Here is a 54,605-nt window from a genome sequence, read left to right as displayed (position 1 = left end):
GCTTCCACACGGGAGTCCCGCCCGTTGTCGTTCGGGGAGTTCAGAGCAGCAGCAGGAACTGGGCGCTGGGAGCCGAATGGCCGCTTCGAGTTCCTGTTCTCCCCAATCCCCCAGCCCCAGCCCCGGGAAGCCACACGGCACCGCGTGGCCGAAAAACGCAGAGCTGCTGTTCGCGTCCGCCCCCGGCCGCGTTGACGACTACACGGGAGGACACCCAGAATGCTCAAGCAGACCACGATGGTCGTGCTCACGGCCGCGTTGTGCCTGCAGGCTGCGCCGGTGGGCGCGCAGGCGCCTGCCGGCGTGGCCGGGCTGTTGCCGAACCTGATCCTCGGCGGCATCAGGCTCGACGCCGGGACGCCGGTGCCGCACGACGCGCACTTCACGCCACTCAACGAGTTGTACGTCGGCACCGACCCGCGGTCGGGCCGCGGCTTCCAGGTCGACGCCGCCGAAGTGGTGCTCAACTTCAACCGCCTGCTGGCCACCCAGTTCGCGACGTTCCCGATCGGCAACTCGAGCGGCGCGTTCTCGTTCACGCTCGACGAAACCACCGGCCTGCCGGCGCGCGCCACGCGCAGCTTCGGGCCGTCGTTCGGCGAACGGTCCCTCACCGTCGGCAAGGGGCGCTTCTCGGCGGGCGCGACCTACCAGCACACGTCGTACGACCAGTTCGAGGGGCAGTCGCTCGACGACGGCTCCATCCAGTTCCTGCTGCCGCACAACGACTGCTGCCCGGCGCAGGTCGGGCTGCAGGCCACCGGCGACGGCAACCTGCTCAACCCCGGCTTCGAGTCCGACATCGTGACGGTGCGGACCTCGATCAAGGCGTCGACCGACATCGCCGCCTTCTTCGCCACCTATGGCGTGACCTCGCGCTGGGACGTCGGCATCGCGGTGCCGGTGATGCGCGTCGACCTCGAGGCGACGGCCGACGCCGAGATCGTGCGCCTCGGCACGGCATTCCAGCCGCTGGTGCACACCTTCCAGACCGGCAGCGACGTGTCGCGGCGCACCTTCACCGACGCCCGCAGCGCCAGCGGCCTCGGCGACATCATCCTGCGCAGCAAGTACAACCTGCGGCAGCGCGGCGCACAGGGCATCGCAGCCACCCTCGACCTGCGGTTGCCGACCGGCGACGCCAGCAACCTGCTCGGCACCGGCGCCGCGCAGGCGCGCCTCGGCGCCGTCGTCTCGACCGGCACTGACCGCTTCGCCCAGCACGTCAACGTCGGCTACACCTTCAGTGGCAGCACCGATGTGGCCAACTACATCGGTGACGACCCGGTGCTCGCCTCGTCGCTGCTGCCGGCCGCCACGCCTCCCGACGAGTTCCACTTCAACGGCGGGCTCGAATACGCCGCATCCGACCGCGTGACGCTGCTCGGCGAGTTCATGGGCCGCACCCTGCTCGACGTCGGGCGCCTCGACGTGGGAGAGCGATCCTTCACGTACACGCCGCAGGGACAACCGATCCTGTCGCCGGCCCTGCAGTCGCCCTCGTTCCGCGAGTTCCAGGCCCGGTCGGGCTCACTCACCCTCGGCCTCGTCGCCCTGGGCACGAAGATCAACGTGGGATCGCGGGGCCTCGTGTCGGCGCACCTCCTCCTGCCGGTGACCGATGGCGGACTGCGCAGCCGCATCACCACGACGATCGGGTTCGATTACACGTTCTGAGGGGGTGGGCTGGAGCGCCGCGCCAGGCCGGGAGGAAGACCGGCCTCGCCGGCGTCCCGGCCTCACCGGACGATGCGCGCGGCGGTGATGCGCCACGTGCCCGACGTCTTGTCGAGCACGAACGACCGGCGCCGCGCTTCGCTGGTCGGCTTGCCGCCGAAGCGTGTCTCGGCGGTGAACTGCTCGCCGCACTCCGCGCTGGCGCGCGGCCCCTGCACGTCGATGCGGCAGCCCGACAGCGTCACGTCGACGCGCGACAGGGCGGCGAACTGCTTCTCGAGCGTGCCGGCGGTGCCGGGTTGCACCTCGTCCACGCCGCGCGCGTCGCGGGCGGCGTAAGCACGCGCCCAGCGTGCCAGCACCGACTGCACCTGGTCCTCGTCGCTCGGCCCGGTGACGACCGGCGGCAGGGCCGCCGTTCCTGCCGCAGCGCCCCCGCTGTCGGCGCCGCGTAACGGCCCCGGGCCCTCCGTCGCGGGCGGCTGTCCCGGCTGGACAGGCGGCAGGGAGGAGAAGTCGGTCGGCGGCGTCACACTGCCGGAGCCTCCGCCCACCTGACGCCCGGAGTCCGGGGGCGTGTCGTCCTTGCGCCGGTCGGGACGGATTGGAGGCGGTTCGCCGCGCGCGTTCCTCTCGGGCGTCCGTTCTCCGGCACGCGGGGCAGGATCATCAATCGCACCCGGCTCCGGCCGTATCGCGACGACGGGAGGCGCGTCCCGACCCGGGCGGGGCGCTTCGGGAATCGGGTCGTTTGGCCGCGTCACCGTCCCGCCCCCGTCCGTGCCCCCCGCACCCGGCCGGTCAGGGGCGGGCGCCCCGCCCCGGCCCACCGTGACCCAGGCGGCCAACGCGCCCGCGGCCACCAGGCTGCCAATCGCCGCCACGCGAGGCCACGTGCGCCGCCTGCCAGTGTCCTGGCTGAGTGCCGTCTCTGTCTCGGTCTCGGCGAGGGCGGCGGTGGATCGCGGCGATCCCGGCGTGTCGGCGAGGACGGTCGGGTCGAGGGCCCGCGACCAGATGACCGGCTGTGGCGTGGCCCCCGTGCCTGGTGCCCCCTGGCCGGCCAGCCCGCCGGCCGCTGCCGGGTCGAGTCGCGACACGACGCCGAGCAGGTCGGTCCGCAGCGCTTCGAGGTGCGGATAGCGGTCCTCCGGTTGGCGCGCCATGGCGCGCTCGACGACGGCGTACAGGGCAGGATCGAGGTCGGGCTGCAGCGTGCGGAGCGGGTCGGGGCCGAGGTGGACGATGCGGTAGGTGAGGGTGGCGAGGTTGTCGCCGGGGAAGGCCTGCCGGTAGGCGAGCAGTTCGTAGAGCACGGCGCCGACGGCGAAGATGTCGCTGCGGTGGTCGAGCGGCTGCCCGGTGATCTGCTCGGGCGACATGTAGTTCAAGGTGCCGACGATGTTGCCGTGCTGGGTCAGCCCCATGGTGGCGAGCGAATCGGCGCCGCGGGCGATGCCGAAGTCGAGCAGCCGCACGGTGCCGGAGCCGTTGGCCACCATGAGGTTGGACGGCTTCACGTCGCGGTGCACGACGCCGGCGCGGTGCGCGAAGGCGAGCCCGGCGCAGAGGTCGGCGGCCATCATGAGGCGGCGTTGCAGGCTCCACGGCGCCCGCCGGCGCAGCCCCTCGGAGAGCGGCTCGCCGTCGATGTATTCCATGGCGATGAAGAGCTGCTGCTCGTGCTCGCCGACGGCGTAGATCTGGACGATGTTGGGGTGCTGTAGCCGCGCCACGATGCGGGCTTCCCGGCGGAAGCGTTCGCGATGGTCGTCGCTGTCGGCGCGGAGCACCTTCAGGGCCACCTGGCGTTGCAGGCCCGGGTCGAGCGCCAGGTACACGAGGCCCATGCCGCCCTGGCCGAGGACGCGCTGGATCTCGTAATGGCTGATGCGAACCGGATGCTGGGCCGTCATGGCAGAGGCGGGGCCTTCGCCCCATACAGGGCGTAACGATGCCACACCCCGGACCGCATGACCGGGCGACCCAACCCGAGCGGCGGTCGTCATAATAGGTCCGGGATCGTCACGGTCCCCTGATGGGAGAGTCACAGATGCAGTCGAGCCTCCGAGGGTGGCGCGGGGTCTGCGCCGCCGTGGCGGTGTCGGTCCTGGCAGCCGCCGGACCGACCCGAGCGCAGGACCTGGCGTCCTTCGAGAAGCGCCTCACGGTGCACACGCTGCCCAACGGCTACACGTTTCTGATCCTCGAGCGTCCAGGGGCGCCGGTGTTCTCGTTCGCCACGCGGGTCGACGTCGGCTCGGCGCAGGAAGTGCCGGGCATCACCGGCCTGGCGCACATGTTCGAGCACATGGCCTTCAAGGGCACGCCGCGCCTCGGCACGACCGACTTCGCGAAGGAAGAGGCGGCCTTGAAGGAACTCGAGGCCGCCTACCAGGCCTACGAGCGCGCCCGCGCCGCCCTCAAGCCGGACCAGGCCGAGATCGACCGCCTGCTGAAAGCCTTCAAGGAGAAGGAAGCGGCGGCGCAGGCCTTCGTCGTGCCCAACGCCTTCGACGACGCGGTGTCGCGCGAGGGCGGCGTGGGGCTCAACGCGAGCACCAGCGCCGAGGCGACGACGTACTACTACTCGCTGCCGACCAACAAGTTCGAGCTGTTCGCCTACCTCGAGTCCGAGCGGTTCCTCCACCCGGTGTTCCGCGAGTTCTACAAGGAGCGCGACGTGGTGATGGAGGAGCGGCGCCAGCGCACCGAGAGCCAGCCGATCGGCCGGCTGATCGAGCGCATGCTCGCGACGGCGTTCCTCGCCCATCCCTACAAGCAGCCGACGGTCGGGTACATGAGCGACCTGCAGCGCTTCACGATGACCGACGCCGAGCGGTTCTTCCGCACCTACTACGTGCCGGCCAACATGGTCACCGCCATCGTCGGCAACGTGAAGGCGGCCGAGATCATCCCGATCCTCGACCGCTACTTCGGACGCCTGCCGAAGGGCGAGAAGCCTGCGCCCCTGCGCACCATCGAGCCGCCGCAGACGGCGGAACTCACCGTGACGCTGCGCGAGAAGTCGCAGCCGTTCTACATCGAGGGCTACCACAAGCCGTCGGCGCTGCATCCCGACGACGCGGTGTACGACGCCATCGCCGAGATCCTCGGGCGCGGCCGCACCTCGCGGCTGTACGTCTCGCTGGTCGAGAAGCAGAAGGTCGCGGTACAGGCGCAGGTCGGCGGCGGGCTGCCCGGCGTCAAGTACCCGCACCTGTTCCTGGCGCTGGCCGTGCCGGCGCGCGGCGTGAGCAACGACAAGGTGGCCGAGGCGCTGCGGGCGGAGTTGACGCGCATGGCGACCGAGGACGTCACCGACGACGAGTTGGCGCGCTTCAAGACACGCGCCAAGGCCGACCTGATCCGCTCGCTCGACAGCAACAGCGGCCTGGCGTCGCAGCTGGTCACCTACCACACGCTCACGGGCGACTGGCGCGACATCTTCCGCTACATCGAGCGCGCCGAGGCCGTGACCAAGGCCGACATCCGCCGGGTGGCGACCGAGGTGTTCAAGGCGTCCAATCGCACCGTCGCACGTCTCGAGAACGAGGCCGCCACGGCCACGGGAGGCACGCGATGAACCGCACCCCTGTCTGCGCGGCGCTCGCCGCATGGGCCCTCGTCGCCGCGGCACCGTTGCCGGCCGGCGCGCAGGTGGCCACCACGATCGACCAGTTGAAGTACCCGGCGTTGCCCGCCTTCGCCCTGCCCAAGCCGACCCGCACGGTGCTGCCCAACGGCCTCGTGGTGCTGGTGATGGAGGACCACGAGCTGCCGCTGGTGAGCGTCTCGGCCCGCTTCCGCACCGGCTCGCTGCTCGAACCGGCCGACAAGGTCGGCGTGGCCAGCCTCACCGGCTCGCAGATGCGTGCCGGCGGCACGGTGGCGCTCGCCCCCGACGCGCTCGATCGCTACCTCGAGGACCGCGCGGCGTCCATCGAGACCGGCATCGGCGACGACGCGGGCACGGCGGGGATGAGCGCGTTGAAGCAGGACTGGGTCGAGGTGCTGCAGGTGTTCTCCGACGTGCTGCGCACGCCGCGCTTCGACCCGGCGCGTCTCGAGGTGGCCCGGCGTGGCATCGAGGCCTCGATCGCGCGGCAGAACGACGACCCGGGCAGCATCGCCAGCCGGGAGTTCCGCGAGCTGATGTACGGGGCCGACACGCCGTTCGCCCGGGAGGTGACGTACGCGTCGGTGCAGGCGATCACCCGCGACGACCTCGTGGCCTGGCACGGCAGGTACCTGCATCCCGAGCAGACGATCATCGCCGTGCACGGCGACGTCACGCAGGCCGATGCGCTCGCCGCGATCACGAAGGTGTTCGGCAGCTGGAATCGCGGGCCGAAGGCGACCATCACCTTCCCCGACCCGCGCCCGCAGTCGGCGCCCGGCGTGTACGAGGCCGTCAAGAGCGACGTGGCGCAGTCGTCGATCCGCATCGGCCACATGGGCACGCTCAAGAGCACGCACCCGGACTACTACCCGGTGCAGGTGCTCAACGAGGTGCTGAGCGGGAGCTTCACGTCGCGCCTCTTCTCGAAGGTGCGTACCGAGAAGGGGCTGGCCTACTCGGTGGGCGGCTCGGTCGGCAGCGGCTACACGCGCGTCGCGCCGTTCTCGATGGCCACGAGCACCAAGACGTCCACGACGGCCGAGACGATCGAGACGCTCGTCGCCGAGGCCAGGCGAATCATCAGCGAGCCGCCGACCGAGGCCGAGATCGCCCGCGCCAGGCAGTCGATCCTCAACTCCTTCATCTTCAACTCGGCGACCTCCGAGCAGGTGCTCGGCCAGCACGTGGTCTACGAGTACTACGGGCTGCCGACCGACTGGCTCGAGCGCTACCGCGCCGGCATCGAGAAGGTCACCGCGGCCGACACGGCGCGCGTGGCGAAGCAGTACATCAAGCCCGAGCAGTTCGCGATCCTCGTCGTCGGGCCGACCGAGGGGCGCGACAAGCCGCTGAGCACGTTCGGCGCCGTCAAGACCCTCGACATCTCGATTCCGGAGCCGCCGTCGTCGGCCGCCCCGGCGCCGACCGGCGCGGCAGCCGCTGGCGCGGAGGAGGCCGGCAAGGCGCTCGTGGGCAAGGCGGTCGAGGCGATGGGCGGCGCGGCCGCGATCGATGGCGTGAAGGCGTACCGCGAGGAGACCACGGTGACGGCCACGACGCCGCAGGGCGAGATCGAGCTGCAGTCGACGGTGCTCGTCGTGCCGCCCGATCGCGTCCGGCAGGAACTGGTCACGCCGATGGGCGCCATGACGATGAAGATCGCGGGCGCGAGCGGCAGCGTCGACGGCGGGCCGCAGGGGTCGATGCCGCTGCCCGAGGCGCAGCGCACGTCGATGCTGAAGCAGATCCAGCGCTCGCCGATCTTCCTGCTGCAGCGGCGCGGGCAGCCCGGCTTCAAGGCCGCCGTCGCCGGCGAGGGCAAGGTCGGCGACACCGCGGTGTCGCTCGTCCGCGTGGAGGTCGAGGGCGACGCCATGACGCTCGGGATCGACCCGAAGACCGGGCAGATCCGGAGCCTGCTCGCGCGCGGCACGGGGCCGACCGGCGCGCCGGCCGACGTCCTGACCGAGTATCACGACTACCGCGCCGACGGCGGCCTCACGGTGCCGCACGCCCGCACGTCGTCGGTGGGCGGTGCGGTGGCGCAGAAGGTGACGGTGAAGACGGTGCAGGTGAACCCTGCGGTGCCGGCCGATGCGTTCGGCGGCGGCAAGTAGGGCCGACGTGCCCGCGCTGCCACCCCCGCCCGGGGTCACCTACGTGCACGGCCTCGTGAAGCCGGCGGGCCTGCGCGTGCCCCGCGCCTGGTACGAACCGGTCGATGCCTTCGGCTGGCGCGGCGTCGCCGCGCTGTTCGGCGTGCTCCTGGCCGGCATCGCGTCGCTGCCGTGGCTGATCGACCGCTGGGGACCGGTGGCGATCGCGCCGGTCGTCCCGGTGATCGGCGCGTACGTCTACAAGCTCACGATCCTGATGCACGAGTGCTGTCACCGCACCCTGTTCAGGCGGAAGCGGCTCAACGACGCGGTGGGACTGGTGGCGAGCGGCTTCCTGATCACGAGCTACGACGCGTTCTGCCGGCTGCACTGGCAGCACCACCGCCACTGCGGCACCGACGAGGACGGGGAAGAGTCCGATTACCTCACGCTGCAGGATGCCTCCCCGGCCAGCCTGGTGGCACACCTGCTGAAGCCGCTGCTGGGCGTGCAGGCGGCGCGCATGGGCCTGGCTGCGCTGCGCGGCATCGTCGCGCGCCCGGCGGCAGCGGCCTCGTCGGCAGGCGGGGACGCGCCGGCGCGTCGACACGTGCCGATCGTGTCGCCGGCCGCGCAGCTGGGCGCGATCGTGGTGGTCCAGCTGCTGATTGCGCTGCTGGCCACGGCGGGCGGGCGGCGACCCTGGCTGGTGCTGGCCTACCCGGCGACGGCGGCGACCTTCGGCCTCTTCTTCAGCCGCATTCGCGCATTCTGCGAGCACGTGCACGTGTTCCGCCACGAGGGCGAGTGCTCGGTGCGGTCGCACCTGCCCAACCCGGTCGACCGGCTGTTCTTCTACACGTTGAACATGAACCTGCACGTCGAGCACCACTTGTTCCCGCAAGTGCCGGCCTGCCACCTCCCGCGCGTCCGCGAGCACCTGACCGAGACGGGTTACCTGCAGCCCGGCATGACGTCGCGGTCGATCCTCGGGACCATTCGCGGGGTGCTCGCCGATGCGCGCGCCCGGCAGCGGCGGGCGGCGGCCTGATGCTGATTCCGACGATCGAGGCCGCCTGCAGCACCTGCGGCAGTCGCGAGGCCGACGAGGTCGGCCGGTCGCGCGACCACGAGTTCGCCACCTGCGACAACGAGTTCGTGTTCGTGCAGTGCCGCGCGTGCGGGCTGACGTACCTGCGCAACCGGCCGGCGCCAGAGACGCTGGGGATCATCTACCCGCCGTCGTACTACCGGTATGCGGCCTTCCTCGGGCCGGTCACGACGCGGCTGCGCGGGCTGGTGCAGGGCAGCCGGGTGCGGATGCTGCGGCGGTGGCTGGCGCCGGGGGCGACGGTGATGGAGGTCGGCTGCGGCGAGGGGCAGTTGCTGCAGGCGATCAAGGCCGACGGCGACCCGAGCTGGCGGGTCGTCGGGGTGGACATCTCGGAGGAGGCGTGCGCGGCGCTCCGGCGCACGGGCCTCGAGATGGTCTGCGCGCAGTTCGAGGCACTCGCCTGGCCGGCAGGGTCGGTGGACCTCATCATCATGAACCAGGTGATCGAGCACCTGGCCGATCCCAGGGCCTGCGTGGCGCGGGCGGCGGCCCTGCTCGCTCCTGGTGGACGCCTGTTGATCGAGACCCCGTCGGTGGGGTCGTGGGACCGCGACTGGGTGGCCCGGGACCGATGGGGCGGGTGGCACTGCCCGAGGCACTGGTCGTTGTACACCCGCGAGTCGCTGGCGGGCCTGCTCGAACAACAGGGACTCGCGGTGGAGCGGGCCGAGTACCTGCTGAGCCCGTTCATCTGGGCCCACACACTGCAGAACGTGGTGCGTGACCGGCCGCGATGGCGCTGGGCGTCGGGGCTGCTCTCCGAGCGTTCGGTGCCGGCGCTGATCGTCTATGGGCTACTGGACACGGTGCAGCGCTGGGTCACGGGCCGGACGTCGAACATGCGGGTCATCGCGCGGAAATCCTGACGGTCTTCGTCATTCGCCCCTCGGCCTTGGATCGGGGGATGCTCCCGAGCAGCCGTAAGCCGTACATCGTCGGCAGTGGGCAGTCGGCAGTCGGCAGTCGGCCGTGATCTCTGAGGCCTGAGCCGCGAAGCCGTGCGCTCCGACGGCCGCAGGCCGACCGACCAGCGACGCCGGCGCAGTCTCTTGTGCTACACTGGCCGTTCGCCGTGCGTACCGAGACGCCCTTCGGGGCTCCGGCCGGCGGTAATGCCGAGGAACTGGCCCGGGGGTTGCACTCCCTCCCCGTGTCGTGATAGCCTCGCAAGGTTTTGTCGGGGTCAGGACACCCTATCTGACTCCGAGTCACGCGAAGTGAGGCCCGGATCCCGGGCGCCGAGCACGAACCGGCGGTGGGGATTGGCGGGCACATCCAAGCGGAACGCCCACGGGTGGTCCGCGAGCGACAACTTCGAATTCGTAGGGTACCCAGTCCCGGGTGCCAGGCCGGCAGTCCGCCGGCTTTCAGGCCCGGGACGCCGTGTCGCCGCTGTCGCGGTGGCACGGAGGCAAGTCCGAACGGGCACGCCTGACGAGGCGTGCCCGGAAGCGTGTCTGTCGTCTCGAGCGACGCGCGCGTGCAGGTGGAGTCACTGTGCCGACCATCAGTCAGCTTGTTCGCAAGGGCCGCGAGGCGGTCATCGACAAGACGAAGAGCCCTGCGCTGCAGGAGAGCCCGCAGAAGCGGGGCGTCTGTGTCCGCGTGTTCACCCAGACGCCCAAGAAGCCGAACTCGGCGCTCCGCAAGGTGGCGCGCGTGCGGCTGACGAACAAGATCGAGGTGACGACCTACATCCCGGGCGTCGGCCACAACCTGCAGGAGCACTCGCTGGTGCTCATTCGCGGTGGCCGCGTGAAGGACCTCCCGGGTGTCCGCTATCACGTCGTGCGGGGCACGCTGGACGCCACGGGCGTCGCGAACCGCCGGCAGGGCCGGTCCAAGTACGGCGCCAAGCGGCCCAAGTCGTAGCAGGAGCTGAAGTCAGATGCCACGCAGACGAGAGATTGCCAAGCGCGAGGTCACGCCCGACCCGCTCTACAACAGCACGCTGGTCACCAAGTTCATCGGCTCGGTGATGAGTGACGGCAAGCGGAGCACCGCGGAGCGGATTCTCTACAAGAGCTTCGAGATGATCCAGGAGAAGACCGGCGAGGAGCCCCTCAAGGTCTTCAAGAAGGCCATCGACAACACGAAGCCGAGCCTCGAGGTGAAGTCGCGGCGCGTCGGCGGCTCCAACTACCAGGTGCCGATCGAGGTGAACGTCAACCGTCGCCTCTCGCTGGCCATCCGCTGGCTCGTCGGGTATGCCCGCTCGCGTGGCGACGGCAAGACGATGGAAGAGAAGCTGGCCAACGAGTTGCTCGATGCCAGCAACATGCGCGGCGGGGCCGTGAAGAAGCGTGAGGACACGCATCGCATGGCCGAGGCGAACAAGGCGTTCGCCCACTACCGCTGGTAGCAGGTGGTGAAATTCTGAAATGTCAGAATTTCAAGATTTCAGAATTGCACTTCTAATTTTCGAGTATTCGAACAATGGCTCGCCAGGTACCTCTCAGTCGTACGCGCAACATCGGCATCATGGCCCACATCGATGCCGGCAAGACGACCACGACCGAGCGCATCCTCTTCTACACCGGCATCACCTACAAGATCGGCGAGGTGCACGAAGGCACCGCGACGATGGACTGGATGGAGCAGGAGCAGGAGCGGGGCATCACGATCACGTCGGCGGCCACGACCTGCTTCTGGCGTGAGCACCGCATCAACATCATCGACACGCCCGGCCACGTCGACTTCACGGCCGAGGTCGAGCGTTCGCTGCGCGTGCTCGACGGCGCCGTCGCGGTGTTCGACTCGGTGGCCGGCGTCGAGTCGCAGACCGAGACGGTGTGGCGGCAGGCCGACAAGTACCACGTGCCGCGCATCTGCTTCATCAACAAGATGGACCGCATCGGCGCCAACTTCGAGCGCACGGTGGAGCAGATCAAGTCGCGCCTGCAGGGCAACCCCTGCGTGCTCGCCTTCCCGATCGGGTCCGAGGACCGCTTCCGCGGCATCGTCGACGTGATCCGGATGAAGGCCGTCGTCTACAAGGACGAGACGATGGGCGCCGACTACGTGCTCGAGGACATCCCGGCCGACCTCCAGGAGCAGGCCGCGATGTACCGCGAGCAGCTGCTCGAGAAGGCCAGCGAGTCCGACGACACGCTGCTCGAGAAGTACCTGGGCGGCGAGGAGCTCACCGAGGCCGAGATTCGGGCGGCGCTGCGCAAGCGCGTCAACGAGTCGGTGCACCAGCGGTCCGAGGCGCCCTTCGTGCCGGTCCTGTGCGGCTCGGCCTTCAAGAACAAGGGCGTGCAGCCGCTGCTCGACGCCGTCGTGGACTTCCTGCCCTCGCCGGTCGACATCCCGTCGATCAAGGGCATCGCGGTCGACAACGCCGAGTCGGTGCTCGAGCGCCCGGCCGACGACAAGGCGCCGTTCTCGGCCCTGGCGTTCAAGATCATGACCGACCCGTTCGTCGGCCAGCTCACGTTCATCCGCGTGTACTCGGGCGTGATGACCTCGGGCTCCTCGGTGCTCAACAGCACCAAGGGCAAGACCGAGCGCATCGGCCGCCTGCTGAAGATGCACGCCAACAAGCGTGAGGAAATCAAGGAAGTCTACGCGGGCGACATCGCCGCCGCGGTGGGCCTGAAGTCGGTCATGACCGGCGACACCATCTGCGACGAGAAGTCCCCGGTCATCCTCGAGTCGATGGACTTCCCCGAGCCGGTGATCTCGCTGGCCATCGAGCCGAAGAGCAAGAGCGACCAGGAGAAGCTGGGTGTCGGTCTCGGCAAGCTGATGGCCGAGGACCCGACGTTCCGGGTCAAGACCGACACGCAGACCGGCCAGACCGTGATCTCGGGCATGGGCGAGCTGCACCTCGAGATCATCGTCGACCGCCTGAAGCGCGAGTTCAACGTCGAGGCCAACACCGGCAAGCCGCAGGTCGCCTACAAGGAAACGCTGACGATGGCGGCCGAGGGCGAGGGCCGGTACGTCCGCCAGACGGGTGGTCGCGGCCAGTACGGCCACGCCAAGATCCGCCTCGTGCCGCGCCAGCCGGGCGAAGGCTACCTGTTCGAGAACAAGATCGTCGGCGGCGTGATCCCGAAGGAATTCATCAAGCCGATCGACGAGGGCATCAAGGAAGCCCTGACGACGGGCGTCCTTGCCGGCTTCCCGATCGACGACGTCGGCATCGAGCTGTACGACGGCTCGTACCACGACGTGGACTCGAACGAAATGGCGTTCAAGATCGCCGGCTCGATGGCGTTCAAGGACGCGGCCAAGAAGGCGCGGCCGGTGCTGCTCGAACCCGTGATGCGCGTCGAGGTGGTGGTGCCCAAGGAGTTCATGGGCGACATCATGGGCGACATCTCGAGCCGCCGCGGCCACATCCAGTCGCAGGAAGACCTCGGCGGGACGCAGATCGTGAGCTCGCGCGTGCCGCTGTCGGAGATGTTCGGCTACGCGACCGACCTGCGGTCGCGCACCCAGGGCCGCGCCACGTACTCGATGCACTTCGACCGGTACGAGCAGGCGCCCAACCACGTCGCCGAGGAAGTCATCGCCCGCATGCAGGGCACCAAGCAGTAGGGACGGGTTCGGGAACGTGGCCCTGCTGCGGCAGGGCCGGCTCCCGGGTCCGGCCGGACTTGAAGCAGCAGCGTAGAACCGGAGATCAGGCGCAATGGCCAAAGAGAAGTTCGATCGTTCGAAGCCGCACGTCAACATCGGGACGATCGGCCACATCGACCACGGCAAGACGACGACGACGGCAGCGATCACCAAGGTGCTGAGCAAGCACAACCCGAAGGTGGCGTTCCGGTCGTTCGACTCGATCGACAACGCGCCGGAAGAGCGGGAGCGCGGCATCACGATCGCGACGGCGCACGTGGAGTACGAGACGGCCAACCGGCACTACGCGCACGTCGACTGCCCGGGGCACGCCGACTACGTGAAGAACATGATCACGGGCGCCGCGCAGATGGACGGCGGCATCCTGGTCGTGGCGGCCACCGACGGCCCGATGCCGCAGACGCGCGAGCACATCCTGCTGGCGCGGCAGGTGGGCGTGCCGTACCTGGTGGTGTTCCTGAACAAGGTGGACGCGGTCGACGATCCGGAGCTGCTGGACCTGGTGGAGCTCGAGGTGCGCGAGCTGCTCTCGAGCTACGGGTTCCCCGGTGACGAGATCCCGATCGTGCGCGGCTCGGCGCTCAAGGCGCTCGAGGGCGACCCGGAGTGGGAGAAGACGATCGACAACCTCATGGAGGCGGTCGACAACTACGTCCCGCTGCCGGAGCGCCAGATCGACAAGCCGTTCCTGATGCCGGTCGAGGACGTGTTCTCGATCTCGGGCCGAGGCACGGTGGTGACCGGGCGTGTCGAGCGTGGCAAGGTGAAGGTCGGCGAGGAAATCGAGATTGTCGGCTTCGGCCCGACGCGCAAGACGGTGGTGACCGGCGTCGAGATGTTCAAGAAGCTGCTCGACGAGGGCCAGGCGGGCGACAACATCGGGGCGCTGCTGCGCGGCATCGACAAGGAAGCCGTGGAGCGTGGGCAGGTGCTGGCCAAGCCGGGGTCGATCACGCCGCACACCAAGTTCAAGGGCGAGGTCTACGTCCTCACGAAGGAAGAGGGCGGCCGGCACACGCCGTTCTTCAACGGCTATCGTCCGCAGTTCTACATCCGGACGACGGACGTGACGGGCGTGGCCAAGCTGCCCGAGGGCGTCGAGATGGTGATGCCGGGCGACAACGTGACGATGGAGATCGAGCTCATCGGGCCGGTGGCGCTGGAGAAGGGCCTGCGGTTCGCCATCCGCGAGGGTGGCCGCACGGTGGGCGCGGGCACGATCACCGAGATTTTGCAGTAACAGGACGGCTCGAGGCGCACGGCTCACGGCTCGGAAGGCATTCCGGGTCGGCCTGCGCCGGCAGTGCCAGGACGCTCCCTGAGCCCTGAGCCCTGAGCCCGAAGCCATCACGAAAGATACGCACATGTCTGGATTTGGCGAAAAGATCCGCATCCGCCTCAAGGCGTACGACGCCCGGGTGCTCGATCAGTCCACCACGGAGATCGTGGACACGGCGCGTCGCACGGGGGCCCGGCTGGCGGGTCCGGTGCCGCTGCCCACCGAGAAGAACAAGTGGACGGTGCTGCGTTCGCCGCACGTGGACAAGAAGTCGCGCGAGCAGTTCGAGATCCGGACGCACAAGCGCCTGGTGGACATCTTCGAGCCGACGCCGCAGACGGTGGACGCGCTGATGAAGCTGGACCTCCCGGCGGGCGTGGACGTCGAGATCAAGGCGTTCGGCAAGGAACACGGCAAGTAGCCGTCGCTCCGGACCGGCGAGATTGGTAGGGCCGGCTCCTGGGAGCCCGGCCCACAACGATGGGGTTGGCGTACCGCGGCGCAGGCACGGCCGCGGTGGACGGACCCCGAAGGTGAGAACGCAACGATGGTGACGGGAATCATCGGCAAGAAGATCGGGATGACGCAGGTGTTCGGCGCTGACGGCGTCGTGACTCCGGTCACCGTGATCAAGGCCGGCCCCTGCGTGGTGGTCCAGACCAAGACGGCCCAGACCGACGGCTACGCCGCGGCGCAGATCGGCCTGGTCGAGGACAAGCCGGCCAAGGTGAGCCGCGGCCTGCAGGGGCACTACGCGAAGGCCAACGTTCCCCCGACGCGCGTGCGGCGCGAGGTGGGCATCTCGGGTGACGGCGTGACCGCCGGCAGCGAGGTCCTCGCCAGCGCGCTGTTCGCCGACGGCGAGGTGGTGGACGTGATCGGCACCTCGCGCGGCCACGGCTTCCAGGGCGTGGTCAAGCGCCACGGCTTCGGCGGCGGCGCGGCGACGCACGGCTCGATGTTCCACCGCGCCCCCGGCTCGATCGGTGCCTCGTCGTACCCGTCGCGCGTGGTCAAGGGGATGCGCGCGGCCGGGCACATGGGCTACGACCGCGTGACGGTGCACAACCTGAAGATCGTGCGGGTGGACGGCGACAACCACCTCCTGCTGATCAAGGGCGCCGTGCCCGGACCGCGCAACGGCATCGTCCTGATCCGGAAGGCCCGCAAGGCCAAGCCGGTGCGCGTGCCGCAGGTCGAGACGAAGAAGGGGAAGAAGTAAATGCAGCTCGACGTCGTCAACACCAGCAACCAGAAGGTCGGCGCGCTCGACCTGCGTGACGAGGTGTTCGGCAACCGCGTGCGCACGGACCTGATCTGGGAAGCCGTCAGGCACGAGCAGGCCGAGGAGCGCCGTGGCACGCATGCGACCAAGACGCGCGGCGAGGTGGCCGGCTCGGGTCGGAAGCTGTGGAAGCAGAAGGGCACCGGACGCGCTCGCGTGAGCGACGTGCGCAACCCGATCTGGCGCAAGGGCGGCACGACGCTCGGCCCGCAGCCCCGCGACTACGGCTACGCCTTCCCCAAGAAGATGGCCAGGGGCGCGCTGCGCGATGCCCTGGCGGCCAAGCTGCGCGACGGCCAGGTGGTCGTGGTGGACGCGCTGGCGGTGAGCGAGCCGAAGACGCGCGAGGCGGCGCGGCTGCTCAAGGGGCTGGGCCACACCCGCAAGACGCTCGTGATCGACGTGGCGCCGGCCGACGCGCTGGTGCTGTCGACGCGCAACCTGGCGGGCGTGAAGCTCGTGCAGGCCAACCGGGTGACCGCGCGCGACGTGATGGACTGCGCGAAGGTCATCGCCAGCCAGGCTGCGCTGACGCGCCTGCAGGAGGCGCTGGCCTGAGGCGCGAGCCCCGGGTCATCGACGAGGAACCATGAAACTCACCGACGTCATCCGCCGGCCGCTCGTGACCGAGAAGAGCACGCTCCAGCGCGAGCTGGGCAACGTGCTCGCCTTCGAGGTGCACGTGGACGCCACCAAGGTGGAGATCAAGAACGCCGTCGAGCAGCTGTTCGGCGCCAAGGTGGCCGACGTGCGCACCGCGGCGGTGCGGGGCAAGCTGAAGCGGCAGGGCCGGTTCGTGGGTCGCCGCAGCGACTGGAAGAAGGCCTACGTTCGCCTGCAGGCCGACCAGAAGGTGCCCGAGATCCTGGAGATCGCGTAAGCGAGGACGACTCCCATGCCAGTTCGCACGTACAAGCCGACGTCGGCGGGGCGCCGTTTCCAGACGGTGCAGACCTTCGACGAGATCACGTCCACCGAGCCGTACAAGCCGCTCACCGAGCCGCTGAAGAAGTCGGGCGGGCGCAACAACCAGGGTGAGCTCACGTCGTGGTGGCGTGGCGGTGGGCACAAGCGCACCTATCGCATCATCGACTTCCGCCGCGACAAGCGGGACATCCCGGCGAAGGTGTCGACCATCGAGTACGACCCGAACCGGTCGGCGCGCATCGCGCTGGTGACCTACGCCGACGGCGAGAAGCGCTACATCCTGCATCCGGTCGGGTTGAAGGTGGGCGATTCGATCGTGGCGGGCGCCACGGCCGACATCCTGCCGGGCAACGCGCTGCCGCTGAAGAACATCCCGCTGGGCACGGTGGTGCACAACGTGGAGCTCCGCCCCGGCAAGGGCGGCCAGATGGCGCGCAGCGCCGGGGCCGCGGTGCAGGTGGTGGCCAAGGAAGGCGAGTACGCGACGCTCCGGATGCCGTCGAGCGAAGTGCGCCTCGTCAACATGGAGTGCTACGCGACGGTGGGCCAGGTGGGCAACGTCGATCACGAGAACGTGTCGATCGGCAAGGCGGGCCGGAGCCGGTGGCTGGGCAAGCGCCCGCACGTGCGCGGCGTGGCCATGAACCCGGTGGACCACCCGCTCGGCGGCGGCGAGGGCAAGACCTCGGGCGGCCGTCACCCGGTGACGCCGTGGGGCGTGCCGACCAAGGGCTACAAGACGCGCAACCGCAAGGCGACCGACGCGTTCATCGTCACGCGCAGGCAGAAGTAGGCCGGAACCATGAGCAGATCGCTGAAGAAGGGCCCGTTCATCGACACGCCGCTCCTCGAGAAGATCGAGGCGATGAACGCTGCCAACGAGAAGAAGGTCGTCAAGACCTGGTCGCGGCGCTCGACGGTGATTCCCGAGATGATCGGGCACACCCTCGCGGTGCACAACGGCAAGAAGTTCGTGCCGGTGTACGTCACCGAGAACATGGTCGGCCACAAGCTGGGCGAGTTCGCGGCGACGCGCTCGTTCAAGGGGCATCCCCTCAAGGCCGAGAAGGCCGGGAAGTAGGGAGACCACCATGGTGCAAGCGACAGCGACCTCCAAGAGCGTCCGCACCTCGGCCCAGAAGGCCGGGCTGGTGCTGGACCTGATCCGTGGCAAGGACGTGACCGGCGCGCTGGCGACGCTCAAGTTCTCCACCAAGGGCGTGGCCAAGACCATCCACACCCTGCTCAAGTCGGCCATCGCCAACGCGCAGCAGGCCGAGGGGTTCGGCGGCGACGTCGAGCGGCTCTACGTGTCGGCGGCCTACGCCGACCAGGGCACCTCGTTCAAGCGCGTGCGCCCGGCCCCGATGGGCCGCGCCTTCCGCGTCGTGAAGCGCACGGCGCACCTCACGGTGCAGGTGGCGGAGCGGCCGGTGCGCCGCCGGGCCCCGCAGGCCCCCACCAAGCCGCGCGCGCGCAAGACCGCGGGCGCCAGTACTCAGGAATAGGACGAGAGACGCATGGGCCAGAAGGTTCATCCCTACGGGTTCCGGCTCGGGTTCAACAAGACCTGGCGCTCGCGCTGGTTTGCCGACAAGGACTACGCGAAGCTGCTCCACGAGGATCTCCGTCTGCGCGACGACCTGAAGAAGCGGTTCGCGCACGCGGGTGTGTCCAAGGTGGAGATCGAGCGGGCGGCCAACAAGCTGAAGATCGACATCCACACCAGCCGGCCGGGCATCATCATCGGTCGCAAGGGTGCGGAGGTGGACAAGCTCAAGGCGCAGGTGCAGAAGCGCACCAACCGCGAGGTGTTCATCAACATCCAGGAGATCCAGAAGCCGGAGCTCGACGCGCAGCTGATCGCCGAATCGGTGGCCATGCAGCTCGAGAAGCGCATCGCCTTCCGTCGCGCGATGCGCAAGGCGGTGGAGTCGGCCCTGCGGTTCGGAGCGCGCGGCATCAAGGTGCGCGTGTCGGGCCGGCTCAACGGCGCCGAGATCGCACGGTCGGAGTGGTACCTGCACGGCCAGCTGCCGCTGCAGACGCTGCGTGCCGACATCGACTACGGCTTTGCCGAGGCGCGCACGACGTACGGCGCGATCGGCGTGAAGGTGTGGCTGTTCCAGGGGGAGCGCCTCGTGCCGAAGTTCGGCCGCGAGGAGGAACAGTACCGGTCGCCGCGGCGTGCCGCGGGTGGTCGGGGATAGGAACGAATCGCCATGTTGATGCCCAAGAAGGTCAAGTACCGCAAGCAGCAGCGCGGGCGCATGACAGGCAAGGCCTGGCGCGGGTCCGACGTCAGCTTCGGTGACTACGGGCTGAAGGCGCTCGAGCCGTGCTGGCTGACCGCGCGACAGATCGAGGCGGCGCGTATCGCGATGACCCGCTTCATCAAGCGCGGCGGGAAGATCTGGATCCGGGTGTTCCCGGACAAGCCGATCACCAAGAAGCCGCAGGAAACCCGCATGGGTAAGGGCAAGGGCGCGCCGGAAGCCTGGGTGTGCGTGATCAAGCCGGGTCGCATCCTGTTCGAGATGGAAGGGGTGGACGAGGCGACGGCCAAGCGCGCGATGGAGCTGGCGGCGGCCAAGCTGCCGATCCACACCAAGTTCGCGACGCGGTTCGCGCAGGAGCAGGCGTGATGGCGAAGGTGGCGGAGTTCAAGGACCTCGGCGTCGAGCAGCTGCAGCAGCGCGCCTCGGAGCTGGACAAGGAACTGTTCACCCTGCGGATCCGCAAGGCGATGGGGCAGCTCGATCGTCCGCTCCAGATCCGGGCGCTGCGCCGGGACCTGGCGCGGGTGAAGACGGTGCTGCGGCAGAAGGCCGGCCGCTAGGCCGTCGGGATCAGGAAGCGAGCTATGGCAGCCAAGGCAGAAATCGTCGGTCGCGTCGTGAGCGACAAGATGGACAAGGGAGTCGTCGTCGCCGTGACGCGTCAGGTGCGCCACGACGTGTACGGCAAGGGCCAGCGCAAGACGTCGCGGTTCATGGCGCACGACGAGGCCAACACCGCGAAGGTCGGCGACACGGTCGCGATCGTCGAGAGCCGTCCGCTGAGCCGCCGCAAGCGGTTCGTGGTCACGCGCATCGTCGAGCAGGCGAAGGTCATCTAGGAGAACGCCATGATTCAGATGCGATCGATCCTGGACGTGGCCGACAACTCCGGCGCGCGGAAGATCTCCGTGATCAACCCGATCGGCGGGTCGACGGGGCGCTATGCGCGGCTCGGGGACATCGTGACGGCGTCGGTGAAGGAAGCGGCGCCGGACGGCAACGTGAAGAAGGGCCAGGTGGTGAAGGCGGTCATCGTGCGGACGCGCAAGGAACAGCGCCGCAAGGACGGCAGCTACATCCGCTTCGACCGCAACGCCGCGGTCCTGGTCAAGGACGACGGCGAGCCGATCGGGACCCGCGTGTTCGGGCCGGTGGCGCGTGAGCTCCGCGAGCGGAAGTTCATGAAGATCATCTCGCTCGCGCCCGAGGTGCTGTAGGCAATGGCTGGCTTGAAGCGGATTCGCAAGAACGACGAGGTCATCGTCATTGCCGGCAAGGATCGCGGCAAGCGTGGACGGGTGACCCTGGTGGATGCCGAGCGCAACCGGGTGGTGGTCGAGGGTGTGAACCTCGTCAAGCGGCACACGAAGCCGAACCCCCAGAAGCAGGTGCAGGGCGGCATCGTGGAGCAGGAGGCGGCCATCCACGCCTCCAACGTGATGCTGGTGGACCCGGCCTCGGGCAAGCGCACCCGCGTGGGCATGCGCCTCGAGAGCGATGGCCGCAAGGTCCGTGTCAGCCGACGCAAGGACGGCGGAGTGATCGACAAATGAGCCGGCTGAAGGAGCGCTACAGCAGTGAAGTGGCGTCCGCGCTGCAGAAGGAGTTCGGGTACGCCAACGTGATGGCGATCCCGAAGATCACGAAGGTCGTGATCAACCTCGGGCTCGGCGAGGCCACCTCGAACGCGAAGATCGTCGACGTCGCGGCCGACGAGCTGCAGCGGATCGCCGGCCAGAAGCCGGTGATCACGCGCGCCAAGAAGTCGATCGCCCAGTTCCGCGTCCGCCAGGGCATGCCGATCGGCACGATGGTGACGCTGCGCGGCGACCGGATGTACGACTTCCTCGACCGCCTGATCGCGATGTCGCTGCCGCGGGTGCGCGACTTCCGGGGCATCCCGACGAAGGGCTTCGACGGGCGTGGCAACTACACGCTCGGGCTGAAGGACCAGCTGCTCTTCCCGGAAATCGACTACATGCGCGTGGACAAGCCGCGCGGCATGAACATCACCGTGGTGACCACGGCCAAGACCGACGAGGAGTCGCGCCGCCTCCTGCAGCTCCTCGGTTTCCCGTTCAGGCAGAGCTGATACATGGCGACGACTGCGAAGATTGCCAAGGAAGAGAAGGCGCACAAGTTCCAGGTGCGCGCGCGCAACCGCTGCAAGCGGTGCGGCCGTCCCCGGGCGTACCTCCGGAAGTTCGCCCTGTGCCGTCTCTGTTTCCGTGAGCTCGCCCTGCGTGGCGAGGTCGCGGGTGTGACCAAGAGCAGCTGGTAAGCCACACAGGGCCGGGAGCGCAGGCCCGCGACGGCAGGAGCCGCCGGGAACCGCGCTGCCGTGGTGCGCAGGCCGCGGGGTCGCATGACCCGCGCCGCGCCCGGCCCACGAAGGAACAGGTATGACTGACCCGATTGCCGACATGCTCACGCGGATTCGCAATGCCGTGCAGGCGCGCCACACGCGCGTCGACGTGCCCGCGTCGAAGCTGAAGCTCGAAATCGCCCGGATCCTGGAAGCCGAGGGGTACATCGGCGGCTTCAAGCTGATCGACAACCCGACGACCCCCGCCTCGCCCCAGAAGGTGGTGCGGATCGCCCTCAAGTACGGGCCGCGCGGTGAGCGCGTGATCTCCGGCCTCGAGCGCGTCAGCCGTCCCGGCCGCCGCGTCTACTTCGGCCGCGAGGCGGTGCCCACGGTGCTCGGCGGGCTCGGCACCTCGATCCTCACCACGTCGCAGGGCGTGATGACGGGTCGCGAGGCCAGCAAGGCGGGCGTCGGCGGCGAAGTGCTCTGCAACGTCTGGTAAGGACTGAGGAACATGTCTCGAATTGGCAAGAAGCCGATCCCCGTCCCCAAGGGTGTGCAGGTCACGCTGAAGGACGGCCTGGTCGAGGTGAAGGGGCCGAAGGGCCAGCTGTCGCAGCCGCTGCCGCCGGGCGTCACCGTGGCGCTCGAGGACGGCCAGATCGTCGCGAGCGTCGGCGAGGCGCGCGAGCAGCGCAAGTTCCACGGCCTGGGGCGCACGCTGGTGGCCAACGCCGTGCAGGGCGTGTCCGAGGGCTTCAAGCGCGAGCTCGACATCGTCGGCGTCGGCTACCGCGCCGAGGTGAAGGGGCGCGACGTGCACTTCGCGCTCGGGTACTCGCACCCGGTGGTCTTCCCGCTGCCGACGGGCATCGACGTGGCCATCGAGAAGCAGACCCACGTGACGGTGACCGGCATCGACAAGCAGCTGGTCGGCCAGGTGGCCGCCAACATGCGGTCGCTGCGCAAGCCGGACCCCTACAAGCAGAAGGGTGTCCGGTTCACCGGCGAAGTGCTCAAGAAGAAGGCCGGCAAGGCCGGCGCGAAGTAACGCGCGCCTGAAGCGGAGAAGCTGCCGTGAAGATCGAAACCAAGAAGGACCGCCGCGAGCGCATCCGCCTGCGTCTGCGCAAGAAGCTGGCCGGTGACGCCGCTCGTCCGCGCCTCGCCGTGTTCCGCAGCGTGGCCCACATCTACGTGCAGGCCATCGACGATGCCAGCGGCACGACCGTGGCGTCGGCGAGCACCACCGAGGCGGCCGTGAAGGACCAGCTGTCGGACGGCGCCAGTGCCGGCAACGTCAAGGGCGCAGCGGCGGTGGGCCGGATCCTCGCCGAGCGGCTGAAGGAGAAGGGCATCACCCGTGTCGTGTTCGATCGCGGCGGGTTCCTGTACCACGGGCGCGTGCGCGCCGTCGCCGAAGCCGCGCGCGAAGCCGGCCTCGAGTTCTGAGGACTGACATGTACGAATTCCGCGATCGCATCGACGCGAGCCAGCTCGAGCTGAAGGACACCGTCGTGTCCATCAACCGCGTCACCAAGGTGGTCAAGGGCGGCAAGAACCTGTCCTTCAGCGCCCTGGTCATCGTCGGCGACAACGCCGGCCACGTCGGCTTCGGCATGGGCAAGGCCAAGGAAGTGCCCTCGGCCATCAAGAAGGGCATCGAGGCCGCCAAGAAGTCGCTCATCCGCGTGCCGCTGAAGGGCACGACGGTGCCGCACGAGGTGACCGGACGCTTCGGCGCCGGCCGCGTGCTGCTCAAGCCCGCCCCCGACGGCACCGGCATCATTGCCGGTGGCGCGGTGCGCGCGGTGGTCGAGGCCGCGGGCATCCAGAACGTGCTGACCAAGTCGCTCGGGTCGGCCAACCCGCACAACGTCGTGCGCGCCACCTTCGCCGGCCTGAAGGGCCTGAAGGACCCGGCCGCGATCGCCCGCCTGCGCGGCAAGACGACCGAAGAACTGGTCAACGCCTGAGGACGTGATGCCGGAAACCACCCGTCGACAGAAGCCGGCCGCGCCGGCGGCACCCAAGGGCAAGACCCTGAAGGTGACGCTCGTGCGCAGCACGATCGGTTACGACAAGAAGCAGGGCGAGATCGTCAAGGGTCTGGGCCTGCGCAAGATCGGTCACACGGTGGAAGTGCTGGACCACCCCGCGATGCGCGGCATGATCCAGAAGATCCGCCACATGGTGACCGTCGAGTAGACCAGGCGCGTTCGTCGAACGCGCCCTGAACGGAGCTGGCCGCGGGCCCTGGGCCGTCGGCCTTCGAGCCTGTGCACGACCGCCGCGGCGAAGCGGTCGCCCGCAGACTGGATGTTGAATCACGAAGGCCCAGGGCCCATGGCCCACGGCCGACAGGATCTCACTATGGATTTGAGCGATCTCAAGCCGGCAGACGGCGCCACCCACGCCACCAAGCGCGTCGGGCGCGGCCAGGGCTCCGGCAATGGCAAGACGGCCGGCCGCGGCCACAAGGGTGCGAAGTCGCGCTCGGGCTTCAAGCGCAAGCGCGGGTTCGAGGGCGGCCAGATGCCGCTCCACCGGCGGCTGCCCAAGCGTGGTTTCACCAACATCTTCCGCAGCGACTATGCGGTGATCAACCTCGATCAGCTCGAGAAGCTGTTCGAGGCCGGGACCGAGGTCACGCCCGACGTGCTCCACGGACAGGGCCTCGCGCAGGGCACCCAGAAGATCAAGGTGCTCGGCCGCGGTGAGATCACCAAGAAGCTGACGGTCAGGGCGCACAAGTTCAGCGGCGCCGCCGCCCAGAAGATCCAGGCGGCTGGCGGCTCGGCAGAAACCCTGTAACGCCGAACGCTGAACGACGGCCCCGTCAGGGCGGTCCACTCGACCGCCCTCGCGGCCGGACCGCATCGCGACCAACGAAGGCCCGAGGCCCAAGGCCGAAGGCCGGCGAGCATCGAGAAGACCGATGGATAGCTTGAGGAACATCTTCGCCGTCCCGGAGCTCCGGCTCCGGGTGCTGTTCACGCTGGGGTTGCTCGGCGTGTTCCGCATCGGCCACCACATCCCGACGCCCGGTGTGAACACCGAGGCGCTGGCGTTGCTGGCCGAGCAGGCGCGCAACACGATGTTCGGCCTCTACGACCTGTTCTCGGGCGGCAACCTGTCGCGCGTGACGATCTTCGCACTCGGCGTGATGCCGTACATCAGTGCGTCGATCATCCTGCAGCTGCTGACGGTGGTGTGGCCGACCCTCGAGCGGATTTCCAAGGAGGGCGAACTCGGTCGCCGCAAGATCACGCAGTACACCCGCTACGGGACGATCCTGCTGTCGGTGATCCAGGCGCTCAGCATCGCGATCTTCCTCGAGCGCCAGACCAACGTCGCCGGCGGCCTGCCGCTGGTCTACGACCCGGGCTGGGGCTTCCGCCTGATGACCGTTCTCACGCTCACCACCGGGTCGGTGTTCGTGATGTGGCTGGGCGAGCAGATCACCGAGCGCGGCGTCGGCAACGGCATGTCGCTCATCATCTACTCGGGCATCGTCGTCGGGCTGCCGCGCGCGGTGATGACGACGCTCGACCAGCTGAAGACCGGCGAGATCGGCCTGCTGCGGCTTGCGCTGTTGCTCCTGGTGATGGTGTCGGTGGTGGCGGCGATCGTCTACGTGGAGCGCGCGCACCGGCGGGTGACGGTGCACTACGCCAAGCGCGTCGTCGGCCGGCGCATGTACGGCGGCTCGAGCACGCACATCCCGCTGAAGGTGAACACGGGCGGGGTGATGCCGGTGATCTTCGCCTCCTCGCTGCTGGCCTTCCCGGCGACGATCGCCGGGATGTTCCCGCCGGAGAGCTGGGTGCAGCGGGTCGCGCAGCAGCTCGCGTGGGGCATGCCGCTCTACAACCTGCTGCAGGTGGTGATGATCATCTTCTTTGCGTACTTCTACACCGCGATCGTCTTCAACCCCGACGACGTGGCGGAGAACATGCGCAAGTACGGCGGCTTCGTGCCCGGCATCCGTCCGGGCAAGCGGACGGCCGAGTACATCGACCTGATCCTGACGCGCATCACGCTGGTCGGCGCGCTGTACCTGGCGGCGGTCGCGCTGCTGCCGGAGTTCCTGATCAGCGGCTTCAAGGTGGCGCCGATTCCGTTCATCGGCGAGACGCTCGACGCGGCGCTCCCGGGGTGGTTCACCAACGGCCTGGGCGTCACGTTCTTCTTCGGGGGCACCTCGCTGCTGATCGTGGTCGGCGTGGCGATGGACACGGTGCAGCAGCTCGAGTCGCAGCTCATCATGCGCCACTACGACGGGTTCATGAAGAAGACCCGCATTCGCGGACGGAGAGGGTAGGCCGCCCGTTGGCTCGACCTGGATTGAACGTGGTCATGCTCGGCCCTCCGGGGGCCGGCAAGGGGACCCAGGCCAGCCGGCTCGCCCGCCATTACGGCGTGCCGAAGGTCTCGACGGGCGACATCCTGCGGGAGTCGGCGGCGGCCGGGACGGCGCTCGGACTCGAGGCCAAGGCGCGCATCGATCAGGGCCATCTCGTCAGCGACGAGGTGGCCATTGCCATCGTCGAGGAACGTCTCTCTCGACAAGACGTGGCATTCGGTTTTATCCTTGATGGTTTTCCGCGCACGGTCGGACAGGCCGAAGCGCTGGACGGGATGATGGCGGGGCGGTCGCCGCTCACCGTGCTGCACATCGTGGTGCCGGTGGAAGTGCTGGTCGGCCGGCTGCATGCGCGCCGGGTCTGCGGCACGTGCGGGACCAACGCCGATCCCACCAAGCCGGACCTGGGCGTGTGTGCCACCTGTGGGGGCGCGCTGGTGACCCGGGCCGACGATGACGAGCAGGTGGTGCGCAACCGCCTGCAGATCTACGAGGACCAGACGGCGCCGCTGGTGCACTACTACCGGTCGCGTCCGACGTTCTTCACGATCGACGGCAACCAGTCGCCCGACGCCGTCGCGGTGGCGATGCAGGGGGCGCTCGCGTCGGCGATGAGCGTGGCCCAGGGAGAGCCGCGGTGATTACGTGCCGGTCGGCGGACGAGCTGGTCAAGCTCCGGGCGTCCAACCAGCTGGTGGCGCGGATCCTCGAGGCGCTCCGCGCGATGGTGGTGGCGGGGGTGACGACGGCCGAGATCGACGCCGAGGCCGAGCGGCTGGTCCGTGAGGCGGGGGCGCAGCCGGCGTTCAAGGGCTATCGCGGGTTTCCCGCGACCATCTGCGCGTCGCGCAACCACGAGGTGGTCCACGGGATCCCCTCGCCGTCGACGACGCTGGTGGAGGGCGACATCCTCTCGATCGACATGGGGGTGAAGCTCGACGGGTATTACGGCGACTCGGCGGTGACGGTGGGGGTCGGGGCCATCAGCGCCGAGTCGCAGCGCCTGCTGGACGTGACGGAGGCCTCGCTCTACCGGGGCATCGACGCGGTGAAGCCGGGGGCGCGGGTGTCCGACATCGGGCAGGCCGTGCAGGAGTACGTGGAGGCCCAGGGCTTCACGGTCGTGCGCGAGTTCGTGGGGCACGGCATCGGGACCAGGCTCCACGAGGAGCCGCAGATCCCGAACTACGGTCCGGGCGGACGCGGACCGCGGCTGGCCGAGGGCATGGTCCTCGCGATCGAGCCGATGGTGAACGTGGGCAAGCCCGGGGTGCGGGTGTTGTCGGACGGCTGGACGGCCATCACGGTGGACGAGAAGCTGTCGGCGCACTTCGAGCACACGGTGGCGGTGACGGCCGATGGGGTGGAGATCCTGACGCTGCGGCCGGCGCCGGTCTCGGCCGGCCGCTGATGGCGCAATTGGAGATTCGCACGTCGAGTTTCGAATTGTCCGGTCATGGGTGAAGGACTGCGCGGCACGGTCATCGAGCAGTTGCCGCAGGCGCTCTATCGCGTCAGCCTCGACTCGGGGCACGTGATCACGGCGCATGGCACCGGGGACATCCGCCGCAACTTCGTGCGGATCCTGGTGGGGGATCGGGTGGTTGTGCGGGTGTCGCCGTTGGACGTCACGCGCGGCCGGATCATCGGACGGCTCGAGCCAGGGGGCCGCCGGCAGAACGACGACGACGGCAGGTAGGGCCGGCTTCCGGGCCGGCCGAGAGCGAGAGACATGAAGGTCAGAGCATCGGTGAAGCGCATTTGCGTGAAGTGCAAGATCGTCCGGCGACGCGGTGTCGTGCGGGTGATTTGCGACAACCAGAAGCACAAGCAGCGGCAGGGATAGGGCATGGCACGTATCGCAGGTGTGGATCTTCCGCGTACCAAGCGCGTCGAGATCGGGCTGACCTACATCTTCGGCATCGGGCGGAAGCGCTCCGGTGACATCCTGAAGGCCTCGGGCGTGAGCCCGGACGTGCGGGTCAAGGACCTGACGGAAGAGGATGTCCGGTCGATCTCGAAGGTCATCGAGGACGTGGGCGGCGTCGAGGGCGATCTCCGCAAGGAGATCTCGCTCAACATCAAGCGCCTGATGGAGATCGGCTGCTATCGCGGCCTGCGGCACCGTCGCAGCCTGCCGGTGCGCGGCCAGCGCACCAAGACCAACGCGCGCACCCGGAAGGGCCCGCGCAAGGGCGCGATCGCCAAGAAGAAGACGGTGTAGGACATGGCAGACGAGAAGAAGACAGCCGGCCGCAAGAAGGTCTTCAAGAAGCGCGGCGAGAAGAAGGTCGTCCACAGCGGCGTGGCCCACATCCAGGCCTCGTTCAACAACACGCTGGTGACGATCACCGACGCCGAGGGCAACGTCGTGTCGTGGTCCAGTGCCGGGGCGATCGGCTTCAAGGGGTCGCGCAAGGGCACGCCGTTCGCCGCCACGCAGGCGGCGATGAATGCCGGTACGGCCGCCAAGGCCGTGGGCATGCGCACCGTCGAGGTGCGCGTCAAGGGACCGGGTGCGGGTCGTGAATCGGCCGTCCGCGCTCTTTCAAACGTCGGGCTGGACGTGAAGACCATCCGCGACGTCACGCCGATTCCGCACAACGGCTGCCGGCCGCCCAAGAAGCGTCGCGTCTAGCGCGTCGCAGGGCGACCACGGTCGCACAAAAAGGGAGGGCACGCCCACGGCGTGCTGTTCCGCGCGCTCCGGCGCGCGTCGTGAGAAGGACACGAGAGTTACATGGCTCGATACATCGGACCCGTCTGCCGCCTGTGCCGGCGTGAGGGCATGAAGCTCTTCCTCAAGGGAGAGCGCTGCTACACGGAGAAGTGCGCCATCGAGAAGCGCAACCTCCCGCCGGGGCAGCACGGCAAGGCTCGCAAGGCCAAGATGCTCGGCTACGGCCTGCAGCTGCGCGAGAAGCAGAAGGTCAAGCGCACCTACGGCGTCCTGGAGAACCAGTTCCGCCGCTACTTCGAGGCCGCCGATCGTCAGCGCGGCATCACGGGCGAGACGCTCCTGCAGTTGCTCGAGCGTCGGCTCGACAACGCCATCTATCGCCTCGGGTTCGCGACCTCGCGGCCGCAGGCCCGGCAGCTCGTCAAGCACGGGCACTTCCTCGTCAACGGCAAGAAGGTGGACATCCCGTCCTACCAGCTGCGCCAGGGCGACGTGGTGAGCATTCGGCAGTCGAGCGAGAAGAACCCCGCCATCCTCCACGCCATCGAGGAAGTGAAGGGGCGCGGGATTCCGGAGTGGCTGTCGGTCGATGTGGCCGCCGGCACCGGCCGTGTGGTGTCGCTGCCGACGCGCGAGCAGATCAACCTGCCCGTGCAGGAGCAGCTGATCGTCGAGCTCTACTCGAAGTAACGCGCGACGCCGCAAGGCGTTCGTGCTGGCGGGCGGCGTGGCCTTCAGGCCCCGTCCGCCGTTCCCAGACTGGAAAGGACTACATCGATGCTGTGGAAGGGGTTCCAGCGCCCGAAGCGACTCGACGTCGACCGCGAGAGCCAGACCGGCCGGTTCGGGCGGTTCACCGCGCAGCCGTTCGAGCGCGGGTGGGGTACCACCATCGGCAACGCGATGCGCCGGGTGCTGCTGTCGTCCATCGAGGGCGCGGCCATCACTGCGGTGAAGATCGAGGGTGTCCAGCACGAGTTCTCGCCCGTGGAGGGCGTGGTGGAGGACGCCACCGACATCATCCTCAACCTCAAGCAGGTCCCGTTCAAGCTGCACGGCGACGAGACCAAGATGCTGTACGTCCGGATCGACAAGCCGGGGCCGGTGCTCGCCCGTGACATCGAGGTCGACCAGTCGGTCGAGGTCCTCGATCCGGATGCGCACATCGCCACGGTGTCGGAGGGCGGCAAGCTCTACATGGAGATGCGCCTCAAGAACGGGCGTGGCTACGTGTCGGCCGACCGCAACTTCGACGAGGACCTCGGCATCGGCTGGATCCCGGTCGATTCGACCCACTCGCCCGTCCGCAAGGTGAACTACCTGGTGGAGTCGGCGCGCGTCGGCCAGAACACCGACTACGACAAGCTGACGCTCGAGGTGACCACCAGCGGCGCCATCTCGCCGACCGAGGCCATCGAGCTCGCGGCGCAGCTGCTCCGCGATCACCTCTTCATCTTCGGCGGCGACGATGACGACGATGTCGTGGTCGGCGAGGGCGGCGACGCCACGCCCGCGACGCTCACCGAGGAGAGCAACGAACACCTCGACAAGAGCATCGAGGAGCTCGAGCTGTCGGTGCGCTCGTACAACTGCCTGAAGAACGCCAACATCCGGACCATCCGGGAGCTGGTGGCCAAGACCGAGAACGACCTGCTGAAGACGAAGAACTTCGGCCGGAAGTCGCTCAACGAGATCAAGGAGATCCTCCAGACCATGGGTCTCAGCCTCGGGATGAGCGTGGAGCAGCCGCAGTAGGCGGCGAGTAGACCCATGAGACACGCTGTTGCACACCGCAAGCTCGGGCGCGTCACCGAGCACCGCATCGCGCTGCTGCGCAATCAGGCCCAGGCGCTCCTCCGCCACGAGCGGATCGAGACGACGGTGCCCAAGGCCAAGGAACTGCGCCCGTACGTCGAGCGCATCATCTCCATCGCCAAGCGCAGCCTCGTGGGGCAGGGCACCGACGAGGAGAAGCGCATCCGCCGCATGACCGCGGAGCGCCTCGTCGCGCGCGACGTCGCCGACAAGAAGATCGTCACCAAGCTGTTCGACTCGATCGCGCCGCGCTTCGCGGAGCGTCCGGGCGGCTACACCCGCCTGCTCAAGCTCGGCCATCGTCGCGGCGACGCCGCGGAGGTCGCCCAGATCGAGCTCGTCGGCAGCGAGTACGACCCGAATGCCGACGCCCCGAAGGCCGAGGCCGCCGAGGAGCCGAAGGGCATCCGCGGGCGCGCCAGGGCCGCAGTGAAGAAGCTGCAGGAAGAGGGCGCGACCGAGGGCGAGGACAAGCCCAAGCGCGCTCGCAAGTCGGCCAAGAAGGCCGAGTAGTCCGGCCTTCATCGTTACAGGCTCGCCGATGGCGCCTCAGGGCGCGCGGCGAGTCCGGCCTCCGGCCAGCAGAAGGGCGCGTCGACACGACGCGCCCTTCGTCGTTCCGTGCGGTCCACCACGCGCCCTGGCCACTGCTCGGCCAGCCGTGACCGGCGTGGGCGTCGCCGCCCCGCTCGTTCGGCCGCGCTGGGTCACGCGTTGTCTCCAAGGACATGCCACGTGCGCTGCTGACGGCCCTGCCCGGGGCCGCCTGGTTCGGCTGGTCCCTGCGCTCGGCGGCCGCCATCGGGTTCCCGTCCGTCGCGGTGGTCGACGACCACCGCCCGACCCTCGCCATCCTCCTCTACCTCGTGGAAGCGGTGCTCGCGTCGGCCCTGCTGTGGATGCGTACCGGCATCGCCCTCGTCGGCGCGCGCCGGCGAGCGGGGCCAACCGAGACGCGCGACCAGGAGCGGCAGCGGTGGGCCCTGCGCAAGGCGCGCAACCTGGCGGGCGCCGTCGTCGCCGTCGGCATCATCGGAGCGCCGTTCCTGTGGATGGCGGCCCTGCTCGGCGACCCCGGCACGCCATGGCGGACCGTCCAGGCCGAGGTCATCGGGCGCGGCCAGTGGATCGCCCTCGTGCTGCTCCTGAGCGCCATCGTCGACTCGCTGGTCGCGCCGGTGCGCAGCGCGGAGTGGCTGCAATCGTCGGTGGCCATGCAGATGAATCGCGTGATCCTCCTGCACCCCGTGATCATGTTCGGCTACGGGTTGTTCGCCATCACCGGATCGTTGCTCGGGATGGTCGGCCTGTTCGTGGTCGGGCGCCTGCTGATGGACCTCAACGCGATGTTCGGCAACGCTCGCGAGGGCGCGCGGAAGCAGTGGTTCGAGCGTGGCGGGAGGCTGAACTGATGGCGGGGCCGCTCGGGAGCCTGTTGGCCCGGTTCGGCGCAGGACGGGGCCTGTGGAGCATCGTGGCGTTCGTGTTCCCGTCGGCCGCCCTCGTCCAGGGCGAGCACTACGGCATCGCCGTGCTCCTCTTCGTGGCGGAGACCGCGATTGCGCTCGCCCTGCTCGGCGTGCGCCTCGCCATCGCCTGGCGGGCCTCCGCGGCCGAGCCGGAAGTGAGGGCCAGGCTGAAGCGGACGCGGCGCAGCGTGCCGGGCGCGCTGCTGATGATTCTGGTCGGCCTCGTCTGGGGCGTCGGGTTCGCGGGCGTGGCCCTTGGGCTCAGCCCGCCAGACGACCTGCTCGACACGATGATGGCCCGGGCGCGGCCCATGGTCGGCGGTCTGCTGCTGGCCGCCATCCTCGACACGGTCGTCGCGCCCGTGCGCTCCCCGGCGTGGCTGGAAACGGGAATCGCCTGGCAGGCGAGTCGAGCCAGCGTGGTGATCGTCTCGATCCTGATCGGGCTGCCAATCGCGTACTTCTTCGGCGGCCAGGGCATGCTGTGGAGCTTCCTCGGACTGCGGCTGTTCGCCGACCTCGGGGGCATGAAGCCCGGCGAGCGCGAGCGCATCCGCGCGACGATGTTCGACGGCCCCGAGGGGATCGACCCGGCGGCCCGCAACACGCCCAAGGCGCCACCGACGTTCTCGGCCGGCCACGCGCGACACGACAGGAACGATCCGACGCGACTCCCGGAGTGACGGCTGACGGCTGACGGCTAACGGCTAACGCCTGACGCCTGATAAGGCCTGACGCCTCACGGGGAACACAGAAGGCCGAATGCCGAACGCGCAATGCCCGACGCTGGACGCGAAGGGCGAACGGTCTGCGTTGGGCCACGGTGTCCGTACGGGAGGGCGCTGGCGTTCTCGGAGGCATGCAACTGCAGGCCGGTGGCGTGGCCGCCTGGGTGCGGAGCGTGGCCGGACAGGCCGTGTGGTCGACGTCCACCCTCGCGGTGCCGGCGCTTGCGGTGCTCGCCGACCGGCAGGTGGCGCAGGCCATCGTCCTCTACACGCTGGAGACGACGCTCGCCGTCGCGCTGCTGCGGGTACGTCTCCGCGGTGCCCTTCGCGGCAGGTCGTTTGCCGACGGTGAGGCGGCGAGACTACGCGCGGCTGGCGGCGCGGCGACGACCGCAGCCCTGGCCAGCCTCGTCCTCGGCTTCCTGATCCTGGCGTTCTACGTCGCGTACGACGTCCGCCCGACCGACCTCTTCGTCCCCGCCACGTGGGGACAGGGACACTTCGATGGCTTCAGCGGCCGGCTCCGCTGGATGGCGGCGGGCATGATTGCTGGCGCCGCGCTCGACGCGTGGATGGCGCCGGTGCGTTCCACCGACTGGCTGGAGGCGAGCGCCGCGTGGCAGGTCCGGCGGGTCGCCGCCCCGGCCTTCGCCTACCTGCCGGGCGCTGCGCTCACCGCGTGGTCCGGGACATCGGCCGGTTTCCTCTGGCCCTGGCTCGTCACCCGCGGCTTCACCGACCTCACCGCGCTGCTGCCTGGCGCCCGCGAACGCGCCCGAGAGGAAGTGCTCGCGGCCCGCACGCACCGGGCCACGCCGCAGGTCTCGGACGTCAAGTCCGAGGATTGACGTCGCCCCTGAGCCCTGGGCCGTCCTACCGTCCGAGCATCACCGGCTGCGTCCAGGCCATCTTGCCGTCCGACTGCGTGATGCGCGCCCGAACGTAGCCTTCCGTGCCCTTGACGGTGTAGGTCGCATTGGTGCCTTCGCCGTCCTGCAGCACGACGCCACCCTTGCCCACGAACTGGATGCGGTAGCCGGCCTTCATGTTCTCCTCGCCGCCGCTGCCCCAGAACTTCTGCTTCACCTTCACCGTGATGGCGTTGGCAGAGGCCTGATAGTCGGCGAGTTCCACGCCGGTGGAGGCGTAGAAGTCGCCGCGGTCCAGCGCCGCGACGATGGCCTTCGCCTCGAGCTTCTCGGCGCGCACCATCACCCAGCCCATGCCCGGCCGCGAGGACGACAGGTCCTCGAGCTTCTTGAACTCGTGGGCGTCGTCGGTGGCGAGCCCGAACAGGAGGATGCCTCGCGACAGGAGCGCATCCCAGGTCTGCTCGAGGCTCGGGTGGCCAGATCCGCCGACGTTGTTCACCATCGGGTGGGCGTTGTAGACCTCGAACAACCGGTTGTTGCGCACCTGCGCGAGGTCGTCGGCGGTGATCGCCCAGCCGAAGTTCGGGTGGTTGACGTGGGGGACGCCGTTGGCCATGCGGATGGCATCGACGTTCTTCTGCAACACCTCGGCGACGCTGGCGCCCTCGCGGCTGGCGGGCACCAGGCGGTCGGGATTGAGGCCGTTGATGTGCAACGGCTTGCCCTGGAACCCGCTGGACACTTCCTCGCCCTTGATGACGAGAAACTTGTCGTCGGCACCGTGGAGGGCGTTGAGGCCGTCCACCGACGTCAGGTAGTTGTGGTCGGTGAGGACGAGGAAGTCGTACTTGTGGTCACGGTACCAACGCACCACGTCGTCGGGCGTGCTGTCGCCGTCGCTGTTCAGCGTGTGCGTGTGCGTGTTGCCCTTGAACCAGCGCAGGGCCGAGGCACCCACGGGCGTGGGCGCCTGCGCGCCTGGCGCGACCGCCCACGCGGCGCCGCAGAGGAGTGACGAGGCGAGGACGAGGCGACGGCGATTCATCGCCGACAAGACTAGCGCAACTGGAACGTGTGGGCCTCGAGGGCTCAAAGCCCAGGGCTCAGGGCTCAGAGAGCATGAAGACACCACACAGGATGCTTTCTGAGTCCTGAGCCTTGAGCCCGTTGCCCTGACCGAGCGAGGACGCCTACGCTTCGGTCTCGACGTGATCGGGCTTGTGGGCGGCCACGATCTTCGCCTGCAGGTGCGCGGGCACTTCCTCGTAGTGCGAGTGGGCCATGTGATAGGAGCCGCGCCCGCCGGTGGCCGACGTGAGGTGCTGCTCGTAGGTGAGCATCTCGGCCATCGGCACCTGCGCCTTGATCACCGTGGCGTGGCCGCGGGCTTCCATGCCGCTGATGCGGCCGCGGCGGCCATTGAGGTCGCCCATCAGGTCGCCGGCGAACTCGTTCGGCGCGTGCACCTCGACCTGCATGATCGGCTCGAGGAGCACCGGCTTGCAGCGGCTCATCGCGTCGCGGAAGGCGATCGAGCCGGCCATCTTGAACGCCAGTTCGTTGCTGTCCACCGGGTGGTACGAGCCGTCGAACACCGTGGCCTTGAAGTCGACCATCGGGAAGCCGGCGAGGAACCCGCGCAGGCGCGCCTCCTGGATGCCCTTCTCGACGGCCGGGACGTACTGGCGCGGGATGGCGCCGCCGAAGATGTCGTCCTCGAACTGGAAGTCGGCGCCGCGCGGCAGGGGCTCGACGCGAATCTTGCAGTCGCCGAACTGGCCGTGGCCGCCGGTCTGCTTCTTGTGGCGGCCGTGCGCCTCGGTCCCCGCGGTGATCGTCTCGAGATACGGGATGCGCGGCAGCTTGAGCGTGACCTCGACGCCGAAGCGCCGCTTCAGTTTCGCGACCGTGACCTCGAGGTGCATCTGGCCCTGGCCGGAGATCAGCTGCTCGTGCGTCCGCGGGTCGCGGTCGGTGCGGATCGTCGGGTCCTCCTCCTGCAACCGGTGAAGGGCCGTGCTGATCTTGTCCTCGTCGCCGCGTGTCTTGGGCTCGAGCGCGTACGACATCAGCGGCGCGGCGAACACGATCGGCGGCAGGGCGAGGTCGGCGGCCTTGTCGGCGAGCGTGTCGCCCGTCTGTGCTTCCTTCAGCTTGGCGATGGCGCCGAGATCGCCGGCGTGCAGTTCGTTCACCTGCGCCTGCGTCTTGCCCTGCAGCGCGAGCAGGTGCGCGATGCGCTCCTGCGAGCCGCGCGTCAGGTTGGTCATCGTGGTGTCGTTCTTCACGATGCCGGAGACGACGCGGAACAGCGAGATGCGCCCGGCGAACGGGTCGGCGACGGTCTTCCACACGAACAGGCGCGCCGGGGCGGCTTCATCGGCGGCGACCTCGATGGCCTCGCCCGACGCCTTGTCGATGGCCGACAGCGGGTGCGCCAGCGGCGAGGGCGCGTACTGCACCAGCGCCTCGAGCAGCCGGTCGGCGCCGATGTTCTCCGCGCCGGACGCGCAGAAGACGGGCACCACGGCGCCCTTGGCCACGGCCGTGCGCAGACCCGCCACCAACTCGTCGTCGGTGAGCGTGCCCTCGTCGAAGAACCGTGACATCAGCTCGTCGTCGGCCTCGGCCACCAGTTCCACCAGGGCCTCGCGGGCGTTCTTCGCCTCGGCCGCCAGGCTCTCGGGAATGGCGACGGCCTTGCCCTTGCCGGTGCCACCCTCGTACGTGTACGCCCGCTGGGCGACGAGATCGATGACCCCGCGGAATCCCTTCTCCTCGCCGTAGGGCAGCTGCACCGGGACGAGGGTGCGCCCGAACGCCGCGTGCAGATCCTCGAGGGCGGTGGCGAAGCTGGCGCGTTCGCGATCGAGACGGTTGACGACCACGAATCGCGCGACGCGCTCGTCGGCCGCGATCTGCCACACCCGCTCGGTCTGCACCTCGACGCCGGAGACGGCGTCGACCACCACGAGGGCGGCATCGGTCACGCGCAGGGCGGCGCCGGACTCGCTGAGGAAGTTGCCGAAGCCCGGGGTGTCGACCAGGTTGACCTTGGTGCCCTGCCACTCCAGCCATGCCGGCGTGGCCGCCAGCGTGTGCTTGCGCGCGATCGCTTCCTCGTCGAAGTCGGTCGGCGCGGTGCCGTCGTCCACGCGCCCGAGGCGGGTGGTGGCGCCCGCGGTGAACAACAGGGCAGAAATCAGCTGGGACTTGCCGGAACCGTTGTGGCCGACGACTGCCACGTTGCGAATGGACGCCGCTGCATAGGTGGGCATGAGCACCCTCGAAGGGGGAAAGAGCTACACGTCCGCGATGCTATGACAAGCGGGGCGGGCCGACAAGGCCGGCCCGCGCGGTCGGCCTTCGTCGTCGACGGTTCCTCGTCGGCCTTCGTCGCCCGAGTCGTGAGCCTGCGAGTGCCGACTGCCGACTGCCGACTGCCTACTCGTACCGGAGCGCCTCGATGGGGTCGAGCTTGGCGGCCTTGATCGCCGGCAGCATGCCGAACAGGATGCCGACGGTGGCCGAGAAGCCCACGCCGAGGGCGAACGACCAGAGGGGCAGCGCCACCGGGAACCCCGCGAACACGTTGACGGCGTATCCGATGGCCGCGCCGAGCAGGATGCCGATCAGGCCGCCCAGCAGGGTGAGGAACACGGCCTCGATCAGGAACTGCACGAGGATCTCGCGGCGCCGTGCGCCGAGCGCCTTGCGCACGCCGATCTCGCGCGTGCGCTCGGTGACCGAGATGGTCATGATGGCCATGACGCCGATGCCGCCGACCATCAGGGCAATCGACGAGATGACGAACAGCGCGAGCACCACGGCCTGCGTGAACTGCCGGAGGAAGTCCACGATGAAGTCGGCCGTCACCGTGTCGAAGTCGTTCTCCTCGCCCAGCTTCAGCCGGTGGCGCGTCCGCATGATCGTCTCGATCTCGGTCCGCAGGTCGGTCACCGACACGCCGTCGGCGGCCTTGATCACGATCGTCAACGGCCGGAACAGGATGCCCCGGAAGCGCGGCGACGGGTAGCGCTTCTCGTAGGTCGTCCAGGGGATGACCGCGAAGTTGTTCGCGTCGCCGAGGGCGGCCGGGCGCTTGTCCATCACGCCGATGACCTCGTAGTTGTCGCGGCCGACGCGCACGACCTTGCCGATCGGGTCGATGCCGCGCGTCAGGAACAGCGTCTCGGCCGGCGCATACCCGAGGACGATGACGCTGCGCCGGTTCTGGACCTCGAAGTCGCCGAAGAACCGGCCGGCGAGGAACGGGATGTAGTTCATCTCGCCGAAGTTCGACGTCGCCCCGACCACCGCGGCGGGCTTGGTGGCGACCCCGGCAAACGTCATGCGCTCGATGGCGGCGAACGGCCCGTTGCCGCCCAGCTGCAGGCCGACCTCGCTGACCAGCGGCGACTCGGCGATGGCCTTGGCGTCCTCGTTGGTCAGGTTGGGGCGCTTGATCACCTCGAGGAAGCTGCGGCCACTCGAGAAGCTCTGGAACCCGAGCTTCTGGAGGAACACCGTGTTGCTCCCGAACGTGCGGATCTGGCTCTCCAGCGAGTCGCCGAATCCCTTGATCAGCGACGTCATCGCGACGATCGACATCACGCCGATGACGACGCCGAGGATCGTCAGCGCCGAGCGCAGCTTGTTGGCGCGCAGCGTGTCGATCGCGATGCGGAGGATCTCCCAGAGCATGCCGACCCGGATGGCCATGTGACTACTCCCGCCTCAGGGCTTCGATGGGGTCGAGCTTGGACGCCCGGATGGCCGGGTAGAGACCGAAGAACAGGCCGACGATGGCCGTGATGCTGATGCCCATGACCACCGCCCAGGTCTCGATCTTGGCCGGGATCGGCGAGAAATAGGCCACCAGCCACGCGACCGTGAAGCCGAGGACGGTACCGATGATGCCCCCCACCACCGACAGGGTGGTCGACTCGGTGAGCACCTGCCACACGATGTCGCGCCGACGCGCGCCGAGCGCCTTGCGCAGGCCGATCTCGCGGGTGCGCTCGCTCACCACCATCAGCATGATGTTCATGATGACGATGCCGCCGACCAGCAGCGACAGCGACACCAGGCCGATCAGGACGGCGAACGCCCCCTGGCTGAAGCTCTTCCAGAGCTCCATGAAGGTGTCCGACGTGACGATCCCGAAGTTGTCCTTGTCGCGGGGGCGCAGCTTGCGCGACGCCCGCAGCGCGACCCGCGCTTCTTCCATCGCCTCCGGCACCAGGGAGGGATCGCGCGGCTTGACCGTGATCTCGAAGCTGCGGCGCGACCCGAACATCTTCTGGAACGCGCCGAGCGGGATCAGCACGAAGTCGTCCTGCGAGTTGCCGAACAGGCTGCCCTTGCGCTCGTTCACGCCGACGACGCGGAAGTGCACCCCGTTGACCATGATCATCTGGTCGAGCGGATTGCGGCCCTTGAACAGCTTCTCGGCGGTCTCGACGCCGAGGTAGGCCATGGGGCGGGACCGCTGGATCTCGATGCGGCTGATCGTGCGTCCCCGCTCGGCTTCGTAGCCGCCGAACTGGTCGTAGTCGGCCGACACGCCGCGCACGCCCACGTTCTCCACCGTCTCGCTGCGGAAGGTCACGTTGGCCTGGCTGTTGGCCTGGGCCATCACGGCGTCGATGGTCCCGCCGCTGCCCCGGATGGCCCGCAGGTCGACGAGCGAGACGTCGGGATTGCGTCGGCGCGCTTCCTGCTCCTCTTCCTCGTCGGTGATCACCCCGACCCTGGCGATCTGGAACGTGCCGACACCGACCTCCTGCACGATGGAGTCGGCAACGTACCCGTTCATCCCCTGGATGAGCGAGACGACGGCGATGATCGAGGTCACCGCCACCACGTTGCCGAGCACCATCATGAACGACCGGAGCTTGTTGGCCCAGATCGACGAGAGGGCGAGGGCGACCGCGTCGAGGAACTTGTTCATGAGGCCGGGGCCTGTTACTTCTTCTTCGCCGCGTCGGACTCGGCCAACCGCACCTCGTCACCGTCCTGCAGGTCGCGCACCGAGTTGAAGGGACCCGTGATGACCTTGTCGCCGACCTTCACGCCCGACAGCACCTCGAAGTAGCGCTCGCCCGCGATGCCCGTCCGCACCGGCACGAACTCGGCGTTCTTGTCGCGCATCACGAACACGCCCTCGGTTTCCTTGCGGGTCTGCCCGGGAGGCAGCTCGGCCGGCGTCGCCGGTGTCGGCGCCTTCGACTTGGGGTCCTTCTTGGGCGGCCGGACGATTGCGCCCGACTTGTCGTAGACCATGTCGCGCACCGCCATCGCCTGGATGGGCACCGCGACCGCCTGCGAGCGCTTGGCCGTCTCGATCTCGGCCGAGCACGTGAAGCCCGGGCGCACCTCGTCGATGGTCGTGTCGAGCTGGATGGTGACCTTGAAGTTGGTCGCCGCCTGGCCCGCGCTGGACGCCTGGGCGCCGGTCGCCTGGATCGGGCTGTTGCCGATTTCGGTCACCTTGCCGGTGTACTCCTTGCCCGGCAGCGCGTCGATGGTGACCTTGGCCACCTGTCCGAGCCGCACCGACGGGATGTCGGTCTCGTCCACCTCGACCTCGGCCTCGATGATCGACATGTCGGCGATGGTCAGCAGCACCGTGCCGGCGTTGTTCATCGTGCCGATCACCACCGTCTCGCCCTCCTCGATGTTACGGCGGGAGACGATGCCGTCGATGGGCGATTCGATGCGGGCGCGGCTCAGGTTGTACTGCGCCTGGTTCAGCGTGGCGCCTTCCTGGCGGATGCGCTGCTCCTGCGTGCGGATGTCCTGCTCGCGCTGGCGGAGCTCGGCCTCGCGCACGGTCACCGTGTTGCGCGCCTGATCGAGGGCCTGCTTGGTGGTCAGCTGCTGCGCCCAGAGCTCCTCCTGGCGCTTCAGTTCCTCACGCGCCAGCGCGAGGTTCTCGCGCGCCGTCACGATGGCCAGGCGCTGCTGCTCGAGCTGCGACCGTGCCGCCTGCTGCCCGGCCTCGCCCGACTGGACGGCCGAGGCCAGGTTGCGCGGGTCGATCTGCATCAGGAACTGGCCCTTCTTGACGCGATCGCCCTCCTCGACGGAGAGCTGCGTCACGCGGCCCATGTTGTCGGCGCTGATGTTGACGGTGCGCTTGGCCTGGATCTTCCCCGACGCGGAGACGATCTGCACCAGGTCGCGCGTCTGGATGGCCTCGACCGTGACTTCCTTGCCCGTCTTCTTGCGGTACGCGAAGTTGGCGTAGGCCAGGCCCGCCACGATCGCCAGCACCACGGCGGCGCCGAGCCACCGCTTGGTCGAACGTTTCATCTTCCCCCCAGGACGGCCTTGATGGCCGCGATGGCCAGGCCCATGACCACGTACACCACGAACAACCCGCCGGCCACCGAGGTCCAGCGACGGCGGTAGACCGCCGCCAGGCCGATGGCGAGCACGACGAGGTACCAGATCCAGAACAGGTCGATGAACCCCAGCACGGACGCGAGGAACGACCCCTCCGCCAGGTCCGGGAAGAACACCGCCAGGTTGGTCGCGCTGCTCATCGTCTGCCGCATGTAGTTCATGGGCAGCGAGAAGACCTGCTGCAGCAGGCTGATGACGCCCGCGTGCGCGACCACCGCGAGCACCTGCTTGTACGTCGCCTCGCCACCCAGCACCGCGAACACGCCGTACAGGATGCCGGCGATGGCCGCGGCCATCAGCGGCGAGAAGAACAGGATGGTGCCACCCTGCAGGGCCGCCGCGATGCTGGCCTGCTTCTGGATGGCGGCGTACATCTCGGGGGTGACCGTCCGGCCGAACGACTCGATGCTCGCCACGGCCTGGTCGACATAGGCCGCCTTGCCGACGTCCGATGACAGGAAGACGGCAAAGCCGGCGGCCACCAGCACCGTGGTGAACACCAGGACGTCCACCCAGCGAGGGGCGGCAGCGATGCGGGCCATCGTGTCCCCGGGGGACACGACCACGCCGATCACGCGCTGGACGAAGGGGAGCGGCGGCGCCGCAGCAGACGAGGTTTCCGTGGACATGGACGACTTTGCCGGGACGAACCGGATGCACCCTGCGACACTGCGTGTCGTCAAAGGGTCTTTGGACGTCACGCGTATAGTACGCAACCCATGTGGTGGATGTTCGGAAGCGGACACCGGGCTCCGGGTACACTGACCGGATGACCGTGGGCCGCGCGTTCCTGCTGGGGTGCCTGCTGGCGGTGTCGGCCTCCCGACCCGCTGCCGGACAGGGCATGGAGGCCGTCGGTCTGCGGGCCCTCGGCATGGGCGGAGCCTTCGTGGCGGTGGCCGACGACGCCTCGGCCACGTACTGGAATCCCGCCGGGCTGGTCACCGGCGACCTGTTCTCGGCGGTCGCCGAGTACGATCGGGCCCGGCTCGATGCCGCCCCGTTGCCCGGCTCCGCCGGCGAGGGCCTGGGCCTCCGCAGCGGCACCCTCGTGGCCGTCGGCACCTGGCCCGTGGGCGCGACGTTCTACCGGCTGACCTCCGTGGCGGCCCGGATTCCCGCTGCGAGTGGCGCCTCGCCCGCCGGCCCTCCGGCCGAACTCACCCGCCTGACCACGACGCAGGTCGGCGTCAACGTGCTGCAGTCGCTGGCGACGGGCCTGCACGTGGGCGCCACGATCAAGTATCTCCATGGGTCGGCTGCCTCGGCCCTGGTGGCGCCGGTACCGGGGGATCCCCTCGACGCAGCTGCCGACCTGCCGACCCGTGGGAGCCACCGAGCCGATGTCGATGCTGGGGTGATGGCCGACCTGCGCCGGGTGAAGCTCGGGTTGACCGCCCGGAACCTGTTCGAGCCCGAGTTCGACGCAGACGACGGGTCGCGGGCGATCCTGACGCGGCAGGTCCGTGCCGGCGCGGCCTTCCGCGCCACCGACACCCTGATCCTGTCGCTGGATGCCGATCTGACACGGTCGCCAGACGTCACCGGGGACCTCCGGTCGCTGGCCGGCGGCGCCGAGCAGCGGTTCCGGCAGGGCAAGGCGGCGGTGCGCGGCGGGTTCCGGGTGAGCACCACCGGGGAGGCACGTCCCGTGCTGACCACCGGCGGCAGCGTCGCGATCCGCAGCGGGCTGTTCGCCGACGGGTACGTGGCGGTCGGCCTCGATCGGTCGTCGGCTGACGGGTTCGGGCTCGGGGTGCGGATGGTGTTCTAAGTTTCTGGCAGGCCCGTGCCGATTGCCTGTCCGGAGAGGCCCACCTGGGCCCGGGGCTCCCAGGCCTCGGGCGGGCGCGCGGCAGTCCCACCGCGCGGTCAACAGGGTGCATCATCTCGTCAGGGGAACATGGCGGTCAGAATCGGCGAGCTCCTGCTGAAGGAGAAGAAGATCACGCCCACGCAGCTGCAGGAGGCCCTGGGGTACCAGAAGGCCAACGGCGGCAAGCTGGCGATGAACCTCGTGAAGCTGGGCTTCGTGCGCGATGAGGAGATCACCGCGCTGCTGAGCCGTCAGTACGGGGTGCCGTCCATCGATCTGGGCAAGTTCGAGATCGATCCGGCGGTGGTCAAGCTGATTCCCGCCGAGACCGCCCAGAAGTACCAGGTCGTGCCCCTCAGTCGCGCCGGCGCCACGCTCACGCTGGCGATGACCGACCCGACCAACGTGTTCGCCATGGACGACATCAAGTTCATGACGGGCTACAACGTCGAGCCGGTGGTGGCCTCCGAGCAGGCGGTGGCCGACGCGCTCCAGAAGTACTACGCGGCGCCGTCGCGCGCCGCGACGATGCCCAACACCCTCGAGCTGGCCAACCGCGCCCTCGAGGACGCCCAGCAGCAGGCCGACGCCAACAGCGATGCCGTCGAGGTTCTGGAGGACCTCGAGGAAATCGACGTCGCCGCGCTGGAGAAGCAGACCGGCGAGGCGCCGGTCATCCGCATGGTGAACATGGTGCTCACCTCGAGCATCCAGAAGGGCGCCAGCGACATCCACATCGAGCCGTACGAGCGCGAGTTCCGCATCAGGTTCCGCATCGACGGCATCCTGTACAACGTCATGAACCCGCCCATGAAGTTCAGGGACGCGATCATCTCGCGCCTGAAGATCATGGCCAAGCTCGACATCGCCGAGAAGCGGCTGCCGCAGGACGGCCGCATCAAGATCCGCATCAACGACCAGGGCCACAGCAAGGAGATCGACTTCCGCGTCTCCTGCCTGCCGACGCTCTTCGGCGAGAAGGTGGTGCTCCGCCTGCTCGACAAGGACAAGTTGATGCTCGACATGACGAAGCTGGGCTTCGAGGCCAGCTCGCTGTCGAAGTTCAAGACTCAGATCGAGAAGCCGTGGGGCATGGTGCTGGTCACCGGCCCGACCGGCAGCGGCAAGACCAACACCCTCTACTCGGCGATCTCGCAGCTGAACACGCTCGAGACCAACATCATGACCGCCGAGGACCCGGTCGAGTTCAACCTCGCCGGCGTCAACCAGGTGAACGTCCGCGAGAGCATCGGCCTGACGTTCGCCGCGGCGCTCCGGTCGTTCCTGCGCCAGGACCCCAACATCATCCTGGTCGGCGAGATCCGCGACTTCGAGACGGCCGAGATCGCCGTCAAGGCGGCGCTCACCGGCCACCTCGTGCTGTCGACCCTGCACACCAACGACGCGCCGAGCACGGTCAGCCGCCTGATGAACATGGGCATCGAGCCCTTCCTGGTCGCCAGCTCGGTGAACCTGATATGCGCCCAGCGCCTCGTCCGGCGGGTCTGCGCCAAGTGCAAGGTGCCGCACCCGGTGCCGCCGCAGGCCCTCATCGACATCGGCTTCTCGCCCGAGGACGCGCAGACGGTGGTGCCGATGCGCGGGCAGGGCTGCGAGACCTGCAACCACACGGGCTACAAGGGCCGGGTGGGCTTGTACGAGGTCCTCGAGATCACCGACGACCTGCGCGAGTTGATCCTCACCGGCGCGTCGGCCCTCGACCTCCGCCGCAAGGGCATCGAGGAAGGCATGATCACCCTCCGCCAGAGCGGCCTCCTCAAGGTGAAGGAAGGCGTCACCACGACCGAAGAGGTCACGCGGGAGACGGTCAAGTAGCACTCCGTCGGGAGTCGGGAGTCGGGAATCGGGAGTCGGAACGCCCGGGCATGTCCCCGACTCCCCACTCCCGATTCCCGACTCCCGGGATCCTCAAAACTGTCGCTCCACCGTCAGCCCCGGTACGCAATTGCCGCACCTTGGTTGGGGGACGGCCGCCGGTCGATTTTCGCCGGTTGGCGTAAGTGCTTGTCAGCGAGACAGTTGCCGTCCGGCGCTGGTTTGAGCTCGGCCGTTACGATTCTGGCGTCCAGGTTGCACCGCACCTCAGGCGGACGTTCACGCGACCCCGACGGACTGCCGATTAGCGGGCCGCCGGCGCGCGGCGTCCGATGGCGGTCTGCGGCCGGATGTGCCGGGACCGCACACCCCGAGTCCGCTGTGGATCGCGGGAACCGGCGCGCGGCACGCGAGACAACATGGCGACACTGCCCGAACTGCTGAAGACGACGGTGGAGCTCGACGGCTCGGACCTCCACCTCACCACGAGCGCCCCGCCGACCGTGCGCGTGCACGGCAAGCTGGTGCCCCTGAAGCTGCCGGCGCTCACGGCGCCCGAGACCAAGCAGCTGGCCTACAGCGTCTGCACCGACGCCCAGAAGAAGCGCTTCGAGGAGACGCAGGAACTCGACTTCTCGTTCGGCATCCGCGGCGTCGGCCGGTTCCGCTGCAACATCTTCAACCAGCGCGGCGCCGTCGCCTCGGTGTATCGCCTGATTCCGGAGAAGGTCCGCGGCTTCCAGGAACTCAACCTGCCGCCGATCCTGGCCAGGCTGTCGGAGCGGCCGCGCGGCCTCGTGCTGGTCACCGGTCCCACCGGCAGCGGCAAGTCGACGACGCTGGCGGCGATGATCGACAAGATCAACACCGAGCGCAACGAGCACATCCTCACCATCGAGGACCCGATCGAGTACATCCACCAGCACAAGGGCTGCCTGGTGAACCAGCGCGAGGTCCACAGCGACACGCAGAGCTTCAGCGGCGCGTTGCGCGCCGCGCTCCGCGAGGACCCCGACGTGGTGCTGATCGGCGAGATGCGCGACCTCGAGACCATCGAGTCGGCGCTGCGGATCGCCGAGACCGGTCACCTCACGTTCGCGACGCTGCACACCAATTCCGCGTCGCAGACCATCAACCGCATCATCGACGTGTTCCCCGCGCACCAGCAGTCGCAGATCCGCACGCAGCTGTCGCTCGTGCTCGAGGGCATCGTGTGCCAGTCGCTGCTGCGCCGGGCCAACGGGCCGGGCCGCGTCGTGTCGCTCGAGATCCTCGTCCCGACGCCGGCAATCCGGAACCTGATTCGCGACGACAAGGTGCACCAGATCTACTCGATGATGCAGGCCGGGCAGGAGAAGCTCGGCATGCAGACGATGAACCAGTCGCTGGCGTCGCTGTACATGGCGCGGCAGATCACGCTGGAAACGGCGATGGCGGCCTCCTCGATGAAGGAAGAACTGCAGGAGATGATCCAGCGGGGGAGCGGCGTGGTCCCCGGCGCGGGCCTGAACCGGCCGGGGATGCCCGGCGTGCCGGTGCGGCGCTGACGCGGGAGTCGGGAGTCGGGAGTCGGGAATCGGGAGTGGGGAGTCGGGTGCCGACGCGTCGGCAGCGGTCGCGTCACGGTCGACCGCCGACTGCCGACTGCCGACTGCCGGGTGTGTGATCCGAAGGCCGACGGCCGAATGACGACGGCCGTCCATCGAGGGTGAACTTCATGCAGGCGTTTGCATTCTCCGGACGGACCCGGGCGGGCGAGACCATCAACGGCGAGCGGCAGGCCGAGTCGCTCGAGGCGGCGGTGGCGGCGCTGCGGCGCGAGCAGATCCTGATCACGCGGATCGATCCCGTGAAGGCCAGGGCCGCCAAGGCGCTGGCCAAGTCGGGCGGCAAGGTGCCGGCCAAGAGCCTGGCCATCTTCACGCGGCAGTTCAGCGTGATGATCGACGCCGGCCTGCCGCTGGTGCAGTGCCTCGACATCCTCGGCCGGCAGGAGCCGCACAAGGGCTTCGCGGCGACGATCCTCAAGACGCGCGAGGACGTCGAGAGCGGCATGTCGCTGGCCGAGGCGATGCGCAAGCACCCGCGCACCTTCGACGCCCTGTTCACCAACATGATCCAGGCCGGCGAGGCGGGCGGCATCCTCGACACGATCCTCAAGCGCCTGGCGACCTACATCGAGAAGAACGTCAGGCTGATCTCGCAGGTCAAGTCGGCGATGATCTACCCGGTGGCGGTGATCGTGATCGCCGCGCTGGTGGTCGCCGTGATCCTCTGGAAGGTGATCCCGACCTTCGCGCAGATGTTCGCCGGCCTCGGCGCCAAGCTGCCGCTGCCGACGCGCATCGTCATCGCGATGAGCAACGGCCTGGTCAGCTACGGCGCGTTCATCATCATGGGCCTGGCGGCCATCGCCTTCGCGATCCGCGCCTACTACCGGACCAACAACGGCCGGCACACCATCGACAGCCTGCTGCTCCGGCTGCCGATCCTGGGCATCATCCTGCGCAAGGTGGCCGTGGCGCGGTTCTGCCGCACGCTGTCGACGCTCATGAGCTCCGGCGTGCCGCTGCTCGACGGCCTCGAGATCACGGCGCGCACCGCCGGCAACGCGATCATCGAGGACGCCATCATGGAGACGCGCGCGAGCATCGAGCGCGGCGAGACGGTGAGCAAGCCGCTGCAGGACACCAAGGTGTTCCCGGCGATGGTCACCCAGATGATCGGCGTCGGCGAGGCGACCGGCGCCCTGGACATGATGCTGGCCAAGATCGCGGATTTCTACGAGGACGAGGTCGACACGGCGGTCGCCGGCCTGCTCACGCTGATCGAGCCGATCATGATCTCGTTCCTCGGCGTCGTCGTCGGCGGCATCGTGATCTCCATGTACCTGCCGATCTTCGACCTCATCTCGAAGCTGACCTAGATGCGCACGCCGCCCACGGCGGACGCCTCGTCGCCCTCGTCGTGGCCGGCCCGGCCACGGCGCGCGGCGCTGTCCTGGCTGGCCGGCCTGCGCGCCCTCGTGGCCGTGGCCCTGCTGGCGCCGCTGGCCGCCTTCACGGCCGGGCAGGGCCAGTTGCGCCAGGCGGCCTGGCTCGCGCTGCTGCCGCTGGTGCCGCTGGCCAGCAGCGCGTGGGGCCTGCTGGCGGGCGGCGCGCTCTCGGCCGCCGCGCTGGCCGTGCAGGCCGCGCTCGATGCCCTGGTCGTCCTGGCCGTCGTGTGGAGCACGGGCGGCCTGCTGAGTTCGTACACGCCGCTGATGCTGCTGCCGACGCTGGGCGCCAGCGTGCTCGGCGGGCGTCGCGCCGGCCTGCACACCTCGCTCGTGTTCGCCGTGGGCATCCTGCTGATGGCCGCCGTGCAGTACGGGTGGGTGCCCGCGCCTGACGCGGTGCGCGACCCGCTGCGGCAGGGCCTGCTGCCGCCTCTGGCCCTGGCGGCCTACACCATCGTGGCCAATGTGGGCGGCGTGGTGGCGACGGCCCTGCTGGTCGGGCATCTGTCCGAGTCCCTCTCACGCACTGGCGCCGACCTGGCCCGCGCCACGACCAGCCTTGCCGATCTCACGACGGTCAGCCAGCGCGTCATCGACAGCCTCGCCGGCGGGCTCGTCGTGACCGATGCCCACGGGCAGGTCGTGCTCTTCAACCGCACCGCCGAGACCATCACGGGACGATCGGCCGACGAGGCCCTCGGCCAGCCGCTGGCGGGCGTGCTGCCGTTGCCGTCCGTGCCGGGCGAGACCGGCCCCGCCCGGATGACGATCCCGTTCACTCGCGCCGACGGCACGGTGCTCGAGCTCGGCGCGACGGTGGCGCCGCTGCTCGGCGAGGCCGGCCAGCGCGCGGGGCAACTGGTGACCTTCCAGGACGTGACGCTGATCAACCAGCGCGAGGCCGAGCGCCAGCGGCAGGAGCGCCTCGCGGCGGTGGGGGAGATGGCGGCCGGCATCGCGCACGAGATCCGCAATCCGCTCGCCTCGATGAGCGGCTCCATCCAGCTGCTGCGCGGCGAGTTGAGCCTGCGCGACGACCAGGCGACGCTGCTCGACATCGTGATGCGCGAATCGCAGCGCCTCAACGACATCATCAAGAACTTCCTGTCCTATGCCGGACCGCAGCGGGTGACGCGTGCCCGGGTCGACGTGGCCGCGCTGGTGCGGGAGGTCGGGGCGCTGCTCCGGCAACAGGTGGCGGGCGCGACGCCCCCGATCGAGGTGCGCCTCGACGCGTCCGAACCGGTCTACCATGACGTGGACGAGGCGCAGGTGCGCCAGGTGGTCTGGAACCTCGCCAGCAACGGGCTCAAGGCGATGCCGCAGGGCGGCGCGCTGGTGATCGGCGTGGCGCGGGGCGCGGGGGAGGACGCCGGTGCCGTGCGCCTGTGGGTGCGCGATGGCGGGATCGGCATGGCGGCGGCCGATGTCGAGCGCATGTTCCAGCCGTTCCAGAGCGGGTTCCGCCAGGGCAGCGGACTGGGCCTGGCGATCGTCCGCCGCATCGTCACCGATCACGGCGGGCTCGTGAACGTCCGGTCGGCGCCGGGCGAGGGCACCGAGATCGCCGTGGTGCTGCCCGCGCCGGTGTCGCAGCCGCACGGGGCGGCCGAACTCCAGAGGGCCTGACGCGCGCGTCAGGTGCCCGCAGGTCCATGACTCAGCCTTCCGCACGCATCCTGGTGGTGGACGACGAGCGTTCGATGCGCGAGTTCCTCGCGATCATGCTCACCCGCGAGGGCTACGAGATCGTCGCCGCCGAGAACGGCGCGCAGGCGCTCGCGGCGCTCCGGCAGCGTTCCTTCGACCTGCTGATCTCCGACATCCGCATGCCCGACTGCAGCGGCATCGACGTGCTGCGCGAGGCCAAGACGCTGCAGCCCGACCTGCCGGGCATCCTGATGACCGCTTTCTCCTCGACGCAGACGGCCATCGAGGCCCTGCGGACCGGAGCGCTCGACTACATCAGCAAGCCCTTCGACGTCGACGAGATGAAGCGCGTCGTCGCGCAGGCGCTCGAGCGGCGGACGTTGCGTGACCAGCCGGTCGCCCCGGCCGGTGGCGAGCCGGCCGAGGACGACGGGCGGCCGCGGGCGCGCGACACGATGATCGGCCGCAGTCCGGCGATGCAGCGCGTGTTCTCGCTCATCGAGGCGATCGCCGGGACGTCGAGCACGGTGCTGATCACGGGCGAGTCGGGCACCGGCAAGGAGATGGCGGCGCGCGCCATCCACCGCCTGTCGCCGCGGGCCGAGCGGCCGTTCGTCGCGCTCAACTGCGGCGCGCTCACCGAGACGCTCCTCGAGTCCGAGCTGTTCGGCCACGAGAAGGGGGCGTTCACCGGCGCGATGGCCACCACGCGTGGCCTGATCGAGCAGGCCGAGAAGGGCACCATCTTCCTCGACGAACTCGGCGAGATGAGCGCGATGATGCAGGTCAAGCTGCTGCGCGTGCTGCAGGAGCGCCGCTTCCGGCGCGTCGGCGGACACGAGGAGATCGCCGCCGACATCCGGATCATCGCCGCCACCAACCGCGACCTCGCGAAGATGGTGTCCGAGGGCACCTTCCGCGAGGACCTGTATTACCGCGTCAACGTCATCCCGGTGGCGCTGCCGCCCCTGCGCGAGCGCCGCGACGACATCCCCGTGCTCGCGCGACACTTCGTCCAGCGGTTCGCCCGCGAGATGCGTCGTCCTGGCGCCGACCTCTCGCCTGAAGCGATGGATGCCCTGCTGCGCCACCCCTGGCCCGGCAACATCCGCGAGCTCGAGAACGTGCTCGAGCGCGCCGTCGCGCTCGAGACCTCGCCCGCCATCACGCTGGCCAGCCTGCCGGACCACCTGCTCGGCGTTGCGCCGCTCGCGGTGGCCGCCGCGGTGGCCTCCGGAGACGGCAGCGCGGCGTCCGCCCCGGCGCCGTTGTTCCCTGACGAGGGCTTCGACCTCGAACGCCACGTGCAGGACGTCGAGCGCGAGTACCTGGCCGAGGCGCTCCGTCGTGCCGACGGCGTCAAGGTGCGCGCCGCCGAACTGCTCGGCATGAGTTTCCGGTCGTTCCGCTACTACGCCAAGAAGTACAACCTGTAGAACGGTCGGGAATCGGGAGTCGGCAGTCGGGAGTCGACGTCTCCCTCGACTCCTTGTCCCTCGTCCCTTGCATCCCTTGTGACTTGCGTACCTTCCCTCGTCCCTCGCCCCCGGGTGACAACTAATGGCGCTGCGAGGTAACGCGAGTTGTCGCTGCTGACACAATTGGTCACCGGGCCGTCGATATCGGAAGTCGGTGAGACGACCGCGCGACGCTGCCCTTCGTCAGAATCGAAGGAATTCACGGATCTGCGCGGATCGGGCGGTGGCGACCCTGCTGGCACCACGCTTGCTATAAGGAATGGCACCAAGGGTTCCGGGGTCGCGGGGAGCGGCTCCCCTTCAGGGTCACGCAGGACGCACAGAGGAGACAGGACATCATGAAGATCCGCAACAACAAGGGTTTCACCCTCATCGAGCTGCTCATCGTCGTCGCCATCATCGGCATCATCGCGGCCATCGCGATTCCTGGCCTGCTCCGCGCCCGCATGTCGGGTAACGAAGCCTCGGCGATCGGCTCGGTGCGCGCCATCGGCAGCGGCCAGGCCACGTATGCCTCGAGCTGCGCGGGTGGCGGGTTCGCCCAGTCGCTCGCGGACCTCGTCAAGCTGCCGGCTGGCGCCACCGCCGGCTTCGTCAGCCCCGACCTCGACCCGGCCGTCAATCCTCCGGGAGTCGGCACGATCGGCGCGCTGGCCGGAAGCGCTGGCAAGAGCGGCTACGACGTGGGCGTCATCGCCGGCACGGTGGGCACGGCAGTGACCCTCGCCGCTGCGACCTGCAACACCGCGACGGCTGACGCCGTGGCGACCTACTTCACCCTCGCCGTGCCGCAGGCCGTCGGGTCGTCGGGCCAGCGTTCCTTCGGCGCCGACGAGCGCGGCACCGCGTTCCAGAAGCTCGATGGCACCGCCATGACGGCTGCCAACATCAAGGCGGCGGCGCTGCCGGCGGGTGTGAGCCCGGTCGACTAACCGACCACGAACGACCGTCCCTCACGCAGGGACAACGAAGAGGCCGGCTCCTGCCGGCCTCTTTGCTTTGTTGCAGGAAGCGCAGGGCGGGCTCGAAAGGGCTCGCCCTGCCGCATTCTTGCGGCGCTTCGCCCTGTCCTGCCGGCCGTGACCCGTCAGCCGCGGGCGGTAACCGTACCCGTAAGTCGTGAGCCGCCCGCATCTTGGGTCTCACGGTCGCGCTGGCCCGCGGCTTGCTTACCACAGGGGCATGGATGTTCATTCCCGGCCCCGACGCGCTGACGGCTTCACCCTGATCGAGTTGCTGATCGTGGTGGCCATCATCGGCATCATCGCGGCGATCGCCATTCCTGGCCTGCTGAGGGCTCGTGTCTCGGCCAACGAGGCGTCGGCCGTCCAGTCGCTCCGCACCCTGGTGAGCGCGCAGTCCACGTTCGCCTCGACGTGCGGCAGCAACGGCTACACCACGTCGCTCACGACGCTCGTGACCGAACGCTTCGCCTCGCCCGACATCGACATCACGCCGAAGAGCGGGTACTTCTTCCAGTTGGTGGCCGGGCTCGGCAGCCGTCCGGTGGCCACCGACTGCACGGGGGCCCCGGCGATCAGCGCCTACTACTTCCGCGCAGAGCCGCTCTCTTCGAGCTCCGGGCGTCGCGGCTTCGCGACCAACCAGGCCGGGACGATCTGGCAGGACATGAACGGCACCGCGCCGCCGGAGCCGTTCGCCTCCGGCGCGACGATCTCGCCGCTCGACGAGCACTGACCCGCAGAACGCGCGACGCTAGCATGCCGCTGGCGGCATGCTAGGATTTCCTTGATCCTCATGTCGCCGCGCGCCCATACCGCTGCTCTCGTCTGCATCCTCGTCGGGCTGGCGGCCTCGGTGGCCGCCGCGTTCGTGCACTACCAGCTCGCCACCACGCCCGGGTACGAGAGCTTCTGCGACGTCAACGCCACCTTCAGCTGCGCGCAGGCGTACCAGAGCGCGTACGGCCGGCTGCTCGGCGTGCCGGTCTCGATTCTGGGCGCGGGCTTCTTCGCGGGCCTGCTCGCCCTGGCGACGCTCGGGCGACGCCTGGAGGCGCTGGCCAGCTACCTGCTGGTCGCCTCGCTGGTCGGCCTCGGCTTCGTCCTCTACCTCGCATGGGCCACGGTGTTCGTGCTGGGGACCCTGTGCCTGCTGTGCCTCACGACGTACGCGGCCGTCGTCGGGCTCTTCTTCATCGCCGGGTCCGCGGCGAGTGTGCCCATGATCGACGTGCCCGAACGCCTGTCCCGTGATCTCGGTCGCCTGGTCGCCACGCCGGTGGCCCTGGCCGCGTGCCTCCTCGTGATCGGCGCCACCGCCGCATCCGCGGCCTTCTTCCCGAAGGACCCCGCATCGACGGCGGCCGCCGTCGCCGCCGGGGCGCCGGGCACCGCCGAGGAACGCGCCTCGGCGGCTGCGGCCGCCCAGGCGGCCAGCGAGCCGCCCCTCACCGACGACCAGAAGGCGCAGTTGCGCGCCTCCTTCGACCAGCAGCCGCGGATGATCGTCCCGGCCGACGCCGAGGGCGCTGCCGTCGTGGTGGTCAAGTTCAACGACTACCAGTGCCCGCCCTGTCGGCAGACCTTCGAGCTCTACGAGCCGATCTGGGCGAAGTTCGCCGGCAAGGTCAAGTTCATCACGCGCGACTTCCCGCTCGAGGGCGAGTGCAACGCCAGCGCTCCCAACGGCGCGCACCAGGCGGCCTGCGAGGCCGCGGCCGGCGTGCGGATGGCCAGATCGGTGGGCAAGGCCAGCGAGTTCGAGCACTGGCTGTTCGCCAACCAGCCGTCGCTCTCGCCCGAGATGGTGAAGGATGGCCTGAAGCAGGTCGCGGGCATCGCCGACTTCGACGCGCGATACCCCACGGTGATCCCCGCGGTGAAGAGCGACACGGCGCTCGGCGCGAGCCTCGGCGTGCAGTCGACGCCCACCTTCTTCATCAACGGTGTCCGCATCCCCGGCGGCATCGCCCCCAGGGTGCTCGAGTACATCCTCGAGTACGAGATCAGCAAGGCCGCGGCCCCGGCCGTGAAGTGATGGCCACGACTGCCGATTGAGGGAGCGCTGGCTCCCTCGTGGGCGTCTCGCCGGCATCTCATGCCCGATCCGGTCATCGCCGTCGAACACCTCACCAAGGACTACCCGGTCGGCTTCTGGCGGCCGCGGCCGTACCGCGCGCTCGACGACCTGACGTTCTCGGTCGCGCCGGGCGAGGTGTTCGGCTGCCTGGGCCCCAATGGCGCCGGCAAGAGCACGACGCTCAAGCTCCTGCTCGGGCTGGTCAGGCCGACCGCCGGCTCCGCCCGCCTGTTCGGCGTGCCCGTGGCCGACGTCAGTTCGCGGGCCCGCGTCGGCTTCCTTCCCGAGAATCCGGTCTTCTACGACTACCTGACCGGCGAGGAACTGCTGGCCTACTACGGCCAGTTGTGCGGCTTGCGTGCCGGCGAGGCACGGGCGCGGGCGAGCTCGCTGCTCGACCGCGTGGGGCTGGGCGCGGAGCGCCGCCTCGCCGTGCGCCGCTATTCGAAGGGCATGGTGCAGCGGCTGGGCGTGGCGCAGGCCCTGGTCCACGACCCCGACCTCGTGATCCTCGACGAGCCGATGTCGGGGCTCGACCCGATTGGCCGCCGCGACGTGCGCACCCTGATCCTCTCGCTTCGCGACGAGGGAAAAACGGTGCTGTTCAGCTCGCACATCCTCTCGGACGCCGAGACCCTGTGCAGTCGCGTGGCCATCCTCGCGGCCGGGCGACTGCAGGCCCTCGGCAGCATGACCGACCTGGTCGAGTTCTCCGTCCGTGGGTGGGATCTGCTGCTCGACGGGGTCGACGACGTCCGACAGGCACGACTGCGCGAGGCTGGCGGGACGCTCACGCCACTCGGGGGCGGCCGCGTGCAGGTGCACCTGCCGGGCACGGTGGCGCCGGAGTCCCTCCTGCAGGACCTGGCGGCCGGCGGCGCACGCGTGCTCTCGCTGCAGCCGGTGCGCGAGACGCTCGAGGACGTGTTCCTGAAGTTCGTCGAGGGCAAGCGCCGCGACGATGCGGATGGGGGCGCGGCATGATCCGCCTGGCGGGAGTGGTGGCGCTCAACACGTTCCGCGAGGCGGTGCGCGACCGCGTGTTCTACAACCTGCTGCTGTTTGCCGTGCTCCTGGTGGGGACCTCGCTGGTCATCGGGCAGCTCGCGGCAGGGCAGGACGTCAAGATCATCAAGGACCTCGGCCTGGCAGCCTCCCTGCTGTTCGGGGTCGGCATCGCGATCTTCATCGGGATCCAACTCGTGGCGCGCGAGGTCGAGCGTCGCAGCGTCCATGCGACGTTGTCCAAGCCGGTGCCGAGGCCGCTG

Annotated in this window: 61 protein-coding genes (1 of these 61 only partly in view); 54 read left to right on the top strand and 7 right to left on the bottom strand. The window is 69.1% G+C overall.

The annotated features are described in order from the left end of the window. Window positions 1-219 precede the first annotated feature (219 nt). Window positions 220-1,677 carry a transporter gene (locus TBR22_RS19110; protein ID WP_239489432.1) on the top strand — a complete coding sequence of 486 codons (1,458 nt, stop codon included), beginning with the start codon at window positions 220-222 and terminating at the stop codon, window positions 1,675-1,677. 62 nt (window positions 1,678-1,739) lie between these two features. Here TBR22_RS19110 and TBR22_RS19105 read toward each other — a convergent pair whose 3' ends face one another. Further along, window positions 1,740-3,593 (bottom strand): serine/threonine-protein kinase, encoded by a 1,854-nt coding sequence (locus TBR22_RS19105; protein WP_239489431.1) that lies wholly within the window; start codon window positions 3,591-3,593, stop codon window positions 1,740-1,742. Window positions 3,594-3,730: 137 nt separating this feature from the next. On the opposite strand from TBR22_RS19105, the gene TBR22_RS19100 reads away from it, so the two are divergent. The 42 genes from TBR22_RS19100 (at window position 3,731) to TBR22_RS18895 (ending at window position 33,083) form a co-directional block, all read left to right on the top strand. Then, the gene (locus tag TBR22_RS19100) at window positions 3,731-5,263 is read left to right on the top strand and encodes a pitrilysin family protein (RefSeq protein ID WP_239489430.1); all 1,533 of its coding nucleotides are present in this window, start codon (window positions 3,731-3,733) and stop codon (window positions 5,261-5,263) included. After that, window positions 5,260-7,416, top strand: coding sequence for a pitrilysin family protein (locus TBR22_RS19095; protein WP_239489429.1), 2,157 nt, complete (start codon window positions 5,260-5,262; stop codon window positions 7,414-7,416). Before TBR22_RS19100 ends, TBR22_RS19095 begins: the two co-directional genes overlap by 4 nt. 7 nt (window positions 7,417-7,423) lie before the next feature. Continuing rightward, entirely contained in the window at window positions 7,424-8,446 is a 1,023-nt protein-coding gene (locus tag TBR22_RS19090; RefSeq protein WP_239489428.1) for a fatty acid desaturase, read from the top strand. Beyond that, on the top strand, window positions 8,446-9,375 hold the full coding sequence (locus TBR22_RS19085; RefSeq protein ID WP_239489427.1) for a bifunctional 2-polyprenyl-6-hydroxyphenol methylase/3-demethylubiquinol 3-O-methyltransferase UbiG: 930 nt from the start codon (window positions 8,446-8,448) through the stop codon (window positions 9,373-9,375). The genes TBR22_RS19090 and TBR22_RS19085 overlap by 1 nt, the downstream gene beginning before the upstream one ends. A gap of 631 nt (window positions 9,376-10,006) precedes the next feature. Further along, the gene (gene rpsL, locus TBR22_RS19080) at window positions 10,007-10,381 is read left to right on the top strand and encodes a 30S ribosomal protein S12 (RefSeq protein WP_110173167.1); all 375 of its coding nucleotides are present in this window, start codon (window positions 10,007-10,009) and stop codon (window positions 10,379-10,381) included. Between the two features lie 16 nt (window positions 10,382-10,397). Continuing rightward, on the top strand, window positions 10,398-10,871 hold the full coding sequence (gene rpsG / locus TBR22_RS19075; RefSeq protein WP_239489426.1) for a 30S ribosomal protein S7: 474 nt from the start codon (window positions 10,398-10,400) through the stop codon (window positions 10,869-10,871). Window positions 10,872-10,945: 74 nt separating this feature from the next. After that, window positions 10,946-13,057: an elongation factor G gene (gene fusA / locus TBR22_RS19070; protein ID WP_239489425.1), complete on the top strand. Its 2,112-nt coding sequence runs from the start codon at window positions 10,946-10,948 to the stop codon at window positions 13,055-13,057. A gap of 94 nt (window positions 13,058-13,151) precedes the next feature. Beyond that, window positions 13,152-14,339: an elongation factor Tu gene (gene tuf, locus TBR22_RS19065; protein ID WP_239489424.1), complete on the top strand. Its 1,188-nt coding sequence runs from the start codon at window positions 13,152-13,154 to the stop codon at window positions 14,337-14,339. A 124-nt stretch (window positions 14,340-14,463) separates the two neighbouring features. After that, window positions 14,464-14,799 (top strand): 30S ribosomal protein S10, encoded by a 336-nt coding sequence (gene rpsJ / locus TBR22_RS19060; RefSeq protein ID WP_110173163.1) that lies wholly within the window; start codon window positions 14,464-14,466, stop codon window positions 14,797-14,799. A gap of 126 nt (window positions 14,800-14,925) precedes the next feature. Next, complete coding sequence (rplC, locus tag TBR22_RS19055) at window positions 14,926-15,600, top strand: 50S ribosomal protein L3 (RefSeq protein WP_239489423.1); 675 nt, start codon at window positions 14,926-14,928, stop codon at window positions 15,598-15,600. After that, window positions 15,601-16,221: a 50S ribosomal protein L4 gene (gene rplD / locus TBR22_RS19050; RefSeq protein ID WP_239489422.1), complete on the top strand. Its 621-nt coding sequence runs from the start codon at window positions 15,601-15,603 to the stop codon at window positions 16,219-16,221. Between the two features lie 31 nt (window positions 16,222-16,252). Beyond that, window positions 16,253-16,543 carry a 50S ribosomal protein L23 gene (locus tag TBR22_RS19045; protein WP_239489421.1) on the top strand — a complete coding sequence of 97 codons (291 nt, stop codon included), beginning with the start codon at window positions 16,253-16,255 and terminating at the stop codon, window positions 16,541-16,543. 15 nt (window positions 16,544-16,558) lie between these two features. Then, a complete protein-coding gene (gene rplB, locus TBR22_RS19040; protein ID WP_239489420.1) occupies window positions 16,559-17,383 on the top strand; it encodes a 50S ribosomal protein L2 in 825 nt (274 codons plus the stop codon). A 9-nt stretch (window positions 17,384-17,392) separates the two neighbouring features. Next, a complete protein-coding gene (gene rpsS, locus TBR22_RS19035; RefSeq protein ID WP_239489419.1) occupies window positions 17,393-17,671 on the top strand; it encodes a 30S ribosomal protein S19 in 279 nt (92 codons plus the stop codon). A 10-nt stretch (window positions 17,672-17,681) separates the two neighbouring features. Beyond that, window positions 17,682-18,098 carry a 50S ribosomal protein L22 gene (rplV, locus tag TBR22_RS19030; protein WP_370651359.1) on the top strand — a complete coding sequence of 139 codons (417 nt, stop codon included), beginning with the start codon at window positions 17,682-17,684 and terminating at the stop codon, window positions 18,096-18,098. Window positions 18,099-18,110: 12 nt separating this feature from the next. Next, window positions 18,111-18,800: a 30S ribosomal protein S3 gene (rpsC, locus tag TBR22_RS19025; protein ID WP_239489418.1), complete on the top strand. Its 690-nt coding sequence runs from the start codon at window positions 18,111-18,113 to the stop codon at window positions 18,798-18,800. 12 nt (window positions 18,801-18,812) lie between these two features. After that, complete coding sequence (gene rplP / locus TBR22_RS19020; RefSeq protein ID WP_239489417.1) at window positions 18,813-19,235, top strand: 50S ribosomal protein L16; 423 nt, start codon at window positions 18,813-18,815, stop codon at window positions 19,233-19,235. Continuing rightward, complete coding sequence (rpmC, locus tag TBR22_RS19015) at window positions 19,235-19,429, top strand: 50S ribosomal protein L29 (protein ID WP_239489416.1); 195 nt, start codon at window positions 19,235-19,237, stop codon at window positions 19,427-19,429. Before rplP ends, rpmC begins: the two co-directional genes overlap by 1 nt. Window positions 19,430-19,453: 24 nt before the next feature. After that, a complete protein-coding gene (rpsQ, locus tag TBR22_RS19010) occupies window positions 19,454-19,708 on the top strand; it encodes a 30S ribosomal protein S17 (RefSeq protein ID WP_239489415.1) in 255 nt (84 codons plus the stop codon). A 9-nt stretch (window positions 19,709-19,717) separates the two neighbouring features. Next, window positions 19,718-20,086 carry a 50S ribosomal protein L14 gene (gene rplN / locus TBR22_RS19005; RefSeq protein WP_110173153.1) on the top strand — a complete coding sequence of 123 codons (369 nt, stop codon included), beginning with the start codon at window positions 19,718-19,720 and terminating at the stop codon, window positions 20,084-20,086. Between the two features lie 3 nt (window positions 20,087-20,089). Then, window positions 20,090-20,422 carry a 50S ribosomal protein L24 gene (gene rplX / locus TBR22_RS19000; RefSeq protein WP_239489414.1) on the top strand — a complete coding sequence of 111 codons (333 nt, stop codon included), beginning with the start codon at window positions 20,090-20,092 and terminating at the stop codon, window positions 20,420-20,422. Continuing rightward, window positions 20,419-20,961 (top strand): 50S ribosomal protein L5, encoded by a 543-nt coding sequence (rplE, locus tag TBR22_RS18995; protein WP_239489413.1) that lies wholly within the window; start codon window positions 20,419-20,421, stop codon window positions 20,959-20,961. The genes rplX and rplE overlap by 4 nt, the downstream gene beginning before the upstream one ends. A 3-nt stretch (window positions 20,962-20,964) precedes the next feature. Further along, window positions 20,965-21,150 (top strand): type Z 30S ribosomal protein S14, encoded by a 186-nt coding sequence (locus TBR22_RS18990; protein WP_239489412.1) that lies wholly within the window; start codon window positions 20,965-20,967, stop codon window positions 21,148-21,150. A gap of 121 nt (window positions 21,151-21,271) precedes the next feature. Continuing rightward, window positions 21,272-21,679, top strand: coding sequence for a 30S ribosomal protein S8 (gene rpsH / locus TBR22_RS18985; protein WP_239489411.1), 408 nt, complete (start codon window positions 21,272-21,274; stop codon window positions 21,677-21,679). A 12-nt stretch (window positions 21,680-21,691) separates the two neighbouring features. Further along, the gene (gene rplF / locus TBR22_RS18980) at window positions 21,692-22,228 is read left to right on the top strand and encodes a 50S ribosomal protein L6 (RefSeq protein ID WP_239489410.1); all 537 of its coding nucleotides are present in this window, start codon (window positions 21,692-21,694) and stop codon (window positions 22,226-22,228) included. A gap of 32 nt (window positions 22,229-22,260) precedes the next feature. After that, the gene (gene rplR, locus TBR22_RS18975) at window positions 22,261-22,629 is read left to right on the top strand and encodes a 50S ribosomal protein L18 (RefSeq protein ID WP_239493508.1); all 369 of its coding nucleotides are present in this window, start codon (window positions 22,261-22,263) and stop codon (window positions 22,627-22,629) included. Window positions 22,630-22,637: 8 nt separating this feature from the next. Then, on the top strand, window positions 22,638-23,153 hold the full coding sequence (rpsE, locus tag TBR22_RS18970; protein ID WP_239489409.1) for a 30S ribosomal protein S5: 516 nt from the start codon (window positions 22,638-22,640) through the stop codon (window positions 23,151-23,153). Window positions 23,154-23,160: 7 nt separating this feature from the next. After that, window positions 23,161-23,385, top strand: a complete 225-nt coding sequence (rpmD, locus tag TBR22_RS18965) for a 50S ribosomal protein L30 (protein ID WP_370651358.1) — start codon at window positions 23,161-23,163, stop codon at window positions 23,383-23,385. 165 nt (window positions 23,386-23,550) lie between these two features. Further along, window positions 23,551-23,991 (top strand): 50S ribosomal protein L15, encoded by a 441-nt coding sequence (rplO, locus tag TBR22_RS18960; protein WP_239489408.1) that lies wholly within the window; start codon window positions 23,551-23,553, stop codon window positions 23,989-23,991. A 124-nt stretch (window positions 23,992-24,115) separates the two neighbouring features. Beyond that, complete coding sequence (gene secY, locus TBR22_RS18955; RefSeq protein WP_239489407.1) at window positions 24,116-25,501, top strand: preprotein translocase subunit SecY; 1,386 nt, start codon at window positions 24,116-24,118, stop codon at window positions 25,499-25,501. A 35-nt stretch (window positions 25,502-25,536) separates the two neighbouring features. Next, complete coding sequence (locus TBR22_RS18950; RefSeq protein WP_239489406.1) at window positions 25,537-26,184, top strand: adenylate kinase; 648 nt, start codon at window positions 25,537-25,539, stop codon at window positions 26,182-26,184. After that, on the top strand, window positions 26,181-26,954 hold the full coding sequence (gene map, locus TBR22_RS18945) for a type I methionyl aminopeptidase (RefSeq protein WP_239489405.1): 774 nt from the start codon (window positions 26,181-26,183) through the stop codon (window positions 26,952-26,954). Before TBR22_RS18950 ends, map begins: the two co-directional genes overlap by 4 nt. Before the next feature lie 45 nt (window positions 26,955-26,999). Continuing rightward, a complete protein-coding gene (gene infA / locus TBR22_RS18940) occupies window positions 27,000-27,242 on the top strand; it encodes a translation initiation factor IF-1 (RefSeq protein ID WP_239489404.1) in 243 nt (80 codons plus the stop codon). Window positions 27,243-27,275: 33 nt separating this feature from the next. Next, the gene (gene rpmJ, locus TBR22_RS18935; protein WP_110173142.1) at window positions 27,276-27,389 is read left to right on the top strand and encodes a 50S ribosomal protein L36; all 114 of its coding nucleotides are present in this window, start codon (window positions 27,276-27,278) and stop codon (window positions 27,387-27,389) included. 3 nt (window positions 27,390-27,392) lie between these two features. Next, window positions 27,393-27,767, top strand: coding sequence for a 30S ribosomal protein S13 (rpsM, locus tag TBR22_RS18930; protein WP_239489403.1), 375 nt, complete (start codon window positions 27,393-27,395; stop codon window positions 27,765-27,767). A gap of 3 nt (window positions 27,768-27,770) precedes the next feature. Then, complete coding sequence (gene rpsK / locus TBR22_RS18925; protein ID WP_239489402.1) at window positions 27,771-28,181, top strand: 30S ribosomal protein S11; 411 nt, start codon at window positions 27,771-27,773, stop codon at window positions 28,179-28,181. 102 nt (window positions 28,182-28,283) lie between these two features. Beyond that, a complete protein-coding gene (gene rpsD / locus TBR22_RS18920) occupies window positions 28,284-28,913 on the top strand; it encodes a 30S ribosomal protein S4 (RefSeq protein WP_239489401.1) in 630 nt (209 codons plus the stop codon). A gap of 87 nt (window positions 28,914-29,000) precedes the next feature. After that, the gene (locus tag TBR22_RS18915) at window positions 29,001-29,978 is read left to right on the top strand and encodes a DNA-directed RNA polymerase subunit alpha (RefSeq protein ID WP_239489400.1); all 978 of its coding nucleotides are present in this window, start codon (window positions 29,001-29,003) and stop codon (window positions 29,976-29,978) included. Between the two features lie 15 nt (window positions 29,979-29,993). Further along, window positions 29,994-30,551, top strand: coding sequence for a 50S ribosomal protein L17 (rplQ, locus tag TBR22_RS18910; RefSeq protein ID WP_370651357.1), 558 nt, complete (start codon window positions 29,994-29,996; stop codon window positions 30,549-30,551). A gap of 215 nt (window positions 30,552-30,766) precedes the next feature. Beyond that, window positions 30,767-31,450, top strand: coding sequence for a DUF6498-containing protein (locus TBR22_RS18905; protein WP_239489399.1), 684 nt, complete (start codon window positions 30,767-30,769; stop codon window positions 31,448-31,450). Beyond that, window positions 31,450-32,190, top strand: a complete 741-nt coding sequence (locus tag TBR22_RS18900; RefSeq protein WP_239489398.1) for a hypothetical protein — start codon at window positions 31,450-31,452, stop codon at window positions 32,188-32,190. Before TBR22_RS18905 ends, TBR22_RS18900 begins: the two co-directional genes overlap by 1 nt. Window positions 32,191-32,366: 176 nt before the next feature. Next, the gene (locus tag TBR22_RS18895) at window positions 32,367-33,083 is read left to right on the top strand and encodes a hypothetical protein (protein ID WP_239489397.1); all 717 of its coding nucleotides are present in this window, start codon (window positions 32,367-32,369) and stop codon (window positions 33,081-33,083) included. A gap of 25 nt (window positions 33,084-33,108) precedes the next feature. Here TBR22_RS18895 and TBR22_RS18890 read toward each other — a convergent pair whose 3' ends face one another. The 6 genes from TBR22_RS18890 to TBR22_RS18865 form a co-directional block, all read right to left on the bottom strand. Beyond that, window positions 33,109-34,152 carry a CehA/McbA family metallohydrolase gene (locus TBR22_RS18890; RefSeq protein WP_239489396.1) on the bottom strand — a complete coding sequence of 348 codons (1,044 nt, stop codon included), beginning with the start codon at window positions 34,150-34,152 and terminating at the stop codon, window positions 33,109-33,111. Between the two features lie 145 nt (window positions 34,153-34,297). Then, the gene (gene fusA, locus TBR22_RS18885; protein WP_239489395.1) at window positions 34,298-36,385 is read right to left on the bottom strand and encodes an elongation factor G; all 2,088 of its coding nucleotides are present in this window, start codon (window positions 36,383-36,385) and stop codon (window positions 34,298-34,300) included. A 166-nt stretch (window positions 36,386-36,551) separates the two neighbouring features. Next, window positions 36,552-37,829 (bottom strand): ABC transporter permease, encoded by a 1,278-nt coding sequence (locus TBR22_RS18880; protein ID WP_239489394.1) that lies wholly within the window; start codon window positions 37,827-37,829, stop codon window positions 36,552-36,554. Window positions 37,830-37,833: 4 nt separating this feature from the next. Beyond that, window positions 37,834-39,060 (bottom strand): ABC transporter permease, encoded by a 1,227-nt coding sequence (locus tag TBR22_RS18875; RefSeq protein ID WP_239489393.1) that lies wholly within the window; start codon window positions 39,058-39,060, stop codon window positions 37,834-37,836. Between the two features lie 14 nt (window positions 39,061-39,074). Then, a complete protein-coding gene (locus TBR22_RS18870; RefSeq protein ID WP_239489392.1) occupies window positions 39,075-40,424 on the bottom strand; it encodes an efflux RND transporter periplasmic adaptor subunit in 1,350 nt (449 codons plus the stop codon). After that, the gene (locus TBR22_RS18865) at window positions 40,421-41,146 is read right to left on the bottom strand and encodes a YIP1 family protein (protein ID WP_239489391.1); all 726 of its coding nucleotides are present in this window, start codon (window positions 41,144-41,146) and stop codon (window positions 40,421-40,423) included. The genes TBR22_RS18870 and TBR22_RS18865 overlap by 4 nt, the downstream gene beginning before the upstream one ends. A gap of 140 nt (window positions 41,147-41,286) precedes the next feature. On the opposite strand from TBR22_RS18865, the gene traF reads away from it, so the two are divergent. The 11 genes from traF to TBR22_RS18810 all read left to right on the top strand — a co-directional run. Next, complete coding sequence (gene traF / locus TBR22_RS18860; RefSeq protein WP_239489390.1) at window positions 41,287-42,291, top strand: conjugal transfer protein TraF; 1,005 nt, start codon at window positions 41,287-41,289, stop codon at window positions 42,289-42,291. Between the two features lie 129 nt (window positions 42,292-42,420). Next, window positions 42,421-44,169, top strand: coding sequence for a type IV-A pilus assembly ATPase PilB (pilB, locus tag TBR22_RS18855; RefSeq protein ID WP_239489389.1), 1,749 nt, complete (start codon window positions 42,421-42,423; stop codon window positions 44,167-44,169). A gap of 419 nt (window positions 44,170-44,588) precedes the next feature. Then, entirely contained in the window at window positions 44,589-45,716 is a 1,128-nt protein-coding gene (locus TBR22_RS18850; protein WP_239489388.1) for a type IV pilus twitching motility protein PilT, read from the top strand. A gap of 170 nt (window positions 45,717-45,886) precedes the next feature. Further along, entirely contained in the window at window positions 45,887-47,095 is a 1,209-nt protein-coding gene (locus TBR22_RS18845) for a type II secretion system F family protein (RefSeq protein ID WP_239489387.1), read from the top strand. Further along, window positions 47,096-48,796, top strand: coding sequence for a nitrogen regulation protein NR(II) (locus tag TBR22_RS18840; protein ID WP_239489386.1), 1,701 nt, complete (start codon window positions 47,096-47,098; stop codon window positions 48,794-48,796). It begins immediately after the preceding gene. A gap of 26 nt (window positions 48,797-48,822) precedes the next feature. Next, the gene (locus tag TBR22_RS18835; RefSeq protein WP_239489385.1) at window positions 48,823-50,253 is read left to right on the top strand and encodes a sigma-54 dependent transcriptional regulator; all 1,431 of its coding nucleotides are present in this window, start codon (window positions 48,823-48,825) and stop codon (window positions 50,251-50,253) included. Between the two features lie 380 nt (window positions 50,254-50,633). Beyond that, window positions 50,634-51,227, top strand: a complete 594-nt coding sequence (locus TBR22_RS26830) for a prepilin-type N-terminal cleavage/methylation domain-containing protein (RefSeq protein WP_305068744.1) — start codon at window positions 50,634-50,636, stop codon at window positions 51,225-51,227. A 250-nt stretch (window positions 51,228-51,477) separates the two neighbouring features. Next, window positions 51,478-51,993, top strand: coding sequence for a type II secretion system protein (locus TBR22_RS26825; RefSeq protein WP_305068743.1), 516 nt, complete (start codon window positions 51,478-51,480; stop codon window positions 51,991-51,993). A gap of 60 nt (window positions 51,994-52,053) precedes the next feature. Further along, entirely contained in the window at window positions 52,054-53,295 is a 1,242-nt protein-coding gene (locus tag TBR22_RS18820) for a vitamin K epoxide reductase family protein (RefSeq protein ID WP_239493506.1), read from the top strand. A gap of 60 nt (window positions 53,296-53,355) precedes the next feature. Next, a complete protein-coding gene (locus TBR22_RS18815; protein ID WP_239489384.1) occupies window positions 53,356-54,321 on the top strand; it encodes an ABC transporter ATP-binding protein in 966 nt (321 codons plus the stop codon). Next, window positions 54,318-54,605, top strand: partial view of an ABC transporter permease gene (locus TBR22_RS18810; RefSeq protein WP_239489383.1) — the start only. It continues 522 nt past the right edge of the window; only the first 288 of its 810 coding nucleotides appear in the window; the start codon lies at window positions 54,318-54,320; its stop codon lies off the right edge, out of view. The genes TBR22_RS18815 and TBR22_RS18810 overlap by 4 nt, the downstream gene beginning before the upstream one ends.

This window comes from Luteitalea sp. TBR-22 (assembly GCF_016865485.1).
Lineage (GTDB): Bacteria > Acidobacteriota > Vicinamibacteria > Vicinamibacterales > Vicinamibacteraceae > Luteitalea.
This window is presented reverse-complemented; position numbering and strand designations above follow the sequence as displayed.

Excerpts from the sequence above, each read along its gene's own strand:
- rplD (WP_239489422.1), top strand. The coding sequence starts at position 15,601 with ATGCAGCTCGACGTCGTCAACACCAGCAACCAGAAGGTCGGCGCGCTC.
- TBR22_RS18915 (WP_239489400.1), top strand. The coding sequence starts at position 29,001 with ATGCTGTGGAAGGGGTTCCAGCGCCCGAAGCGACTCGACGTCGACCGC.
- fusA (WP_239489425.1), top strand. The coding sequence starts at position 10,946 with ATGGCTCGCCAGGTACCTCTCAGTCGTACGCGCAACATCGGCATCATG.
- rpsE (WP_239489409.1), top strand. The coding sequence starts at position 22,638 with ATGTACGAATTCCGCGATCGCATCGACGCGAGCCAGCTCGAGCTGAAG.
- rpsK (WP_239489402.1), top strand. The coding sequence starts at position 27,771 with ATGGCAGACGAGAAGAAGACAGCCGGCCGCAAGAAGGTCTTCAAGAAG.
- TBR22_RS18990 (WP_239489412.1), top strand. The coding sequence starts at position 20,965 with ATGGCGACGACTGCGAAGATTGCCAAGGAAGAGAAGGCGCACAAGTTC.
- TBR22_RS19045 (WP_239489421.1), top strand. The coding sequence starts at position 16,253 with ATGAAACTCACCGACGTCATCCGCCGGCCGCTCGTGACCGAGAAGAGC.
- rplQ (WP_370651357.1), top strand. The coding sequence starts at position 29,994 with ATGAGACACGCTGTTGCACACCGCAAGCTCGGGCGCGTCACCGAGCAC.
- rpsD (WP_239489401.1), top strand. The coding sequence starts at position 28,284 with ATGGCTCGATACATCGGACCCGTCTGCCGCCTGTGCCGGCGTGAGGGC.
- rplO (WP_239489408.1), top strand. The coding sequence starts at position 23,551 with ATGGATTTGAGCGATCTCAAGCCGGCAGACGGCGCCACCCACGCCACC.
- rplE (WP_239489413.1), top strand. The coding sequence starts at position 20,419 with ATGAGCCGGCTGAAGGAGCGCTACAGCAGTGAAGTGGCGTCCGCGCTG.
- TBR22_RS18875 (WP_239489393.1), bottom strand. The coding sequence starts at position 39,060 with ATGAACAAGTTCCTCGACGCGGTCGCCCTCGCCCTCTCGTCGATCTGG.
- rplN (WP_110173153.1), top strand. The coding sequence starts at position 19,718 with ATGATTCAGATGCGATCGATCCTGGACGTGGCCGACAACTCCGGCGCG.
- TBR22_RS18865 (WP_239489391.1), bottom strand. The coding sequence starts at position 41,146 with ATGTCCACGGAAACCTCGTCTGCTGCGGCGCCGCCGCTCCCCTTCGTC.
- TBR22_RS18820 (WP_239493506.1), top strand. The coding sequence starts at position 52,054 with ATGTCGCCGCGCGCCCATACCGCTGCTCTCGTCTGCATCCTCGTCGGG.
- rpsM (WP_239489403.1), top strand. The coding sequence starts at position 27,393 with ATGGCACGTATCGCAGGTGTGGATCTTCCGCGTACCAAGCGCGTCGAG.
- rplB (WP_239489420.1), top strand. The coding sequence starts at position 16,559 with ATGCCAGTTCGCACGTACAAGCCGACGTCGGCGGGGCGCCGTTTCCAG.
- TBR22_RS19105 (WP_239489431.1), bottom strand. The coding sequence starts at position 3,593 with ATGACGGCCCAGCATCCGGTTCGCATCAGCCATTACGAGATCCAGCGC.
- rpsG (WP_239489426.1), top strand. The coding sequence starts at position 10,398 with ATGCCACGCAGACGAGAGATTGCCAAGCGCGAGGTCACGCCCGACCCG.
- TBR22_RS18870 (WP_239489392.1), bottom strand. The coding sequence starts at position 40,424 with ATGAAACGTTCGACCAAGCGGTGGCTCGGCGCCGCCGTGGTGCTGGCG.
- rplC (WP_239489423.1), top strand. The coding sequence starts at position 14,926 with ATGGTGACGGGAATCATCGGCAAGAAGATCGGGATGACGCAGGTGTTC.
- TBR22_RS19095 (WP_239489429.1), top strand. The coding sequence starts at position 5,260 with ATGAACCGCACCCCTGTCTGCGCGGCGCTCGCCGCATGGGCCCTCGTC.
- rplV (WP_370651359.1), top strand. The coding sequence starts at position 17,682 with ATGGTGCAAGCGACAGCGACCTCCAAGAGCGTCCGCACCTCGGCCCAG.
- rpsS (WP_239489419.1), top strand. The coding sequence starts at position 17,393 with ATGAGCAGATCGCTGAAGAAGGGCCCGTTCATCGACACGCCGCTCCTC.
- TBR22_RS18895 (WP_239489397.1), top strand. The coding sequence starts at position 32,367 with ATGCAACTGCAGGCCGGTGGCGTGGCCGCCTGGGTGCGGAGCGTGGCC.
- TBR22_RS26825 (WP_305068743.1), top strand. The coding sequence starts at position 51,478 with ATGGATGTTCATTCCCGGCCCCGACGCGCTGACGGCTTCACCCTGATC.
- fusA (WP_239489395.1), bottom strand. The coding sequence starts at position 36,385 with ATGCCCACCTATGCAGCGGCGTCCATTCGCAACGTGGCAGTCGTCGGC.
- traF (WP_239489390.1), top strand. The coding sequence starts at position 41,287 with ATGACCGTGGGCCGCGCGTTCCTGCTGGGGTGCCTGCTGGCGGTGTCG.
- rplX (WP_239489414.1), top strand. The coding sequence starts at position 20,090 with ATGGCTGGCTTGAAGCGGATTCGCAAGAACGACGAGGTCATCGTCATT.
- TBR22_RS26830 (WP_305068744.1), top strand. The coding sequence starts at position 50,634 with ATGAAGATCCGCAACAACAAGGGTTTCACCCTCATCGAGCTGCTCATC.
- TBR22_RS19100 (WP_239489430.1), top strand. The coding sequence starts at position 3,731 with ATGCAGTCGAGCCTCCGAGGGTGGCGCGGGGTCTGCGCCGCCGTGGCG.
- TBR22_RS18950 (WP_239489406.1), top strand. The coding sequence starts at position 25,537 with ATGCTCGGCCCTCCGGGGGCCGGCAAGGGGACCCAGGCCAGCCGGCTC.
- rpmD (WP_370651358.1), top strand. The coding sequence starts at position 23,161 with ATGCCGGAAACCACCCGTCGACAGAAGCCGGCCGCGCCGGCGGCACCC.
- TBR22_RS18880 (WP_239489394.1), bottom strand. The coding sequence starts at position 37,829 with ATGGCCATCCGGGTCGGCATGCTCTGGGAGATCCTCCGCATCGCGATC.
- rplP (WP_239489417.1), top strand. The coding sequence starts at position 18,813 with ATGTTGATGCCCAAGAAGGTCAAGTACCGCAAGCAGCAGCGCGGGCGC.
- secY (WP_239489407.1), top strand. The coding sequence starts at position 24,116 with ATGGATAGCTTGAGGAACATCTTCGCCGTCCCGGAGCTCCGGCTCCGG.
- pilB (WP_239489389.1), top strand. The coding sequence starts at position 42,421 with ATGGCGGTCAGAATCGGCGAGCTCCTGCTGAAGGAGAAGAAGATCACG.
- tuf (WP_239489424.1), top strand. The coding sequence starts at position 13,152 with ATGGCCAAAGAGAAGTTCGATCGTTCGAAGCCGCACGTCAACATCGGG.
- TBR22_RS18850 (WP_239489388.1), top strand. The coding sequence starts at position 44,589 with ATGGCGACACTGCCCGAACTGCTGAAGACGACGGTGGAGCTCGACGGC.
- infA (WP_239489404.1), top strand. The coding sequence starts at position 27,000 with ATGGGTGAAGGACTGCGCGGCACGGTCATCGAGCAGTTGCCGCAGGCG.
- rpmC (WP_239489416.1), top strand. The coding sequence starts at position 19,235 with ATGGCGAAGGTGGCGGAGTTCAAGGACCTCGGCGTCGAGCAGCTGCAG.
- TBR22_RS18890 (WP_239489396.1), bottom strand. The coding sequence starts at position 34,152 with ATGAATCGCCGTCGCCTCGTCCTCGCCTCGTCACTCCTCTGCGGCGCC.
- TBR22_RS19110 (WP_239489432.1), top strand. The coding sequence starts at position 220 with ATGCTCAAGCAGACCACGATGGTCGTGCTCACGGCCGCGTTGTGCCTG.
- TBR22_RS19085 (WP_239489427.1), top strand. The coding sequence starts at position 8,446 with ATGCTGATTCCGACGATCGAGGCCGCCTGCAGCACCTGCGGCAGTCGC.
- rpsC (WP_239489418.1), top strand. The coding sequence starts at position 18,111 with ATGGGCCAGAAGGTTCATCCCTACGGGTTCCGGCTCGGGTTCAACAAG.
- TBR22_RS18845 (WP_239489387.1), top strand. The coding sequence starts at position 45,887 with ATGCAGGCGTTTGCATTCTCCGGACGGACCCGGGCGGGCGAGACCATC.
- rpsJ (WP_110173163.1), top strand. The coding sequence starts at position 14,464 with ATGTCTGGATTTGGCGAAAAGATCCGCATCCGCCTCAAGGCGTACGAC.
- rpsH (WP_239489411.1), top strand. The coding sequence starts at position 21,272 with ATGACTGACCCGATTGCCGACATGCTCACGCGGATTCGCAATGCCGTG.
- TBR22_RS18835 (WP_239489385.1), top strand. The coding sequence starts at position 48,823 with ATGACTCAGCCTTCCGCACGCATCCTGGTGGTGGACGACGAGCGTTCG.
- rpmJ (WP_110173142.1), top strand. The coding sequence starts at position 27,276 with ATGAAGGTCAGAGCATCGGTGAAGCGCATTTGCGTGAAGTGCAAGATC.
- rplF (WP_239489410.1), top strand. The coding sequence starts at position 21,692 with ATGTCTCGAATTGGCAAGAAGCCGATCCCCGTCCCCAAGGGTGTGCAG.
- TBR22_RS18900 (WP_239489398.1), top strand. The coding sequence starts at position 31,450 with ATGGCGGGGCCGCTCGGGAGCCTGTTGGCCCGGTTCGGCGCAGGACGG.
- TBR22_RS18905 (WP_239489399.1), top strand. The coding sequence starts at position 30,767 with ATGCCACGTGCGCTGCTGACGGCCCTGCCCGGGGCCGCCTGGTTCGGC.
- rpsQ (WP_239489415.1), top strand. The coding sequence starts at position 19,454 with ATGGCAGCCAAGGCAGAAATCGTCGGTCGCGTCGTGAGCGACAAGATG.
- TBR22_RS18815 (WP_239489384.1), top strand. The coding sequence starts at position 53,356 with ATGCCCGATCCGGTCATCGCCGTCGAACACCTCACCAAGGACTACCCG.
- TBR22_RS18840 (WP_239489386.1), top strand. The coding sequence starts at position 47,096 with ATGCGCACGCCGCCCACGGCGGACGCCTCGTCGCCCTCGTCGTGGCCG.